Annotated in this window: 55 protein-coding genes; 32 read left to right on the forward strand and 23 right to left on the reverse strand. The window is 72.1% G+C overall.

Features of this window, described 5'->3' with window-relative positions; genetic code table 11:
- Positions 1 to 144 precede the first annotated feature (144 nt).
- Positions 145 to 1,908, reverse strand: coding sequence for an ABC transporter substrate-binding protein (locus tag AC069R_RS27480; RefSeq protein WP_478769481.1), 1,764 nt, complete (start codon positions 1,906 to 1,908; stop codon positions 145 to 147).
- Between the two features lie 80 nt (positions 1,909 to 1,988).
- Positions 1,989 to 3,017, reverse strand: coding sequence for an ABC transporter permease (locus AC069R_RS27485; protein WP_478769482.1), 1,029 nt, complete (start codon positions 3,015 to 3,017; stop codon positions 1,989 to 1,991).
- 474 nt (positions 3,018 to 3,491) lie between these two features.
- Here AC069R_RS27485 and AC069R_RS27490 point away from each other — a divergent pair, with 474 nt between their 5' ends.
- From AC069R_RS27490 to AC069R_RS27510, 5 genes are read left to right on the forward strand one after another with little or no spacing between them, the layout of a single operon-like run.
- Positions 3,492 to 5,111 (forward strand): peptide ABC transporter substrate-binding protein, encoded by a 1,620-nt coding sequence (locus AC069R_RS27490; protein WP_478769483.1) that lies wholly within the window; start codon positions 3,492 to 3,494, stop codon positions 5,109 to 5,111.
- A gap of 5 nt (positions 5,112 to 5,116) precedes the next feature.
- Positions 5,117 to 6,040 carry an ABC transporter permease gene (locus AC069R_RS27495; protein ID WP_478769484.1) on the forward strand — a complete coding sequence of 308 codons (924 nt, stop codon included), beginning with the start codon at positions 5,117 to 5,119 and terminating at the stop codon, positions 6,038 to 6,040.
- A complete protein-coding gene (locus AC069R_RS27500) occupies positions 6,033 to 7,013 on the forward strand; it encodes an ABC transporter permease (RefSeq protein ID WP_478769485.1) in 981 nt (326 codons plus the stop codon). Before AC069R_RS27495 ends, AC069R_RS27500 begins: the two co-directional genes overlap by 8 nt.
- A gap of 7 nt (positions 7,014 to 7,020) precedes the next feature.
- A complete protein-coding gene (locus tag AC069R_RS27505) occupies positions 7,021 to 8,004 on the forward strand; it encodes an ABC transporter ATP-binding protein (RefSeq protein ID WP_478769486.1) in 984 nt (327 codons plus the stop codon).
- Positions 7,988 to 9,049, forward strand: coding sequence for an ABC transporter ATP-binding protein (locus tag AC069R_RS27510; RefSeq protein WP_478769487.1), 1,062 nt, complete (start codon positions 7,988 to 7,990; stop codon positions 9,047 to 9,049). The genes AC069R_RS27505 and AC069R_RS27510 overlap by 17 nt, the downstream gene beginning before the upstream one ends.
- Positions 9,050 to 9,177: 128 nt before the next feature.
- Here the strand turns inward: AC069R_RS27510 and AC069R_RS27515 are convergent, their stop codons facing one another.
- The gene (locus AC069R_RS27515; RefSeq protein WP_478769488.1) at positions 9,178 to 11,292 is read right to left on the reverse strand and encodes a S9 family peptidase; all 2,115 of its coding nucleotides are present in this window, start codon (positions 11,290 to 11,292) and stop codon (positions 9,178 to 9,180) included.
- Positions 11,293 to 11,469: 177 nt separating this feature from the next.
- On the opposite strand from AC069R_RS27515, the gene AC069R_RS27520 reads away from it, so the two are divergent.
- From AC069R_RS27520 to AC069R_RS27555, 8 genes are all read left to right on the forward strand, one after another.
- Positions 11,470 to 11,664 (forward strand): hypothetical protein, encoded by a 195-nt coding sequence (locus AC069R_RS27520; protein WP_037659963.1) that lies wholly within the window; start codon positions 11,470 to 11,472, stop codon positions 11,662 to 11,664.
- Between the two features lie 40 nt (positions 11,665 to 11,704).
- Entirely contained in the window at positions 11,705 to 12,583 is an 879-nt protein-coding gene (gene mshB, locus AC069R_RS27525) for an N-acetyl-1-D-myo-inositol-2-amino-2-deoxy-alpha-D-glucopyranoside deacetylase (protein WP_478769489.1), read from the forward strand.
- Between the two features lie 35 nt (positions 12,584 to 12,618).
- Entirely contained in the window at positions 12,619 to 13,011 is a 393-nt protein-coding gene (locus AC069R_RS27530; protein ID WP_478769531.1) for a DUF6113 family protein, read from the forward strand.
- 220 nt (positions 13,012 to 13,231) lie between these two features.
- Entirely contained in the window at positions 13,232 to 15,421 is a 2,190-nt protein-coding gene (locus tag AC069R_RS27535) for a hypothetical protein (protein ID WP_478769490.1), read from the forward strand.
- Between the two features lie 147 nt (positions 15,422 to 15,568).
- Entirely contained in the window at positions 15,569 to 16,501 is a 933-nt protein-coding gene (locus AC069R_RS27540; protein WP_478769491.1) for an ABC transporter ATP-binding protein, read from the forward strand.
- Positions 16,498 to 17,235, forward strand: coding sequence for an ABC transporter permease (locus tag AC069R_RS27545; protein WP_397984195.1), 738 nt, complete (start codon positions 16,498 to 16,500; stop codon positions 17,233 to 17,235). The genes AC069R_RS27540 and AC069R_RS27545 overlap by 4 nt, the downstream gene beginning before the upstream one ends.
- A 5-nt stretch (positions 17,236 to 17,240) precedes the next feature.
- The gene (locus tag AC069R_RS27550; RefSeq protein ID WP_478769532.1) at positions 17,241 to 18,434 is read left to right on the forward strand and encodes a sensor histidine kinase; all 1,194 of its coding nucleotides are present in this window, start codon (positions 17,241 to 17,243) and stop codon (positions 18,432 to 18,434) included.
- Complete coding sequence (locus tag AC069R_RS27555) at positions 18,431 to 19,045, forward strand: response regulator (RefSeq protein ID WP_478769492.1); 615 nt, start codon at positions 18,431 to 18,433, stop codon at positions 19,043 to 19,045. The genes AC069R_RS27550 and AC069R_RS27555 overlap by 4 nt, the downstream gene beginning before the upstream one ends.
- 19 nt (positions 19,046 to 19,064) lie before the next feature.
- On the opposite strand, the gene AC069R_RS27560 is transcribed toward AC069R_RS27555, so the two are convergent.
- A complete protein-coding gene (locus AC069R_RS27560) occupies positions 19,065 to 19,931 on the reverse strand; it encodes a transglutaminase family protein (protein ID WP_478769493.1) in 867 nt (288 codons plus the stop codon).
- A 28-nt stretch (positions 19,932 to 19,959) separates the two neighbouring features.
- Positions 19,960 to 21,051 (reverse strand): GNAT family N-acetyltransferase, encoded by a 1,092-nt coding sequence (locus tag AC069R_RS27565; RefSeq protein WP_478769494.1) that lies wholly within the window; start codon positions 21,049 to 21,051, stop codon positions 19,960 to 19,962.
- A 140-nt stretch (positions 21,052 to 21,191) separates the two neighbouring features.
- On the opposite strand from AC069R_RS27565, the gene fdxA reads away from it, so the two are divergent.
- Both fdxA and AC069R_RS27575 read left to right on the forward strand, forming a co-directional pair.
- Positions 21,192 to 21,512, forward strand: coding sequence for a ferredoxin (gene fdxA / locus AC069R_RS27570; protein WP_018561461.1), 321 nt, complete (start codon positions 21,192 to 21,194; stop codon positions 21,510 to 21,512).
- A 121-nt stretch (positions 21,513 to 21,633) separates the two neighbouring features.
- Positions 21,634 to 22,728 (forward strand): bifunctional succinyldiaminopimelate transaminase/glutamate-prephenate aminotransferase, encoded by a 1,095-nt coding sequence (locus tag AC069R_RS27575; protein WP_478769495.1) that lies wholly within the window; start codon positions 21,634 to 21,636, stop codon positions 22,726 to 22,728.
- A gap of 171 nt (positions 22,729 to 22,899) precedes the next feature.
- Here AC069R_RS27575 and AC069R_RS27580 read toward each other — a convergent pair whose 3' ends face one another.
- Together AC069R_RS27580 and AC069R_RS27585 are read right to left on the reverse strand one after the other, a co-directional pair.
- Complete coding sequence (locus AC069R_RS27580) at positions 22,900 to 23,313, reverse strand: ATP-binding protein (protein WP_478769496.1); 414 nt, start codon at positions 23,311 to 23,313, stop codon at positions 22,900 to 22,902.
- A 290-nt stretch (positions 23,314 to 23,603) separates the two neighbouring features.
- Positions 23,604 to 24,596, reverse strand: a complete 993-nt coding sequence (locus AC069R_RS27585) for a VldE C-terminal domain-containing protein (RefSeq protein ID WP_478769497.1) — start codon at positions 24,594 to 24,596, stop codon at positions 23,604 to 23,606.
- 97 nt (positions 24,597 to 24,693) lie between these two features.
- Here AC069R_RS27585 and dapE point away from each other — a divergent pair, with 97 nt between their 5' ends.
- A complete protein-coding gene (gene dapE / locus AC069R_RS27590) occupies positions 24,694 to 25,773 on the forward strand; it encodes a succinyl-diaminopimelate desuccinylase (RefSeq protein ID WP_478769498.1) in 1,080 nt (359 codons plus the stop codon).
- 106 nt (positions 25,774 to 25,879) lie between these two features.
- A complete protein-coding gene (locus AC069R_RS27595; protein ID WP_397984187.1) occupies positions 25,880 to 26,638 on the forward strand; it encodes an LOG family protein in 759 nt (252 codons plus the stop codon).
- 7 nt (positions 26,639 to 26,645) lie between these two features.
- On the opposite strand, the gene folP is transcribed toward AC069R_RS27595, so the two are convergent.
- On the reverse strand, positions 26,646 to 27,506 hold the full coding sequence (gene folP, locus AC069R_RS27600; protein WP_397984186.1) for a dihydropteroate synthase: 861 nt from the start codon (positions 27,504 to 27,506) through the stop codon (positions 26,646 to 26,648).
- Between the two features lie 138 nt (positions 27,507 to 27,644).
- Here folP and AC069R_RS27605 point away from each other — a divergent pair, with 138 nt between their 5' ends.
- Positions 27,645 to 28,001, forward strand: coding sequence for a DivIVA domain-containing protein (locus tag AC069R_RS27605; protein ID WP_478769499.1), 357 nt, complete (start codon positions 27,645 to 27,647; stop codon positions 27,999 to 28,001).
- Positions 27,998 to 28,570 carry a DNA-3-methyladenine glycosylase I gene (locus AC069R_RS27610; protein WP_478769500.1) on the forward strand — a complete coding sequence of 191 codons (573 nt, stop codon included), beginning with the start codon at positions 27,998 to 28,000 and terminating at the stop codon, positions 28,568 to 28,570. The genes AC069R_RS27605 and AC069R_RS27610 overlap by 4 nt, the downstream gene beginning before the upstream one ends.
- A gap of 65 nt (positions 28,571 to 28,635) precedes the next feature.
- On the opposite strand, the gene chcB is transcribed toward AC069R_RS27610, so the two are convergent.
- On the reverse strand, positions 28,636 to 29,439 hold the full coding sequence (gene chcB / locus AC069R_RS27615) for a 2-cyclohexenylcarbonyl CoA isomerase (protein WP_478769501.1): 804 nt from the start codon (positions 29,437 to 29,439) through the stop codon (positions 28,636 to 28,638).
- Between the two features lie 374 nt (positions 29,440 to 29,813).
- On the opposite strand from chcB, the gene AC069R_RS27620 reads away from it, so the two are divergent.
- On the forward strand, positions 29,814 to 29,981 hold the full coding sequence (locus tag AC069R_RS27620; protein ID WP_018544333.1) for a DUF3117 domain-containing protein: 168 nt from the start codon (positions 29,814 to 29,816) through the stop codon (positions 29,979 to 29,981).
- Between the two features lie 144 nt (positions 29,982 to 30,125).
- On the opposite strand, the gene AC069R_RS27625 is transcribed toward AC069R_RS27620, so the two are convergent.
- A complete protein-coding gene (locus AC069R_RS27625; protein WP_397987184.1) occupies positions 30,126 to 30,827 on the reverse strand; it encodes an O-methyltransferase in 702 nt (233 codons plus the stop codon).
- Between the two features lie 233 nt (positions 30,828 to 31,060).
- On the opposite strand from AC069R_RS27625, the gene sigE reads away from it, so the two are divergent.
- The 5 genes from sigE (at position 31,061) to AC069R_RS27650 (ending at position 36,169) form a co-directional block, all read left to right on the forward strand.
- Positions 31,061 to 31,774, forward strand: a complete 714-nt coding sequence (gene sigE / locus AC069R_RS27630; RefSeq protein WP_478769502.1) for an RNA polymerase sigma factor SigE — start codon at positions 31,061 to 31,063, stop codon at positions 31,772 to 31,774.
- Positions 31,771 to 32,844, forward strand: a complete 1,074-nt coding sequence (locus AC069R_RS27635; protein ID WP_478769503.1) for a zf-HC2 domain-containing protein — start codon at positions 31,771 to 31,773, stop codon at positions 32,842 to 32,844. Before sigE ends, AC069R_RS27635 begins: the two co-directional genes overlap by 4 nt.
- Positions 32,845 to 33,023: 179 nt before the next feature.
- The gene (locus AC069R_RS27640; protein WP_478769533.1) at positions 33,024 to 34,733 is read left to right on the forward strand and encodes a S1C family serine protease; all 1,710 of its coding nucleotides are present in this window, start codon (positions 33,024 to 33,026) and stop codon (positions 34,731 to 34,733) included.
- Between the two features lie 84 nt (positions 34,734 to 34,817).
- The gene (locus tag AC069R_RS27645) at positions 34,818 to 35,273 is read left to right on the forward strand and encodes a sec-independent translocase (protein ID WP_478769504.1); all 456 of its coding nucleotides are present in this window, start codon (positions 34,818 to 34,820) and stop codon (positions 35,271 to 35,273) included.
- Between the two features lie 233 nt (positions 35,274 to 35,506).
- Positions 35,507 to 36,169 (forward strand): hypothetical protein, encoded by a 663-nt coding sequence (locus AC069R_RS27650; RefSeq protein ID WP_478769505.1) that lies wholly within the window; start codon positions 35,507 to 35,509, stop codon positions 36,167 to 36,169.
- A 102-nt stretch (positions 36,170 to 36,271) separates the two neighbouring features.
- Here the strand turns inward: AC069R_RS27650 and AC069R_RS27655 are convergent, their stop codons facing one another.
- Genes AC069R_RS27655 through AC069R_RS27665 form a run of 3 tightly spaced genes read right to left on the reverse strand, consistent with a single transcriptional unit; the run spans position 36,272 to position 39,339 of the window.
- On the reverse strand, positions 36,272 to 37,405 hold the full coding sequence (locus AC069R_RS27655; protein WP_471067809.1) for an Mrp/NBP35 family ATP-binding protein: 1,134 nt from the start codon (positions 37,403 to 37,405) through the stop codon (positions 36,272 to 36,274).
- Between the two features lie 43 nt (positions 37,406 to 37,448).
- A complete protein-coding gene (locus tag AC069R_RS27660; protein WP_478769506.1) occupies positions 37,449 to 38,051 on the reverse strand; it encodes a DUF1003 domain-containing protein in 603 nt (200 codons plus the stop codon).
- The gene (locus tag AC069R_RS27665; RefSeq protein WP_478769507.1) at positions 38,041 to 39,339 is read right to left on the reverse strand and encodes a magnesium transporter MgtE N-terminal domain-containing protein; all 1,299 of its coding nucleotides are present in this window, start codon (positions 39,337 to 39,339) and stop codon (positions 38,041 to 38,043) included. The genes AC069R_RS27660 and AC069R_RS27665 overlap by 11 nt, the downstream gene beginning before the upstream one ends.
- A gap of 263 nt (positions 39,340 to 39,602) precedes the next feature.
- On the opposite strand from AC069R_RS27665, the gene AC069R_RS27670 reads away from it, so the two are divergent.
- Positions 39,603 to 40,346 (forward strand): hypothetical protein, encoded by a 744-nt coding sequence (locus tag AC069R_RS27670; protein ID WP_478769508.1) that lies wholly within the window; start codon positions 39,603 to 39,605, stop codon positions 40,344 to 40,346.
- Positions 40,347 to 40,454: 108 nt separating this feature from the next.
- On the opposite strand, the gene AC069R_RS27675 is transcribed toward AC069R_RS27670, so the two are convergent.
- Together AC069R_RS27675 and AC069R_RS27680 are read right to left on the reverse strand one after the other, a co-directional pair.
- Positions 40,455 to 40,970, reverse strand: coding sequence for a hypothetical protein (locus AC069R_RS27675; RefSeq protein ID WP_478769509.1), 516 nt, complete (start codon positions 40,968 to 40,970; stop codon positions 40,455 to 40,457).
- 22 nt (positions 40,971 to 40,992) lie between these two features.
- Entirely contained in the window at positions 40,993 to 42,120 is a 1,128-nt protein-coding gene (locus AC069R_RS27680; RefSeq protein WP_478769510.1) for a magnesium and cobalt transport protein CorA, read from the reverse strand.
- Between the two features lie 504 nt (positions 42,121 to 42,624).
- Between AC069R_RS27680 and AC069R_RS27685 the strand changes: the two genes are divergently transcribed.
- Complete coding sequence (locus tag AC069R_RS27685) at positions 42,625 to 43,209, forward strand: suppressor of fused domain protein (protein ID WP_397984172.1); 585 nt, start codon at positions 42,625 to 42,627, stop codon at positions 43,207 to 43,209.
- Positions 43,210 to 43,230: 21 nt separating this feature from the next.
- Here AC069R_RS27685 and AC069R_RS27690 read toward each other — a convergent pair whose 3' ends face one another.
- Positions 43,231 to 44,454, reverse strand: a complete 1,224-nt coding sequence (locus AC069R_RS27690; RefSeq protein WP_478769511.1) for an MFS transporter — start codon at positions 44,452 to 44,454, stop codon at positions 43,231 to 43,233.
- A 164-nt stretch (positions 44,455 to 44,618) separates the two neighbouring features.
- Between AC069R_RS27690 and AC069R_RS27695 the strand changes: the two genes are divergently transcribed.
- From AC069R_RS27695 to AC069R_RS27705, 3 genes are all read left to right on the forward strand, one after another.
- Positions 44,619 to 45,269 (forward strand): DUF6758 family protein, encoded by a 651-nt coding sequence (locus tag AC069R_RS27695; RefSeq protein ID WP_478769512.1) that lies wholly within the window; start codon positions 44,619 to 44,621, stop codon positions 45,267 to 45,269.
- Between the two features lie 151 nt (positions 45,270 to 45,420).
- Positions 45,421 to 46,278, forward strand: coding sequence for a PHP domain-containing protein (locus AC069R_RS27700; protein WP_478769513.1), 858 nt, complete (start codon positions 45,421 to 45,423; stop codon positions 46,276 to 46,278).
- 72 nt (positions 46,279 to 46,350) lie between these two features.
- Positions 46,351 to 46,956 carry a MarC family protein gene (locus AC069R_RS27705; protein ID WP_111584815.1) on the forward strand — a complete coding sequence of 202 codons (606 nt, stop codon included), beginning with the start codon at positions 46,351 to 46,353 and terminating at the stop codon, positions 46,954 to 46,956.
- Positions 46,957 to 47,029: 73 nt separating this feature from the next.
- Here AC069R_RS27705 and AC069R_RS27710 read toward each other — a convergent pair whose 3' ends face one another.
- Positions 47,030 to 47,182 (reverse strand): hypothetical protein, encoded by a 153-nt coding sequence (locus tag AC069R_RS27710; protein ID WP_086805833.1) that lies wholly within the window; start codon positions 47,180 to 47,182, stop codon positions 47,030 to 47,032.
- A gap of 236 nt (positions 47,183 to 47,418) precedes the next feature.
- Between AC069R_RS27710 and AC069R_RS27715 the strand changes: the two genes are divergently transcribed.
- A complete protein-coding gene (locus tag AC069R_RS27715) occupies positions 47,419 to 48,315 on the forward strand; it encodes an NYN domain-containing protein (protein WP_478769514.1) in 897 nt (298 codons plus the stop codon).
- On the opposite strand, the gene AC069R_RS27720 is transcribed toward AC069R_RS27715, so the two are convergent.
- Both AC069R_RS27720 and AC069R_RS27725 read right to left on the reverse strand, forming a co-directional pair.
- A complete protein-coding gene (locus AC069R_RS27720; protein ID WP_478769515.1) occupies positions 48,312 to 49,202 on the reverse strand; it encodes an alpha/beta fold hydrolase in 891 nt (296 codons plus the stop codon). The two genes, AC069R_RS27715 and AC069R_RS27720, sit on opposite strands and share 4 nt — an antisense overlap.
- Positions 49,203 to 49,307: 105 nt before the next feature.
- On the reverse strand, positions 49,308 to 51,875 hold the full coding sequence (locus AC069R_RS27725) for a DEAD/DEAH box helicase (protein ID WP_478769516.1): 2,568 nt from the start codon (positions 51,873 to 51,875) through the stop codon (positions 49,308 to 49,310).
- A gap of 504 nt (positions 51,876 to 52,379) precedes the next feature.
- Here AC069R_RS27725 and AC069R_RS27730 point away from each other — a divergent pair.
- Entirely contained in the window at positions 52,380 to 53,123 is a 744-nt protein-coding gene (locus AC069R_RS27730; protein ID WP_471067768.1) for a ferritin-like fold-containing protein, read from the forward strand.
- A gap of 137 nt (positions 53,124 to 53,260) precedes the next feature.
- Here AC069R_RS27730 and AC069R_RS27735 read toward each other — a convergent pair whose 3' ends face one another.
- From AC069R_RS27735 to AC069R_RS27750, 4 genes are all read right to left on the reverse strand, one after another.
- Positions 53,261 to 53,524, reverse strand: coding sequence for a hypothetical protein (locus tag AC069R_RS27735; protein WP_478769517.1), 264 nt, complete (start codon positions 53,522 to 53,524; stop codon positions 53,261 to 53,263).
- 171 nt (positions 53,525 to 53,695) lie between these two features.
- Positions 53,696 to 53,923: a DUF3107 domain-containing protein gene (locus AC069R_RS27740; RefSeq protein WP_478769518.1), complete on the reverse strand. Its 228-nt coding sequence runs from the start codon at positions 53,921 to 53,923 to the stop codon at positions 53,696 to 53,698.
- 142 nt (positions 53,924 to 54,065) lie between these two features.
- Entirely contained in the window at positions 54,066 to 54,707 is a 642-nt protein-coding gene (locus AC069R_RS27745; protein ID WP_397984161.1) for a TetR/AcrR family transcriptional regulator, read from the reverse strand.
- 132 nt (positions 54,708 to 54,839) lie between these two features.
- Complete coding sequence (locus AC069R_RS27750) at positions 54,840 to 55,064, reverse strand: hypothetical protein (RefSeq protein WP_478769519.1); 225 nt, start codon at positions 55,062 to 55,064, stop codon at positions 54,840 to 54,842.
- Positions 55,065 to 55,245: the final 181 nt, after the last annotated feature.

A 55,245-nucleotide genomic window follows, 5' to 3' on the forward strand; every position in this document is an offset into this window, starting at 1 on the left:
GGGGGGGGGGGGGGGGGCTGGGGAAGGAAGTTGGGGGGGGGCGGGGGGGCCGACACACCGTCGTCGGGGGAAGGGGCGGGGGGGCGCGAGGGGAGAGCGGGGGGGGGGCGCCCCCCCCCCCCCCCCCCACCTCTCAGGGATGGATCAGGACTTGACGTACAGCTGGTAGAGCATGCAGCCGTCGAAGTTCGGGTCCATCCGCACGTTGCCGAGCTTGGAGCCGTGGATGTACAGGCGCTTCATGTAGACGTCCGGGATGAAGGTGGCCAGCTCGGTCACCTGCTTGTCCAGGGCGGCCCACATCGCGTTGGCCTTGCTCTGGTCGACCTCCGCCGTGGCGGCCTTGATGGCCGCGTCGACGTCCGCGTTCTTCAGGTGGCAGTAGTTGGTGCCCTCGTCGCGGACCTGGTCGCTCTCGAACAGCGGCTGGAAGACCGAGTAACCGGTCGGCCAGTCGGCGCTCCAGCCGCCCCAGAAGATGTCGAAGCCGCTGTCGAGCTTGCCGGTCTGGTCGTACCAGGTGGTCGAGTCGATGGCCTTGGTGACGACCTTGAAGCCGGCCGCGGTCAGCGCGTTGCTGACGATGACCTTGATCTTGGCGTTGGTCGGGTCGTCCTGGTAGGCGTAGACGACCTTGGTGCCGAGCTTGCCGGCCTTCTTCAGGATCTCCTTGGCGGCCTTCGGGTCGCCCGCCGGGTTCTTCAGCTTGCCCCAGACGTCCTGCGACTTGTAGCCGGCGACGAGCGGGCTCATGATGCCGGTCGCGTAGTCACCGCGGTGCTCGCCGCCCTGGAGCAGGCGGATGCCGGCGGTCGGCCAGGCGCGGATGATGGCCTCGCGGACCTTGATGTCCGGCTGGGTCGTCTGGTTGATCCAGTAGACGCTGGTGCCGCTGCTCAGACCCTCGAAGAGGCGGTCCTTGGCCTTCTCGGTGGCCTGCTGGACCCGCTCCTGCGGGACGGTGCGCCAGGAGACCGCGTACTGGTCGTTGCCGTTGTCGGCGATGATGCGGTCGGTGGCGGTGTCCGCCTGGATGCCGAAGGAGAAGTCGAACTCGTCCGGGTAGGCGTGGCGGATCGGGTCCGTGTTCGGGTCCCAGTGCTCGTTGCGCACCAGCACCATGGACTTGTCGGTGACGTGCGACTTGATCCGGTAAGGACCGTTGGAGAACGGCTTCTTGTCGTAGTTCTGCTTGGTGTCGTGCTTGGCCGGGGTCGGCGCGTACGACTGCATCGCGAGAACGTAGTTGAAGTCCGGGCGCGCTTCCGCGAGGTGGAAGGTGATGGACTTGCCGTTGGTCTCGATCGACTTCAGGTGCTTGCCACCGTAGGGACCGGGGTAGGTCTTGCGGTAGTTGTCGGTGCCCGACAGCCACGTCGGGATGTAGGTGGCGCCCTCGGTGATGAAGCTGGCGTAGGCACGCTCGATGCCGTGGCGGACGTCGTCGACGGTGACGGGCGAGCCGTCCTCCCACTTGATCCCGTCCTTCAGCGTGAAGGTCCAGGTCTTGCCGCCGTCCTTCATGGTGCCCGTGTCGGTGGCGAGGTCGCCGACCAGGGTCATGTTGTCGCCCTCGCCGACCTTGTAACCGGTCAGGGTGCGGGAGAGGACGATCGCGGCCAGCGAGTTCCAGGCGTAGTAGACGCGCTGCGGGTCGAGGTGCGAGAAGTCGTCGTCGTTCAGCAGGTAGACCTTGCCGCCCTTCTTGGCGCCGGAGACCTCCGGAGCCGGGCCCTTCGAGTCCTCCGCCGTGCCGATCTTGACCGTGCTCTCGTGGGCCCCGGCCGCCTTCTGCTGGCCCGTGCCGCTGCCGCTGCTCGAATTGCCGCTGCTGCACGCGGACAGCAGGGTGCTGGAGGCGGCGGCAACGCCAGTGGCTATCAGGAAGTTTCTGCGGGAGAAGGACATCGCATCCTGCCTTGAATGTGGGTTGATGAGAGAAGTCCGGCACGCCGGCGTCGTCGCCGAGGTCCTGAAGAGGGCCGGAATCAGCGCTTGGTCTTCGGGTCGAGTGCGTCGCGCACCGAGTCGCCGAGGAGGTTGAACGCCAGCACGAAGATCACCATGGTGACGCCGGGGAAGCACAGGAAGGTGATGTCGTCCTGGAAGAACTGGGCCGCGTACCCGATCATGACGCCCCAGTCGGGGGTCGGGTCCTGCACGCCGACGCCGAGGAAGGCCAGGCCCGCTTCCGTGGTGACCATCGTGGGCAGCAGCAGCGTCCCCTGGATGAGGATCGGCGTCCAGAGGTTCGGCAGCAGCTCCTTGAAGATGATGCGAGCCGGAGACGCGCCCGTGACCTTGGCAGCCTCGACGAACTCCCGCTCGCGCAGGGCCAGTACCTGGCCGCGCAGCAGTCGGGCGATGGAGGCCCAGCCGAAGAGGGTGAGCAGGAGGATCAGGCTGCCGACGGTGAGCCAGGTCGGCGTGTTGTCGGTGGGCTTCACGAACAGCGCGACGACCACCGGCGTGAAGGCCACGAAGAACAGCTGCTGCGGGAAGGCGAGCAGCAGGTCGATGACCCGGCCGAGGAACCAGTCCGTCTTGCCGCCGAGGTAGCCGGCCGTCACGCCGATCACGACACCGACGATCATGACGAGAAGCGTGATCGCGGTGGAGATCAGCAGCGAGTTGCGGATGCCGTACAGCAGGAACGTGAAGACGTCACGGCCGAGCTGCGGGTCGATGCCGAACCAGAAGTTGCCGTCGATGCCGCCGTTGGGCTTCGCCGGCAGGCCGTTGTCCCCCAGCAGGCCGGGGGTGTTCATGCCGTACGTCGTGTACGGGTCCTTGCCGTACAGCTTCGCTATGAGCGGCGCGGCGAGGCCGATCACGAAGAAGGCGATCACGATGATCGCCGAGATCACACCGGTGCGGTCGCGCTTGAAGCGACGCCACGCCAGCTGTCCCGGCGTCCTGCTTTCGGAGCCCTTCGAACCGGAAGAGTCGGACGACTTCGCCGCAGTCTCGTCGGTCACCTCAAGTGGGGCGGCCGCGGATGGAGTAGGGGGGGTCATGGTGCTCCTGGCCCAAGGGAGGGTCTGATGACTCCGCAGGGCGCTCCCCTACGGGCTACGCCGGACTTTTTCAACGCAATTCATTCAAGGTCAATAAATTCTCGACCGACTTGGGCTTGTCTTTACCTTCTTTACTTCTGCTTGGTCGAACTGTAGCTACGCGGGTAGCGCGCTGTAATCAATCCGTGCTTCACATCGGACCAACTGGACTAATCGGGCAAGAAGTTCGTTATGCGGACGGTCGAGTGTCGAAATACGTACATCGGCCGGTTCGAATCCAACGTTTCGGCAACGTTACGCGGAGATCCGTTGCGTGCGCCGCACAAGATCAACAGGTGTCCGGGCCGGGGTGCCTGCATTCGGCTGACGTGTCCCTCTAAAGGTCCCTCAATCCGGTAATGCGTATGCGGTATGTGTCGTATGAGCCGATATTGACCGGGTAGTGAATTCGATGATCGCCACGAGGAGGCGCCCATGCGGGGACCGATGCGTGTCGGACGGGCCGCCTGTGCTATTGCCGCCGTGCTGACGATGGCCGGATGCGGTGGTGGCGGCGGCTTCGGCGGGGCCGGGGTGCTCACCTCCTCCTGGGGCGACCCGCAGAACCCGCTGGAGCCGGCCAACACCAACGAGGTCCAGGGCGGCAAGGTGCTGGACATGGTCTTCCGGGGCCTGAAGAAGTACGACCCCCGCACCGGCCGGGCCGTGAACATGCTCGCCGAACGCATCAGCACCCCGGACTCGCGCACCTTCACCATCACCGTCAAGGACGGCTGGCGCTTCAGCAACGGGGAGCCGGTCACCGCCCGGTCCTTCGTGGACGCCTGGAACTACGGCGCGAGCCTGCGGAACAACCAGAAGAACGCCTACTTCTTCGGCTACATCGACGGCTACGACAAGGTCCACCCCGACAGCGGCCGGCAGCGCGCCAGCGCCCTGTCCGGGCTCCGGGTCACCGGACCGCGGACCTTCACCGTCCGCCTGAACCAGAAGTTCGCCGGCTTCCCCGACACCCTCGGGTACGCCGCCTACGCGCCCCTGCCGCGCGCCTTCTTCACCGACCACGCCGGCTGGCTGCGCAAGCCGATCGGCAACGGGCCGTACCAGATCGCCTCGTACACCAAGGGCTCCGCGATGACCCTGAAGAAGTGGAACGGCTATCCGGGCCCCGACCCGGCGCGCAACGAGGGCGTGACGCTGCTCGTCTACACCGACAGCAACACCGCGTACACCGATGTGCTGGCCGGGAACCTCGACCTCGTCGACGACGTGCCCGCCACCCAGCTCAAGAACGTCCGCACCGACCTGGCCGGCCGCTACATCAACACGCCGGCCGGCATCCTCCAGACCCTGGCCTTCCCCTATTACGACCCGAAGTGGAACACCGAGGGGGCGCGCAAGGTCCGCACCGGGCTGTCCATGGCGATCAACCGCGAGCAGATCACCGAGACCATCTTCCGCCGCACCCGCACCCCGGCCACCGACTGGACCTCCCCGGTGCTCGGCACGGCGGGCGGCTTCCAGGCCGGGCTGTGCGGACACGCCTGCGACTACGACCCGGCGGGCGCCCGCAGGCTGGTCCGGGAGGGCGGCGGCATCCCCGGCGGCCGGCTGAAGATCACCTACAACGCGGACACCGGCTCGCACAAGCAGTGGGTGGACGCCGTGTGCAACTCCATCAACAACGCCCTCGGCGACGACAAGGCCTGCGTCGGCAACCCGGTCGGCACCTTCGCCGACTTCCGCAACCAGATCGCGCAGCACCGGATGAGCGGCCCCTTCCGGGCCGGCTGGCAGATGGACTACCCCTTGATCCAGAACTTCCTCCAGCCGCTGTACTACACGGACGCCTCCTCCAACGACGGCAAGTGGTCGAACAAGCAGTTCGACCGGCTCGTGGACCGGGCCAACGCGGAGACCGACCGGGCGGCCTCCGTGCGGCTGTTCCAGCAGGCCGAGAAGGTCGTCCGCGACAACATGGCGGCCATCCCGCTCTGGTACCAGAACGGCAGCGCCGGCTACACCGCCCGGCTCTCCCATGTGGCGCTCAATCCGTTCAGCGTCCCGGTCTACAACGAGATCAAGGTCGGCTGAGCCGCATGGGCCGCTACGTCGCGAGGCGACTGCTCCAGATGATCCCCGTCTTCATCGGGGCCACCCTGCTGATCTTCCTCATGGTGAACGTGATGGGCGATCCGATCGCCGGCCTGTGCGGCGAGCGCGCCTGCGACCCGGCGACCGCCGCCCAGCTGAAACGGGAGTTCGGCCTCGACCAGCCGCTGTGGCGCCAGTACGCCACCTATATGGGGAACGTCTTCACCGGAAACTTCGGTACGGCGTTCAACGGGCAGCCCGTCACCGAGCTGATGGCGGCGGCGTTCCCGGTCACCATCCGGCTCACGATCGTGGCCATCGCCTTCGAGATCGTCATCGGCATCGCGCTCGGCGTCGTCACCGGACTGCGGCGCGGCCGCCCCGTCGACACCGGCGTACTGCTGGCCACCCTGGTCGTCATCTCCGTCCCCACCTTCGTCACCGGCCTGCTGCTGCAACTGCTGCTCGGCGTCGCCTGGGGCTGGATCAAACCGTCCGTCTCGCCGGCCGCCGCGTTCGGCGAGCTGATCGTGCCGGGACTGGTCCTCGCCTCCGTCTCCCTCGCCTACGTCACCCGGCTCACCCGCACCACCATCGCCGAGAACAAGCGCGCCGACTACGTGCGCACCGCGACCGCCAAGGGCCTGCCCCGGCGCCGCGTCGTCACCCGGCACCTGCTGCGCAACTCGCTGATCCCCGTCGTCACCTTCATCGGCACCGACATCGGGGCGCTGATGGGCGGCGCGATCGTCACCGAGCGGATCTTCAACATCCACGGCGTCGGCTACCAGCTCTACCAGGGCATCCTGCGCCAGAACACCCAGACGGTCGTCGGCTTCGTGACCGTCCTCGTGCTGGTCTTCCTGCTCGCCAACCTCCTCGTCGACCTCCTGTACGCCGTACTCGACCCGAGGATCCGCTATGCCTGAACAGCCGTACGAGCCCGAGGGGGCCATCGCCGGGACCGGTATGGGCGGCGCCATGGACCTCGGCGCGAGCGAGGCCGCCACCCTGGAGCCGGGCCCCGGCGCGCCGGGCGGCGGCGGACCCGCGGGCCGGCCGCGCTCGCTGTGGTCGGACGCCTGGCGGGACCTGCGCCGCAACCCCGTCTTCCTGCTCTCCGCCCTGGTCATCCTCTTCCTGGTGTTCGTCTCCCTGTGGCCCTCGGCGATCGCCTCCGGCAGCCCGCTCAGCTGCGACCTGGCCAAGTCCCAGGACGGTCCGGGGCCCGGCGCGCCCTTCGGGTACGACGGGCAGGGCTGCAACGTCTACACCCGCACCGTCTACGGGGCCCGTACGTCCGTCACGGTCGGCGTCCTGGCCACCCTGGGAGTCGCGGTCCTCGGGTCCGTCCTGGGCGGTCTGGCGGGCTATTTCGGCGGATGGTGGGACGCGCTGCTGTCCCGCACCACCGACATCTTCTTCGCCATCCCCGTCGTCCTCGGCGGCCTGGTGCTGCTGTCCGTGGTCACCAGCAACACCCTCTGGCCGGTGATCGGCTTCATGGTGCTGCTCGGCTGGCCGCAGATCTCCCGCATCGCGCGCGGCTCGGTCATCACCGCCCGCCAGCACGACTACGTGCAGGCGGCCCGCGCCCTCGGCGCCTCCGACTCGCGCATCCTGCTGCGGCACATCGCGCCGAACGCCGTCGCCCCGGTGATCGTGGTGGCGACCATCGCGCTCGGCACCTACATCTCCCTGGAGGCGACCCTGTCCTATCTGGGGGTGGGCCTCAAGCCGCCCAGCGTCTCCTGGGGCATCGACATCTCCGCCGCCTCCCCCTACATCCGCAACGCGCCGCACGCCCTGCTGTGGCCCTCCGGCGCCCTCGCGGTGACCGTCCTGGCCTTCATCATGCTCGGCGACGCGGTGCGCGACGCCCTCGACCCCAAGCTGAGGTGACGGCGCCATGCTGCTCGAAGTCCGCGATCTGCGCGTGGAGTTCAGGACACGGGACGGGATCGCCCGCGCCGTCAACGGGGTGTCGTACGCCGTGGACGAGGGCGAGACGCTGGCCGTGCTCGGCGAGTCCGGGTCGGGCAAGTCGGTGACCGCGCAGGCCGTGCTGGGCATCCTCGACACGCCGCCGGGGCGGATCACCGGCGGCGAGATCCTCTTCCGGGGCCGGGACCTGCTGCGGATGAAGGAGGAGGAACGGCGAAAGCTGCGCGGCGCCCGGCTGGCGATGATCTTCCAGGACGCGCTGTCGGCCCTCAACCCGGTGCTCTCCGTGGGCGATCAGCTCGCCGAGCTGTTCACGGTGCACCGGGGGATGTCGCGGAAGGCCGCGCGGGCGAAGGCCGTCGAGCTGATGGACCGGGTGCGCATCCCGGCCGCCGCCCAGCGGGTGCGGGACTATCCGCACCAGTTCTCCGGCGGGATGCGCCAGCGGATCATGATCGCCATGGCGCTGGCCCTGGAACCGGCCCTGGTCATCGCCGACGAGCCGACCACCGCCCTGGACGTCACCGTGCAGGCCCAGGTCATGGACCTGCTCGCCGAGTTGCAGCGCGAGTACCGCATGGGGCTCGTCCTCATCACCCACGACCTCGGGGTGGTGGCGGACGTGGCCGACCGGATCGCCGTGATGTACGCCGGGCGGATCGTGGAGTCGGCGCCGGTGCACGACATCTACCAGGCGCCCGCCCACCCCTACACCCGCGGCCTGCTCGACTCCATCCCGCGCCTGGACCTCAAGGGGCGGGAACTGTACGCCATCAAGGGCCTGCCGCCGAACCTGGCGCACGTGCCGCCGGGCTGCTCCTTCCACCCGCGCTGCCCGATGGCACGGGAGGTCTGCCGCACCGAGGTGCCCCCGCTGTACGAGGTGTCCGAAGCCCGCGGCAGCGCCTGCCACTTCTGGAGGGAGTGCCTGGATGGCGACGAGCGGTGAACCGGTCCTGGAGGTCAGCGGGCTCGTCAAGCACTACCCGCTGACCCGCGGCGTCCTGTTCAAGAAGCGGATCGGCGCGGTCCGGGCGGTCGACGGCGTCGACTTCACCCTCGGCCGGGGCGAGACCCTGGGCATCGTCGGCGAGTCGGGCTGCGGCAAGTCGACGGTCGCCAAGCTGCTGTGCAACCTGGAGCGGCCCACCGCCGGGACCATCCGGTTCAAGGGCGAGGACATCACCCGGCTGTCCGGACGCGCCCTGAAGGCGGTGCGCCGCAACATCCAGATGGTCTTCCAGGACCCCTACACCTCCCTCAACCCCCGGATGACCGTGGGGGACATCGTGGGGGAGCCGTACGAGATCCACCCCGAGGCGGCCCCCAAGGGCGACCGGCGCCGCCGGGTCCGGGAACTGCTGGACGTGGTGGGGCTCGACCCGGACTTCGTCAACCGCTACCCGCACCAGTTCTCCGGCGGCCAGCGCCAGCGCATCGGGATCGCGCGGGGGCTCGCGCTGCGCCCGGAGGTCATCGTGGCCGACGAGCCGGTGTCCGCGCTCGACGTGTCGGTGCAGGCGCAGGTGATCAACCTGCTGGACCGGCTCCAGGCGGAGTTCGAGCTGTCGTACGTGTTCATCGCGCACGACCTGTCGATCGTGCGGCACATCGCGGACCGGGTCGGGGTCATGTACCTCGGCCGGATCGTGGAGACGGGGCGGGACGCGGAGATCTACGAGCATCCGACGCACCCCTACACCCAGGCGCTGCTGTCCGCGGTGCCGGTCCCGGACCCCGAGGCGCGGGAGCGCCGCGAGCGGATCATCCTCGGCGGGGACGTGCCCTCGCCCGCGGACATCCCCTCCGGGTGCCGCTTCCGCACCCGGTGCTGGAAGGCGCGGGAGCGGTGCGCCCTGGAGGTGCCGGCGCTCGCGGTGCCGGCCGTCTTCCGGGAGGGCCCGGCCGCCCACGACTCGGCGTGTCACTTCGCCGAGGAGAAGCGGGTGGTGCCGCCGGAGGCCATGGAGGCGAACGGCGACGGGCCGGGGTGACATGGCGCACCCCGGCCCGCTCACGGCACCCGCACGGCCGTACGCCGTACAGCCTGGCGTGTCCGTATATCGGAACCGCTTCCGTGAAGTTGCCCGGATGTTAACGCCGTTGACGGCCGCGGTCCGCCTCAGCCCAGGGACCGCCGCAGGAAGTCGAGCTGGAGGTTGAGCAGGTTCTCCGCGACCGTCTCCTGCGGGGTCATGTGGGTCACCCCGGACAGCGGCAGCACCTCGTGCGGGCGGCCCGCGGCCAGCAGCGCGGAGGACAGCCGCAGCGAGTGCGCGACCACCACGTTGTCGTCCGCCAGGCCGTGGATCACCATCATCGGGCGGTGCTGCCCTGCCGCGTCCACCAGACCGGCGTCGTCGATCAGCGAGTTGCGGCGGTAGACCTCCGGCTGCTCGGCCGGGTCGCCCAGGTAGCGCTCCTGGTAGTGGGTGTCGTAGAGCCGCAGATCGGTCACGGGCGCGCCGACCACCGCCGCGTGGAAGACGTCCGGGCGGCGCAGTACCGCGAGCGCGGACAGGTAACCGCCGAAGGACCAGCCCCTGATGGCCACCCGGCCCAGGTCCAGCGGGAACCGCTCGGCGAGCGACCGCAGCGCGTCCACCTGGTCCTGGAGCACGACCCCGGCGATGTCGTCCTTGATCTCCTTCTCCCAGGCGGGCGAGCGCCCCGGAGTGCCCCGGCCGTCGGCGACCACCACGGCGAAGCCCTGGTCGGCGAACCACTGGGAGGTGAGGTGGGCGTTGTGCGCGGCGACCACCCGCTGACCGTGCGGGCCACCGTAGGGGTCGAGCAGCACCGGCAGGGGAGTGTCACCGTGGTAGTCCCGTGGCATAAGCACGGCGCACGGAATTCGGCGTGCGCCCCCCTCGGTGAGGGTCACCCTGGGGGACAAACCGGGGTCTTCGGCGTACGAGCGGACAGTCGCCGTCGGCTTTCCGTCAGCCAGCACCTGGACACGCGTGCCCGGCCTGTCAAGCGTCGCGGACACCAGCACGGTCACGCCCCCGGCGCGCACGGCCGAGTGCACGCCGGGTTCCTGCGACACGCGCTCCACGCCCAGTTCGTTCACCCGGTACACATGGATCTCGCCGATCTCGGGATCCTCCGCGTCGGCTCCGGCGGAGGCGGTGACGAGCGTGTCGTCCGCACCCACGTCCAGAACCGCACGGATGTGCAACAGGCCGCTGGTCAGCGGACGTTCGCCCACGGCGAGCACTCGGGCGCCGCCCTCGTCGGCGATCCGGACCAGCTGTCCTGAGGGGCTCCAGCACGGCACCCCGGCGAAAAGTTCCAGCCAAATTGGGTCCTCGTCGGCATGCACCATCCGGGTCGTCCCGGTGTCCGGGTCCACCGCCAGGTACAGCAGGCTCCGCTGGTCCCGCGACTGCACGAGGACCAGCGGCGCACCCGCCTCTGACCAGTGCACTCGGGCGAGGTAGGGGTAGCGCGCGCGGTCCCAGAGCACCTCCGTGCGCTCCCCGCCGAGGCCCAGCACGAACAGCCGTACGTCCGCGTTAGGGGTGCCCGCCGCGGGGTACGCGATGTTGTTCGGCTCACGCTCGGGGTGGGCCGGGTCGGAGATCCACCACCTGGTCACCGGCGTGTCGTCCGCGCGGGCCACCAGCAGCCGGTCGGCGCCCGGCGCCCACCAGAAGCCCCGGTTGCGGCCCATCTCCTCGGCCGCGATGAACTCCGCGAGCCCGTAGGTCACCTGCTCCGTCTCCGGCTCGGCGAGCGCGCGGTCGCCCTCGCCGTCGGCGCCCACCACGCGCAGGGCGCCCCGCGCGACGTAGGCGATGTGCCGGCCGTCGGGCGCCGGACGCGGGTCGATCACCGGTCCCGGAACGGGGAGTTCACGGCTCTCGCCGGTCGTCAGGTCGGCCGTGAAAAGCCGCCCTGACAAGGCGAAAGACGCCAGCCGCACGGCGGCGTCGGTGGCGTAGCCGACGATGCCGGCCCCGCCCTCCCTGCTGCGCTCCCGGCGGGCCCGTTCCTCGGGCGAGAGCTGCTCCAGGGCGCCGCCCAGCAGGGCGCCCGGATCGGCGGCGAGGCGCTCGGTGCCGTCCGCCAGGTCCAGCACCCAGAGGGAGTTGGCCCGGTCGGCGCCGGAGCTCGAACGCAGGAACGCGACACGCGTGCCGTCGGGCGCCACGGTGAACCCGCGCGGCGCGCCGAGGGTGAATCGCTGGGTCCTCGCGTGTCTGCGGGGGAAGGAGTCGGACTCGGTCGTCATACCCCGACCATATTGGCCATGCGCCCCCTTGTGCGGCCGTGCGCCGAGAGATGCGCGAGTACGGATAGTTATGATCACTACCGCTGTGTGGGTATGAACCTGCCGGTGTCCGCATGGACTTGCTCTACCGATCTTTCCGAACAGCCGTGTCCCTGGGATCTTTGGAGGTGAGCCGCCGTGGCACTCTCGATTTCGGCGGTGGTGCTGCTGGCGATCATCGTCTTCCTGCTGATGAAGAAGTCGGGACTGAAGGGCGGCCACGCGGTCGTCTGCATGCTGCTCGGCTTCTACCTCGCCTCCTCGACCATCGCGCCCACGATCAGCCAGCTGACCACGAACGTGGCGAGCATGATCGGCAGCATCAAGTTCTGACGGCCGGGCGGGCGGCGGCGGGCCTGCGTAGGGTGGTGGCATGACGGAACTGCCCCCCTCCGGTCCGCGCGCCGCCCGGCGGCTGCTGCTGGTGCACGCGCATCCGGACGACGAGTCGATCAACAACGGCGCCACCATGGCCCGGTACGCGGCCGAGGGCGCCCAGGTGACGCTGGTCACCTGCACCCTGGGGGAGCGCGGGGAGTGCATCCCGCCCGGACTGCGGCATCTGACCGGCGCCGCGCTCGGCGCGCACCGGCGCGGCGAGCTGGCCGCCGCCCTGCGCGAACTGGGGGTCACCGACGCCCGGCTGCTCGGCGGCGCGGGCCGCTACGGCGACTCCGGGATGATGGGCACCGCCGACAACGAGGACCCCGGCTGCTTCTGGCAGGCCGACGTGGACGAGGCCGCGGAACACCTGGTCCAGGTGATCCTGGAGGTCCGCCCCCAGGTCCTCGTCACCTACGACGACAACGGCGGGTACGGCCACCCGGACCACATCCAGGCCCACCGCGTCGCCATGCGCGCCGCCGACCTCGCCGCCGACCGCGGGCACACGATCGACAAGGTCTACTGGAACCGCACCCCGCGCTCCGTCGCCGAGGACGCCTTCGCCCGGCTCCAGGACGAACTCCCGGCCCTGCCCTTCGAGAAGATCGCGGCCCTGGAGGACGTACCCGGCGTGGTGGACGACGCGCGCGTCACCACCGCGGTGGACGGCACCGCCCACGCCGCCGCCAAGGCCGCCGCGATGCGCGCCCACGCCACCCAGATCGAGGTGGCCGGGTCCTCGTTCGCGCTCTCGAACGAACTGGCCCAGCCGCTGTTCACCACCGAATACTACGAGTTGGTGCGCGGCACCGCCGCGCCCGGCGAGAGCGACCTGTTCGCCGGGATCGCCGCCGGGGAGGCGCCGTGAGCGGCACCCAGCGGGGCACCGGCACTCCGGGCCCGATGCTCGCCCAGCCGCTGCGCCCGCCGTCGCCGGGCCGGGCCCTGGCCTGCGTCGGCCTCTTCCTGCTCGGCGCCCTCGTCGCGCTCGCCGGAACCCTGGTGCAGGCGGCCTGGTTCCCCGGCGGGCTGCTGCTCGCCCTCGCGGGCGCCGTCGGGACCTTCCTCGGCGGTGCGTACGCCACCCGGAGCCGGGGCGGCGCGATGGCCCCGGCGGCGGGCTGGATCGTCACCGTCATCCTGCTCACCTCCTCCCGTCCCGAGGGCGACTTCCTCTTCGGCGCGGGCGGCGGCTCCTATCTCTTCCTGTTCGGTGGCATGGCCCTCGCTGTGATCTGTGCCACCCTCGGCGCCACGAGGCAACCGCGCCCCGGCTCCGCCCGACTTGGGAAGTGACGTACCGCTTTCCGGTGCGGCCCGCGTGCGGCCCGCGTGCGGCCCGCGTGCGAGTCGGGTGCGGGTTTCCTCAGCGGTCAGGGGATGTACGCGAGAGGCGGCCAGTATGGTGGTGCGCGCCGCCGAGCCTCCCCCGCGCTCTCGACCCCGTTCGAGCCGGGGGGACCGCCGAAGCAGTGAGGTCAGTGTCGGGCGGCGGAGCCAACTGGGAGAACCTGCCTTGAGTCGTGAAACTGACACTCCGTCCTCCGGGCCCAACGGGCGCGGCGGAGCCGCGTACCCGTCCGGCACCCCGCCGTACGGAACCCCCATGGCTTCCGGCGACGGTGCGGACGCGGGCCGTTCGGGCGCGCAGTCCGAGGAACGCAAGACCGAGACCACGCTGACGACCCGGATCCGGATCAACATCCCCGGTTCCCGGCCCATCCCGCCGGTCGTCGTGCGCAAGCCCGTCGGCGACGGCGAGTCCGCCGACGCCGCGCGGGACGACGGGCCCGCCGCCGAGGCGAGCAGCGCCCCGGCCGCGCCGGCGCCCGCCCCCGAGGCTCCCGCCGAGCCGTCGGCCCCGGCCGAGGAGAAGACCAGCGACTGGTTCGCGCCCCGCAAGCCGGGCACCCCCGCCAAGGGCGGCGCGGGTGCCAACGGGGCCAAGAACCCCGGCGGTTCCGCCGGCGCGCCGGGTGCGCGGGGAACCGGGAGCCCGGCCGGTGGCACCGGTGCACGCCCCGGTGGTGTGGTCGGCTCCATGAGCGTGCCCGGCCGCGGCTCCGGCAAGACGAACGGCTCGGGCCTGCCCGGCGCCACCGGCGGCCCGGTGGCCCCCGGACACGGCGGCGGCACCGGCTCCTTCGACGTCACCGAGGCGCTGGCCGCGGGCCCGCTGGCCGGCGGCTCCCGCTCCCCGGAGGCGGGCGGCGGCGAACCGCGCCGCGACGATCTGCCGTACTTCTCGGAGAACGGCGGCGCGGGCGGCGGCCAGGACCCCTTCGGCAACGCCGCGGGCGCGGGCGGCGCGAACGGCATGGGCGGACAGGGGGGCCAGGGCGGCCGGGGCGGCCCGCAGGGGCCCGCCGGGCCGACCGGCGGCCCGGTCACCGGGGACAGCCCGCTGCGGCCGGCCGCCGAGGGCCCCTACGGGCAGCAGGGTGCCGGGGGCGGCGCCCGCACGGACCTCGCCGGCCTCGACGGACCGGCCGGGGTGCCGGGCGGCGGGCTCGGTCCCGGCGGCGGGCTCAGCGACGACACGGCGATCCTCACCCCGCAGAAGCCGGCCCCGGAACCTGGCACGCCCGGCTACCGGGCCCCGGACAACGTCTCCGGACACACCGTCACCAGCGGCATCCCGGTCGTTCCGGGCGGCAACGGCGCCCCGTTCGGCGCCGGTGGTCCCGGCGGCCCGGCCGCCCCGGCGGCGCCCAAGCCCGAGCCGGCCGCGCCCGCGCCGGCACCCAAGCCGAAGAAGAAGGGCCGCAGCAAACTGGTGCTGCTCGCCGCCGCCGTGGTCGTGATCGCGGGCGGGGTCTACGGCGCCGGGCTGCTGATGAACCACACCGACGTGCCCAAGGGCACCACCGTGCTCGGCGTCGACATCGGCGGCGGCACCCGCGACGACGCCGTCAAGAAGCTGGACGACGTGTTCGGCTCCCGCGTCGCCAAGCCGCTGAAGCTCTCCGTGGGCGGCCGCACGGTCATGCTCGCCCCGGCCAACGCCGGTCTCCAGTTCGACTTCCAGGCCACCGCGAGCGCGGCCGCCAAGAGCGACTACAACCCGGTGTCCGTGGTCGGCACGCTGTTCGGGCAGCAGCGCGTGGTCGAGCCGGTCATGCCGGTGGACGAGGAGAAGCTCCAGGCCGCGCTGCGGCAGACGGGCGGCGGCTCCGGCTCGGGCGCGGTGGTCGAGGGCGGCATCAAGTTCGAGGCCGGCAAGGCCGTGCCCGTCTACGGCAAGCCGGGCACCGCCATCGACGCGGCCCGCTCCACGCAGGCGATCGAACAGGCGTACCGCACCGCGGTGGAGACGGGTGAGCCCACGACGGTCACCGTGCCCACCACCAACCGGCAGCCCGCGGTCTCCAACGCCGAGGTCGACCGCGAGATGAAGGAGTTCGCGCAGCCGGCGATGTCGGCCAAGGTGACCGTGATGACGGACGCCGCGCACGCGGTCCCGATGAGCCCGCAGAACTCGCTGTGGAAGTTCCTCCGCGTCACCGCCGTCAACGGCAAACTGGTCGACAAGCCCGATCTGGCCGCCCTGAAGCAGCTGTACGGGGGCGCCTTCGACGGTGTCCTCATCACCCGCGGCAACGGCCAGAAGACGCCGGTCACACCGCAGGACGTCTACGGCGCCCTGCGCCAGGCACTGATGAGCAAGACCAACCGGGTCGCGGTGATCAGCACCAACCCCGACTAGGTGCGCGGACCCGGCTCGTGAGGGGCGCCCGGCGGCATGCCGGGCGCCCCTTGCGGGTTGTCACTCCCACCCCATGACATCTGTCACCCGGCAACCGGGACCCCCGACACTGCCGGACCCCCGCCCCGCACCGGCACCATGGACGACATGACAACGACAGCGGTACCGACCGCCTCCGCCACCGAGGTGGTCGGGTTCGACCAGGTGACCAAGACGTACGGGACGGTACGGGCCGTCGACGGGCTCACGCTGCGGCTGCACCCCGGAGAGACCGTCGCCCTGCTCGGCCCGAACGGCGCGGGCAAGTCCACCACCCTCGACCTGCTCCTCGGCCTCAAGCAGCCCGACGCCGGCACGGTGTCCCTGTTCGGCACCAGCCCCCGCGAGGCGATCGTGGCCGGGCGGGTCGGGGCCATGCTGCAGAGCGGCGGACTGATGGACGATGTCACCGTCGCCGAACTGGTCAAGCTGTCCTGCTCGCTGCACCCGCGGCCGTACAAGCCCGCCGATGTGATGGCCCGCGCCGGCATCGCGCAGATCGCCGACCGCAAGGTCAACAAGCTCTCCGGCGGCCAGGCCCAGCGGGTCCGCTTCGCGCTCGCCACCGCGGGCGACAGCGACCTGATCATCCTGGACGAGCCGACCACCGGCATGGACGTCTCCGCCCGCCACGCCTTCTGGTCCACCATGCGCGAGCAGGCCGACCAGGGCCGCACGGTCCTGTTCGCCACGCACTACCTCGAAGAGGCCGACGCCATCGCCGACCGGGTCCTGGTGCTGCACCGCGGCCGCCTGCTCGCCGACGGCACCGCCGCCGAGATCAAGGCCCGCGCGGGCGCCCGGCGGATCTCCTTCGACCTGGAGGGCGCCATCGACGAGGCCGCCCTGCGCGCCCTGCCGTTCCTGACCGCCGTCGACGTGTCCGGCCAGACCGTGCGCATCCAGTCCGCCGACGCCGACGCCACCGTGCACGCCCTGTACGGCCTCGGCGTCTACCCCCGCAACCTGGAGGTCGCCGGCCTCGGCCTGGAGCAGGCGTTCGTCGCCATCACGGAGGCCGAGGAGGCCAAGCAGTCATGAACAGTCTCATCAAGCTGGAACTGACCCGCGCCCTGCGCAACAAGAAGTTCCTGTTCTTCTCGGTGCTCTACCCGGCGGTCCTCTTCCTGATCATCGCGGGCAACGCCGACAACACCAGGATCGACGGCACCGGGCTGACCCTGGCCACGTACATGATGGTGTCCATGGCCTCCTTCGGCGCCCTGACCGCCGTGCTGATGGGCAACAGCGAGCGCATCGCCAAGGAACGCGAGAGCGGCTGGGTACGGCAGCTGCGGCTGACCCCGCTGCCCGGCCGCGGCTACGTCCTCGCCAAGACCGCCAGCGCCGCCGTGGTGAGCCTGCCGTCCATCGTGGTGGTCTTCCTGGCCGCCGCCGTGATCAAGGACGTACGGCTGGACGCCTGGCAGTGGCTCGCGCTCACCGGGGTCATCTGGGCCGGCAGCCTGGTCTTCGCCGCGCTCGGCGTGGCCCTCGGCTACCTCGCCACCGGGGACGCGGTCCGCCCCATCACGATGATCGTGTACTTCGGTCTGTCGATCCTCGGCGGCCTGTGGATGCCCTCGACCACCTTCCCGCAGTTCCTCCAGGACATCGCCAAGTGGCTGCCCACCCACGCCTACGCCGCGCTGGGCCGGGCCATCGAGCAGAGCCAGGCCCCGCACACCACGGACATCGCCGTCCTCGTCGCGTACTTCGTCCTCTTCGCGGGCGGCGCGGCCTGGCTGTACCGGAAGGACACGCTGAAGGCGTGAGCACCATGACGGAAGACCCCGAGGCGGCCGGGACACGGCCGGAGACACGGGTCCGGATCGGACAGGGCGTGCAGGGCCGGCGCGAGCTGGTGGTGAAGGCGCTGTGGATCGCCGTGTGGCTGGTCTTCCTCGGCTCCCCGATCCGGGACCTGACCGGGGGCCGGCACACCACGGCCGGCGCCGTGGCGGGAGCGGCCGGCCTCACCGTCTTCGTGGGCGTGTACCTCACCCTGGTCTTCCGGCAGCTCGGGGCGCCCTTCGCGCCCCGGACCGTGGCCCTGCTGCTCGGCACCCTCCTCGTCCTCGCGCCCGCCCTGACCTACGGCCTCGGCACCCAGTGGAGCACGCTGTTCGTCTACCTCTCGGTGGCCTGCGGGGCGACCCTGCCGCTGCGCCTGGCGAACTGGGCGATTCCGGGCTCCGCCGTGCTGATGTACCTGGTCGGGCTGCACTGGGGCGTCCACACGGTCGACGACGACATGCTGATGGTCGTGCTCATCGGGTTCGCCATGGTCGGCGTGGGCCAACTGGTCCGCACCACCATCGAGTTGCGCAAGGCGCGGGCCACCGTCGCCCAGCTCGCCGCCAATGAGGAGCGGCTGCGGCTCGCCCGCGACCTGCACGACCTGCTGGGCCACTCGCTCTCCCTGATCACGCTCAAGAGCGAGCTGGCCGGGCGGATGCTGCCCGACCACCCCGACAAGGCGGCCCAGCAGATCGGCGACATCGAACAGGTCAGCCGCCAGGCCCTGGTGGACGTCCGGGAGGCCGTCACCGGCTACCGGCGCCCCCGGCTCGCCGTCGAGCTGGCCGGCACCCAGGTGGCGCTCACGGCCGCCGGCGTCGCCGCCGAACTGCCGCCCGAGCCCGACCTCTCCGGGGTGCCCGAGGAGGCCGAGTCGGCGCTCGCCTGGGCGCTGCGCGAGGCGGTCACCAACGTGGTGCGGCACAGCGGCGCCGACCGGTGCGCCGTACGCCTCACGCACCACCAGACGCTGGCCGGGCCGATGCTCGAACTCGCCGTCGAGGACAACGGGTCGGGCGTCGGGACCGGCGGCTTCGGCAACGGCCTGACCGGGCTGACCGAACGCCTGGAGAAGGCCGGCGGGACGCTGGAGGCGGGCCGGGTCAGGCACGGGTTCCGGCTGGTCGCCCGCGTGCCCGTGGCCCCCGCGGGGGACGTAGGATCCGGGGCATGACGAGCACCATCAGGGTCCTGCTGGCCGAGGACCAGTCCATGGTCCGCGAGGCGCTGGCCGCGCTGCTCGGGCTGGAGGACGACATCGAGGTCGTCGCCCAGGTGGCGCGCGGGGACGAAGTGCTCGACGCGGTCCGGGCGCACGACGTGGACGTGGCGCTGCTGGACATCGAGATGCCGGGCTGCACCGGCATCGAGGCCGCGGCGCGGGTCCACCGGGACTTCCCGGCCGTCAAGCTGGTCGTGCTGACCACCTTCGGGCGGCCCGGCTATCTGCGCAGCGCCATGGAGGCCGGCGCCGACGCCTTCCTCGTCAAGGACGCGCCTGCGGCCCAACTCGCCGCCGCCATCCGCAAGGTGCTCGCCGGGGAGCGGGTCATCGACCCCACGCTGGCCGCCGCCGCGCTCGCCGGGGGCGCGAACCCGCTCACCGAACGCGAGCGCGAGGTGCTGCGTGCCGCGGCCGACGGCTCCACCAACGCCGAGCTGGCCAGGGCCCTGCACCTGTCCCAGGGCACGGTCCGCAACTACCTCTCCACGGCCATCCAGAAGCTCGCCGTCCGCAACCGCGCGGAGGCGGTGCGCACCGCGCGGGAGAAGGGCTGGCTGTAGAAGCCGCGGGTACGGCCGGTCAGTTGAGCTTGGCGCGGGCGGTGCGGGCCTGCCGCCGTACCCGCTCGGCGGCCGGCTCGTCGACGACCTCGATCAGCTCGGCGTACGCGTCCAGTTCGTCCGCCCCGGCCGTGAACTGCCCGCGCTGCACCAGCAGTTGCCCGCGCTCGTAGCGCAGCCGGGCCGGGTGGGCGGGGATCAGCAGCGACAGCTCCACCGCGCGCAGCGCCACGTCCGAGTGCTCGGGGCGGGCCGCGGCCCACGCGCGGATGTTGTTCAGGATGCGCTGGACGACCTCCAGCGGGGGCGCGGGCTCCATCATCGCGGGGTCCGGCGGCGCACCGGTCGCCCCGACCACGAGCAATTCGGCGTCCGGCCCGGTCAGCACCCGGCCGCCCTCGAACGGGTCGGCCAGCACCCGCTCCCCGGCCGCCCCGAACCCGACCACGAAGTGCCCCGGCAGCGCGACCCCGTACACCGGGGCCCCGGCCCGCCGGGCCACCTCCAGCCACACCACCGAGAGCAGGATCGGCAGCCCGCGCCGGCGCCGCAGCACCTCGTGCAGCAGCGAGGACTCCAGGCGCTGGTAGTCGCCGGGCGTGCCGTGGAACTCGTAGCGCCCGCCGAGCAGCCGGCGCCCCGCCTCGGCCCAGGCGCGCGGGCCGCCGGGCCGGTACGGCAGCTCGCCGGCGAGCCGGTCCAGCTCAGCCTGCGCGGTGTCGATCCCGGCCTCGTCCAGCGAGCCGTCCGTCTCCGCGGCGATCAGCAGGCACAGCGCCGCCAGGTCCGGCCGCTCGGAGCGCGCCTGCTCGGCGAAGTGCGCCCGCACCTCGGCGGACCGCTCGGGCGGCGGCGGGTACGGGGGCGGCAGATACGGGTGAGGCATGGCGGGTTCTCGCCCTTCCGAGGAGGGTCTACGACGGGCCGTGAGCGGGCTGTTCCCGCGGCTGTCGGTAGTGGTGGTAGGCGTGGTGCCGGGAGAAGCCCAGCGCGGCGTACAGGGCCTTCGCGGGCTCGTTGTCGCTCTCCACCTGGAGCCAGCCGGCCGAGGCGCCCTCGGCCAGCGCCCGGCGGGCGAGCGCGGCCATCACCCCGGTGGCCAGGCCCTGCCGCCGTCTGGCGGGGTCCACCTCGACGGCGGCGAACCCGGCCCAGCGGCCGTCCACGACACACCGCCCGATCGCCGCCGGGACCCCGCCCGGCTCGCCCGGCACGACAGGCTCGCCCGGCACGGAGGCGAACCACACCGAGGGACCCTGGGTGAGCACCCGCAGCGCCACCTCGCTCACCCCCTTGCGCCGGTACCGCGCGAGCCACGCCTCGTCCGCCTCCCGGCCGGGGACCACCTCGGCGCCCTCGGGCCGGTCCGCGAGCGGGGCCAGCGCGCCGATCCACACCTCGGCACTCACCTCCCGCTCCCAGCCGCGCCGCTCCAGCTCCGCGCAGAGCAGTTCCTGCGTGCCCTCGGCGCCCGTCGCGGTCTGCACGTAGGCCGGCAGCCCGCGCTCGCCGTACCAGCGTCGTACGGCGTCCAGGGCCGCGTCGAGCGGAAGTCCGGGATCACCCAGCGGCAGCACGCTGTTGGCGCGCCGCGTGTAGCCCTCCCGTCGCCCGACCGCCACCCCGGCCGGACGCGCTTCGCGCGGCTCCCCCTCGACCGCGGCCCGCAGCTCCCACTCGCCGAGCCGTTCGCTCTCCACCGGGCGCCAGCCGCGCGAGACGGCCCGCGCCAGCTCCGCGTAGCTTGCCGCCGGGCCCCTGCGGCGTGCCGGGGCGGCCGGGACGACCTTGCCCGCCACGAGCGAGGTTTCCGGAAACCGCACGCTTGTACCGCTCCGCTGTGTGATCATGAGCACGCCATGATCCCAGGATGTGAGAACGCCCACCGTGTCGGTGAACTTCTCCCGCGCCGCTCCGGCTTCGCTCAAGCGCCGCACGGAGACGCGTTTGCCCACGTCAGCGGGGGTGATTCGGACTTCCAGGCGCCCTTGTGCCGAGATTTCCACCGGTCAGTTCACCCCTCCTGTTCGGATCATGCTCCGGAACGGAGATACTAGGGGCGGGCATCGACGACGCCGCGCTCCCGCGCGCCAGGCGGCGGAGCCTGAGGAGGCCCGCCAGCGCCCTATCGAGGAGGAACGACAGCGTGACCTACGTCATCGCGCAGCCTTGTGTCGACGTCAAGGACAAGGCGTGCATCGAGGAGTGCCCGGTCGACTGCATCTACGAGGGCCAGCGGTCCTTGTACATCCACCCGGACGAATGCGTCGACTGTGGTGCCTGTGAGCCGGTCTGCCCGGTCGAGGCGATCTTCTACGAGGACGACACTCCCGAGGAGTGGAAGGACTACTACAAGGCGAACGTCGAGTTCTTCGACGAGCTCGGCTCGCCCGGTGGTGCCAGCAAGCTGGGGCTGATCGAGCGCGACCACCCCTTCATCGCCGCGCTGCCGCCGCAGGGCGAGTGACCGTTTAGCTCCCAAGCGGCCCGCACCGCGCCGCCTCGGTCCCGTACGGCCCCGATCGCCCAGATCACCGCCGCACGGGACCGAGGCGTTTGCCGCACCAGACGAAAGTGAGCCACTGATCGTGTCCGCAGTCTCCGACCGGCTTCCCACGTTCCCCTGGGACAAGCTGGAGCCGTACAAGAAGACGGCCGCGGCCCATCCGGACGGCATCGTCGACCTGTCCGTCGGCACCCCGGTCGACCCGGTCCCCGAGCTGGTCCAGAAGGCCCTGATCGACGCGGCCGACTCGCCGGGCTATCCGACCGTCTGGGGCACGCCCGAGCTGCGGGACGCGATCCAGGGGTGGCTGGAGCGGCGCCTGGGCGCGCGCGAGGTGACCCACCGGCACGTGCTCCCGGTCGTCGGCTCCAAGGAGCTGGTGGCCTGGCTGCCGACCCAGCTGGGCCTCGGCCCCGGCGACAAGGTGGCCTACCCGCGCCTGGCCTACCCGACGTACGAGGTCGGCGCGCGGCTCGCCCGCGCGGAGTACGAGGCGTACGACGACCCGCGCGACCTCGACCCGGCCGGCCTGAAGCTGCTCTGGCTGAACTCCCCGTCCAACCCGACGGGCAAGGTGCTGGGCAAGCGGGAGCTGACGGAGATCGTCGCCTGGGCCCGCGCCCACGGCGTCCTGGTCGTCTCCGACGAGTGCTACCTGGAGCTGGGCTGGGAGGCCGACCCGGTCTCGGTGCTGCACCCGGACGTCAACGGCGGCTCGTACGACGGCGTCGTGGCCGTCCACTCCCTCTCCAAGCGCTCCAACCTGGCCGGCTACCGCGCCGCCTTCATCGCGGGCGACCCGGCCGTCCTCGGCCCGCTCCTGGAGATCCGCAAGCACGGCGGCATGATGACCTCGGCGCCGACCCAGGCCGCGGTGGTGGCCGCGCTGGGCGACGACGCGCACGTACGGGAACAGCGCGCCCGCTACGCCGCCCGCCGCGAGGCGCTGCGCTCGGCCCTGCTGTCCCACGGCTTCCGCATCGAGCACAGCGAGGCCAGCCTCTACCTGTGGGCCACCCGCGACGAACCCTGCTGGACCACCGTCGCCCACCTCGCCGACCTGGGCATCCTGGTCGCCCCCGGCGACTTCTACGGCCCGGCGGGCGACACCTTCGTCCGCGTGGCGCTGACGGCGACGGACGAACGCGTCCAGTCGGCGGTCTCCCGCCTGCGATAGGACCCGCTACCGTCGTTTGCACTGCCGTGGGCAATCGTTCCGCAGGGCGGAACGGGTGGGCACGGCCGACGGCGCCGGGTGCCGATCCGAGACCCTGGCCCCGGCCGACGTGGAACGCCGAACGGGGTCCAGGGGATGTCCCCTGGACCCCGTTCACCGGGCGGTGCCGGCTCAGGTGAGGGGCAGGCCCTGCATCGGCAGGTTGGCGGTCGGCAGACCGCCCCGCGTGGCGCCGGCGGCCGCGTCGCCCAGGGCGTTGCCCGCGGCGCCGGCGACGCCGCCCGCGGCCTGCTGGGCCGCCGGGGCGGCCTTCTTCACAGCGCCGCCGGCCGTCTTGCCCGCGGCCGGCACGGCCGACTTCACGGCGTTGCCGCCCGCGTTGCCCGCCAGCGAGGTGACGTGCTCCGCGGCACCGTCGACGGTGTCGCCGACGTGCGCCGCGTCCAGCGCGGTCAGGCCGCTCAGGTTCGCGGCCGGCAGGTTCGTGGCCGCACCGGCGGAGCCGGCCGCACCGACCCCGGCGGCCGCTCCCGCTGCGACGAGCAGCGCGGCACGGGCGATCCGGCGGGTCAGGGGGAGGGACATGATGCTCCATTCGACGGGAGAAGAACGATCTGTGTCATCCGGACCCGGCACCGGGCTCGGACGCCATGACTACCGCTCGAAGCCCCCGAAGGTTGCGGACGCCCCAGGTAAAGAACCGATAACGCATCGCATTATCAGGTGGGGATAAAAACGGGCAAAGGGCGTCCGCGAGAACGCCCAGCAGAATCCTTTCGCCCCTTGGGCCACAAGGGATCTCGCGCGAATTCCAAAGCTCGCCCGTTTGGCCGCGTATGAAACGCCGATGCCACCCGCAGGCAGGATGATCCGTACTACTGTCCGGTCACGATCCGGACAACGCCCACGGACTTCTCCGCTCCCGCGGCCCCCTGCGAGCGCACCTGCTGCCACGCCCCGCCGTCGCTCCCGGCGGTCCACACCCGCCCCGCGTACGTCACCCGCTGGATGTGCAGCGCCGAGGAGTTGGCGACTGCCCAGTGCGCGAGCTGCCACCCCCGCTCCCGCTCGTCGCGCCCGCCCGCGTCCGTCCGCGTGCCGAGCGGCACCGGCACGGTCACCGTCCGCCCGCTCGCCGTCGCCGTCACGCTCGGCGAGGGGGACGGCGAGGGCACCGGCGCCCCGCCCACCTCCGCACCGGTCTCCTGGAGCGCGTCCCGCCCGAAGTCCCGTACCAGCGCGGCCCGTACCGCGTCCGGACCGACCGCGGTGGCCGTCGTGTCGAACCGCCCGTCACAGGTCAGCGTGGCCGCCGCCCGCCCGGTCAGCGCCGCCGACAGCAGCTCCGCGTCCGGCTCGTGCTTGGCGTACGCCTCCGGGTAGCCGCTGCGCTGCACCTTCTGCGCGGCCACGGTGAGCGGCAGCTCGGTGTAGTCGGGCACCTTGGCGAGATGGGCGTAGAAGATCCCGGCCGCGTACGTCGGGTCCATGATCTGCCGCTCGGTGCCCCAGCCCTGCGAGGGCCGCTGCTGGAACAGGCCGAGCGAATCCCGGTCGCCGTGCTCGATGTTGCGCAGCCCGGACTCCTGGAGCGCGGTGGCCAGCGCGATGGTCACGGCCCGCTCGGGCATGTTCCGGCCGGTGCCGACGGCGGCGATCGTCGCCGCGTTCGCCGCCTGCTCGGGCGTGAACTCGTACGACGCTTTGGCGCCGGTGGCCGAGACCACCTTGCAGCCGTGTGCCCCGCCGCCTCCGGTGACGTACTGCACCACGAGGTAGGCGGCGACACCGCACAGGACCAACAGGGCCGCGGCGAACCGGAGAAGACGGCCGCGGCGCTCGGGACGGGTGGGGGACGGCTGTGACACGCGTACAAGGTAGCGGAGGGATCACCACCGCTCACCAGCGGTCCGCCGGCGTGCGCGGGGCGGGGGTGGGCCGGGGTGGCGCGCTAGGGTCGAGGCCATGGCCGACACCTCGCTTGACCTCACGCTGGACGCCGCCACGCTCACCGCGCGGCTCGTGGACTTCGCCTCCGAGAGCGGCACCGAGAAGCCGCTCGCCGACGCGATCGAGACCGCGCTGCGCGCCCTGCCGCACCTGACGGTGGACCGCTACGGCAACAACGTGATCGCCCGCACGGACCTGGGCCGCGCCGAGCGGGTCGTGCTGGCCGGGCACATCGACACCGTGCCGATCGCGGACAACGTGCCCTCGCGCCTGGACGAGGACGGCGTGCTGTGGGGCTGCGGCACCTGCGACATGAAGTCGGGCGTGGCGGTCCAGCTGCGCATCGCCGCCACCGTGCCCGCCCCCAACCGCGACCTGACCTTCGTGTTCTACGACAACGAGGAGGTCGCCGCCCACCTCAACGGCCTGCGCCATGTCGCCGAGGCCCACCCGGAGTGGCTGGCCGGCGACTTCGCGGTGCTCCTGGAGCCCTCCGACGGCGAGGTCGAGGGCGGCTGCCAGGGCACCCTGCGGATGCTGCTGCGCACCGAGGGCGAGCGGGCGCACTCGGCGCGCTCCTGGATGGGCGCCAACGCCATCCACGCGGCCGCGCCGATCCTGGCCCGCCTCGCGGCCTACGAGCCCCGCTACCCGGTGATCGACGGCCTGGAGTACCGCGAGGGCCTGAACGCCGTGCGCATCGAGGGCGGGGTCGCGGGCAACGTCATCCCCGACGCGTGCGTGGTCGCCGTCAACTTCCGCTACGCCCCCGACCGCACCGAGGAGGAGGCGATCGCGCACGTCCGCGAGGTGTTCGCGGACTGCGGGGTCGCCGAGTTCGTGGTCGACGACCACAGCGGCGGCGCGCTGCCCGGCCTCTCCCACCCGGCCGCGGCCGCCTTCATCGAGGCGGTCGGCGGCACCGCGCGCCCCAAGTACGGCTGGACGGACGTCTCCCGCTTCGCCGCGCTCGGCATCCCCGCGGTCAACTACGGCCCTGGCAACCCGCACCTGGCGCACAAGCGGGACGAGCGGGTGGAGACGGCCAAGATCCTCAAGGCCGAGGAGCGGCTGCGCGGCTGGCTCACCGCCTGAGCCCGCCGCGCGCGGCGCACGCCCGGCGGACATGCGTATGTCCCCCCTGCGTAACCCGCGTAGACCTAGGCTGAGAACGAACCACCGGCAAGCGGAGGGAGCGCACATGCCTACCGGGAACCCCGAGGGGAAGAAGCAGCCGCCGGACGAGCAGCGGCTCGGGCCGGTCCTGCGGCGGCGGGGCCAGGTGACGCCGAGCACGACCGACCAGCGGCTGCTGGACGCGGGCGGCCCCTCCGACTGGGTCCACACCGATCCCTGGCGGGTGCTGCGCATCCAGTCGGAGTTCATCGAGGGCTTCGGCACGCTGGCCGAACTCCCGCCCGCGATCAGCGTGTTCGGCTCGGCCCGCACGCCCGCGGACTCGCCGGAGTACGAGGCGGGGGTGCGGCTCGGCCGCGGTCTGGTCGAGGCCGGCTGGGCGGTGATCACCGGCGGCGGCCCCGGCGCGATGGAGGCCGCGAACAAGGGCGCGTGCGAGGCGGGCGGCGTCTCGGTCGGGCTCGGCATCGAGCTGCCCTTCGAGCAGGGGCTGAACCCCTACGTCGACATCGGGCTGAACTTCCGCTACTTCTTCGTCCGCAAGATGATGTTCGTGAAGTACGCCCAGGGGTTCGTGGTGCTGCCCGGCGGCCTCGGCACCCTGGACGAGCTGTTCGAGGCGCTGACCCTGGTGCAGACCCAGAAGGTCACCCGCTTCCCGATCGTCCTCTTCGGCAGCGCCTACTGGGGCGGCCTGGTCGACTGGCTCAAGAACACCCTGGTGGCCAGCGGCAAGGCCCTGGAGAAGGACCTCCTCCTCTTCCACGTCACCGACGACGTGGAAGAGGCGGTCGCCCTGGTCTCCAAGGAGGCCGCGCGCTAGCCGCCCGTCAGGCGAGACCGCGCCGGGCCACCGCAGGGGGGCGGTGGCCCGCGATGGACGACACCATGTCGAGGACCTGGCGGGTCTCGGCGACCTCGTGGACGCGGTACACCATCGCCCCGAGCCAGGAGGACACCGCCGTCGTCGCCAGCGTGCCGATCAGCCGCTCCTTGACCGGCCGGTCCAGCGTCTCCCCGACGAAGTCCTTGTTGGACAGCGACACCAGCACCGGCCAGCCCGCGGCGACCATCTCGTCCAGCCGCCGCGTCGCCTCCAGGCTGTGCCGGGTGTTCTTGCCGAAGTCGTGACCGGGATCGATCAGCACCGACTCGCGCGGCACCCCGAGCGCCACCGCGCGCTGTGCGAGGCCCACGGTCACCTCCAGGACGTCCGCCATGACGTCGTCGTACTCCACCCGGTGCGGGCGGGTGCGCGGCTCGGCGCCGCCCGCGTGTGTGCACACCAGGCCCACCCGGTGGCGCGCCGCGACCTCGGCGAGAGCGGGGTCCGCGCCGCCCCACGCGTCGTTCAGCAGATCGGCGCCCGCCGCGCACACCGCCTCGCCGACCTCCGCCCGCCAGGTGTCCACGCTGATCACCACGTCCGGGAACCGGCGCCGCACCTCCGCCACGAAGCCGACCGTGCGCCGCGCCTCCTCCTCGGCGGAGACCTCCTCGCCGGGGCCCGCCTTCACCCCGCCGATGTCGATGATCGCGGCGCCCTCGGCCACCGCCTGCTCGACCCGCGCCAGGGCCGGCTCGTCGCGGAACGTCGCCCCCCGGTCGTAGAAGGAGTCGGGGGTCCGGTTCACGATCGCCATGATCACCCGATCGTGCGGTCCGAATTCCCGCCTGCCCAGCCTGAGCATCCGCTGTGACCTCTTCCTCGCGCGTCCGGCACTGCGACCGCCAGTGACCCTAACTGTCGGAGGCGCATGGCACGATCGGAGCTGACAGATTCCGCGTCCGGCGACAGCGCCGGCACCCGAGCAGGGGGCCCTGAGCCGATGGTGATGTTCCTCTTCCTGGTCATCGCGCTGGCCGTCGTGGTCGCCGCGGTGACCCTCGCCGTGGTGGGCGGCGGCGAGAGCGGCCCGCTGCCCGACGCCGCGCCCGAGCGGCTCCAGGACCCGCTGCCGGACGACCGGCCGGTGGGCCGCGAGGACGTCGAGAGCCTGCGCTTCCCGCTCGCCGTGCGCGGCTACCGCATGTCCGACGTGGACGACGCCCTCGGCCGCCTCGGCGCCGAACTCGCCGAGCGCGACGCCCGGATCGCGGGCCTGGAGTCCGCGCTGGCCGGGGCGCGCGCCGCCGCCGAGCGCCCCACCCCGGACACCTCCCGGCACCCGGAGGACCAGCAGTGACCGCCGTCATCGCGGGCCCGGACGGCGCGCCGCGCTGCCCCTGGGCCCTGTCCACCGACGACTACGTGTCGTACCACGATGAGGAGTGGGGCCGCCCGGTCCACGGCGACGGCGCCCTCTTCGAGCGGCTCAGCCTGGAGGCGTTCCAGTCGGGCCTGTCCTGGATCACCATCCTGCGCCGCCGGCCGGGCTTCCGCGCCGCCTTCGCGGGCTTCTCCATCGAGAAGGTCGCCGCCTTCACCGACGACGACCGCGAGCGCCTGCTGGCCGATCCGGGCATCATCCGCAACCGCGCCAAGATCGACGCCACCCTCGCCAACGCCCGCGTCCTCGCCGGCTGGGCCCCCGGCGAGCTGGACGAGCTGATCTGGTCCCACGCCCCCGACCCGGCCGGGCGCCCGGCCCCGAAGACCCTGGCCGACGTCCCGGCGGTCACCCCGCAATCCACGGCCCTGTCCAAGGAGTTGAAGAAGCGGGGCCTGAAATTCGTCGGCCCGACGACGGCGTACGCACTGATGCAGGCGTGCGGTCTGGTGAACGACCACCTGGAGACGTGCGTGGCTCGTTAGCGCCCCGAAGGGGCGCGGGGAACTGCGCGGCAAGCCACGAGGCATCCGCGGCTGCCCACCACGCGTCACCGCCCCAAGTACTTGGGCTTCTCCTTGTTCACGAACGCCTGCACCGCGATCGCGTGGTCCTCGGACTGCCCGGCGCGCGTCTGGAGTTCGTCCTCCTTCTCCAGCGTCTCCGCCAGCGTGTGCGTCAGCCCGAACGCCACCGCCTCCTTGATCGCCGCATAGGCGACCGTCGGCCCCGACGCCAGCTTCCGCGCCACCTTCTCCGCCTCGGCCCGCAGCTCGGCCGCGGGCACCACCCGGTTGGCGATCCCCAGCTCCAGCGCGTCCTGCGCGCCGATGCTGCGCGGGAACAGCAGCAGATCCTGCGCGCGGCTCGGCCCGACCACCCGCGGCAGGGTCCAGGAGATCCCGGAGTCCCCGGTCAGGGCGACGCCTACGAACGACGTGTTGAAGGACGCGGTGTCGGCGACGATCCGGTAGTCCGCCGCGAGCGCGAACCCGAACCCGGCCCCCGCCGCGACGCCGTTCACCGCGGCGACCACCGGCTTCGCCGCCCCCGCCAGCGCCCGCACGATCGGGTTGTAGTGCTCGCCGACCGTGCTCATCGTCTGCCCGGACCCGGTCTCCCGGTCCTGCGCCAGCAGCCCGATGTGCTCCTTGAGGTCCTGGCCCACACAGAACGCCCGCTCCCCGGCGGCGGTCAGCAGGATCGCCCGTACGGCCGGGTCCCCGGCCGCTTCCCCGGCCACGTCCCGCAGCGCGACCTTGGCCGCCACGTTCAGCGCGTTCATCGCCTCGGGGCGGTTCAGCGTGATCGTCGCGAGCCCGTCGTTCACCTCGTAGAGCACGGTGTCGGCCATGGCGCATCCCCTCCGGTTCGCGGTGGTGGCGTACCGCTCGGTACGTCCCTGTCCGATCACAGCATGGCGGAGATCACCGGCCAAGGGCCCGCCGGCGGGTGTGAGCTGCGTCAAAGAAGACCGGGCCCCGGATGGCCGGAGGGCGTCCGTGCGGTGGCGCAGTATCGCAGCCACATCCCCGAATTGAGTGGTTTTGCTCGCGCGCGTTGCCCAAGCGATGCCTACCGATGTTGGTCATCGGGTCCTGAGATGCGGGATAATGGCTTGGAAGCAATGTGTTCGATGCCGGTGTCGCGTGTCCGGTTCGGTCCCGCGGGTGCCCGCCGGGTGCCATTTCGGCAGACGATGAGCTGGTTTCAGGAAGGGGAACGAGCATGGCGGCCATGAAGCCGCGGACGGGCGATGGTCCGCTCGAGGTGACCAAGGAGGGGCGGGGCATCGTCATGCGCGTTCCGCTCGAAGGCGGCGGTCGACTCGTCGTCGAGCTGACCCCTGACGAGGCCGAGGCGCTCGGCGACGCGCTCAAGAAGGTCGTCGTCTGACGCGCGCACGAGTCAGTCCTCACGGCTGCCCCGGCATCGTACGCGGTGCCGGGGCAGCCGCGTTCCCCGGCCCGGCACGCCCGCCGGGCCCCACCCGCCCGCCGGGGCCGGTGCGCCCGCCGCGCCGGGGCCGGTGCCGCGCCGTCACCGCTTGACGGCGCACAGCAGCCCGTCGCCGACCGGCAGCAGCGAGGAGACCAGCTCCTGGCTCTCGCGCACCGTGCGCAGCAGCTCGCGCAGCCGCAGCACCTCCGAGGGCTGCGGTCCCGAGCCGACGGTACGGCCGCTCGCGAACACCCCCTCGAAGACCACCAGGCCGCCGGCGCGCAGCAGCCGCAGCGACTCGGCGAGGTACTCCGGGTACTCGTGCCGGTCCCCGTCGCAGAACACGAGGTCGTAGCCCGCGTCCGCGAGCCGGGGCAGCACCTCCAGGGCGCGGCCGGGGATGAAGCGGGCGCGGTTGCTGGCGAAGCCGCAGGCGCGGAACGCCTGCCGGGCGAACTGCTGGTGCTCCGGCTCCGGATCGACCGTGGTCAGCACCCCGTCCGGGCGCATGCCGTGCAGCAGATGGATTCCGGACACCCCGCAGCCCGTGCCGATCTCCGCGACCGCCTTCGCGTCCACGGAGGCGGCGAGCAGGCGCAGCGCGGAACCCGTGCCGGGCGACACCGAGCGCAGTCCTGCGTCGAGGGCGCGGTCGCGGGCCCACAGCAGTGCTTCGTCCTCGGCGGCAAAGGCGTCGGCGAAAGCCGAGCTCGTCTGCCGGTTGCCGGTAATGACCCTCTCCTGTCGTCCCCATGGATGCCTCGGCGTGACTGTATCCGTTGGCGTCGGGAACCCGCAGATGGGACCGGGCGTTTAGAGGGAAGAGACAGGGGTGGGGACGCTTCGGGGGGCGAGAGGTGGAGCAGGGCACCGCACAAGTGCTGACGCAGCGGCACGAGCCGCGCCAGCAAGTATCAAATTCTCGTAAAAACGCTTATCCGGAGCTAACGGGCGAGGTGGCTATGGTAGGGGCTCCACTGGACACCACCAGAGCCGACAGGGGAGGTGCGGCCACGCCCGAGGACCGGGGCGGAGTGCTACGGCGCTTCCTCGGATCGGCGGGCAGGCCGAAATCCGTGACCGACACCGCTGCTGACAGCCACGCCACCGGCTCCGCCGTGCGCGACACCCAGACCGCGACCTTCACCAGTGACGCGGACGGGCAGGCGTGGACTCCGCCCACCTGGGACGAGATCGTCAGCACCCACAGCGCCCGCGTCTACCGCCTGGCCTACCGCCTCACCGGCAACCAGCACGACGCCGAGGACCTCACCCAGGAAGTCTTCGTCCGCGTCTTCCGCTCCCTGTCGACATACTCGCCGGGCACCTTCGAGGGCTGGCTGCACCGCATCACCACGAACCTGTTCCTGGACCTGGTCCGGCGCAAGCAGCGCATCCGCTTCGACGCCCTCGGCGAGGACGCGGCCGAGCGCCTGGCCAGCCGCGAACCCACCCCGCAACAGCTGTTCAACGACGCGCACTTCGACGCCGACGTCCAGCAGGCCCTGGACACCCTCGCGCCCGAGTTCCGCGCCGCCGTCGTCCTGTGCGACATCGAGGGGCTGTCGTACGAGGAGATCGCCGCGACCCTCGGCGTGAAGCTCGGCACCGTCCGCTCCCGTATCCACCGCGGCCGCTCCCAGCTCCGCAAGGCCCTCGCGCACCGCTCCCCGGAGGCCCGCGCGGCCGAGCGGCGCTCGTTCATGGCACGGGTCCCCGCACTGGGGGGAGGGGGCGCGACGGCGTGAGCGGATCACGGCAGAAACCGGCCGAGGCACACCTCGCCGAGCAGCATCTGGGAGACCGGCTCTCCGCCCTGGTGGACGGAGAGCTCGGCCATGACACGCGCGAACGCGTCCTCGCCCACCTGGCCACCTGCGCCCGCTGCAAGGCGGAGGCGGACGCCCAGCGCGCGCTGAAAAGCGTGTTCGCGACCGCGGCCCCGCCCCCGCCCTCCGCGAGCCTGCTGGCCCGCCTCCAGGGCCTGCCCGGCGGCGACGGCGAGCCCGGCGGCCTGCTCGGGCCCGGCCCCGAGCCCCGGACCCCCGGCGACCCGGACGCCTTCGGCATGCGCCGGGGCTTCTCCTTCGGCTATGTCCCGGCGCGCGGACAGGGCCCCGGCCCCGAGCGGAGCGGCTTCCACCGGGAGCCCCGTTTCGGCGGGGAGAACGGATTCGGCGCACCGGGCGGCCCCCTCGGCGAGGGCGGCTTCCGCATCCATCCCGTCGGCCGCGCGGACGACGGCCGCTCCGCCTCCCGCGGGCTGCGCTTCGCCTTCGCCGCCGCCGGAGCGGTGTCGCTGGCCGCGGTCGCCCTCGGCGGCGTGACCACCGCCATCCCCGGCTACCCGGCCGCGGACGCCCGCGGCACCGGCAGCAATGTGATCCCGGCCCGCACCACGGGCACCGGCGGCGCGGGCGCGACGACGTCCGCCGACGCCCAGCGCCGCCGTCAGGGCCCGCAGGCGGCCCAGGGCGGCGGGGCGCCGCTCGGGCGTACGACACCGCCGCCGTCCGCCGTGGCCGCGCCGCTGGTGCCGGGCGCGCCGGATACCGCGGCCGGGCAGTTCCAGGGCACCGGCGGCCGGGCGGCGGGCCCGCTGATGGCGGGCATCAACGCCGTCACCCCGCTGATACGCCCGCTGGACAAGGCCATGGACCTGCCGCTGAGCAAGTGGTCCACGGCGCCCATGGTTCCCGGCATGCTGACCGGCACCGGTCCGCAGCCGGCCCCGCGCGACCCCCTGCGTTCCGCCGCGTCCGCGGCCCCGCTGGCGTCACCGCTGGCGGCTCCGGTCACGCCCGGTCCGACGCCCTGAGCCGGGCGCGTCGGCCCGCTCTGCGCCACGGCCCGCGACCTGGTTGAATCCGGGCACGTAGTCGATGTTCCGGGGCCGCCGCCCGAGCGCGGGGCCCCGGTCAGCTTGGGGAGAGCATGAACGAGGGGAACCGCGTTCCGCCGGGGGCGGAGCCGGAGTCGGCGGCGGGGGCCGAGCCGATGCCGGACGGCGACTTCGAACTGGCCAGGCCGGAGCGTCCCACGCCGTTGCACGAACCGGATCCCTACAGCACCCCGCCCTACGGCGAACCGGGCCCCTGGGCCCCCGCCCCACCGGTCCAGCACCCGGCGGCGACACCGGCACAGGGGGCTGCCGCGGCACAGCCGGGTGCCGGACCGGCGGGCGTCGTCCCGGAACCGACGGCACCCGCGCCACCAGCCCCGGCACCGATGCCCGCACCCGCCGTGCCCGCGGCCCACCCGCCCATACCCGCGCCCGCCGCAACCGCGCCGGCCGTGCCCGCAGCCGCGCCGATACCCGCACCCGCCACCCCCGCGGCCCATGCACCGATACCCGCGCCCGCAGCCGCGCCGATACCCGCGCCCGCCGCACCCGCGCCCGTAGCCGCGCCCGCCTCCGCCCCCGGACCCGTCGTACCCCCCGCGCTCGCGCCCTCGGTGCCCCCGTCCGCGCCCCCGGCGCCCGCACCCGCGCCCCTTCCCCCGCATCAGCCCCCGGCCGACCCCTGGCGGCGCTACGACCCCTGGGCCGCGGGACCGCTCCAGCAGCCCGGTGCCGTGTCAGTGCGTGGGGGAGGGACCGGTCGGCGGCGCGGCATGGTCGGATGGACGCTCGTCGTCGCCCTGGTCGCGGCCGCGGTCGGCGGGCTCGCCGGCGGCTATGCCGAGCGCGAGGGGTTCGGCGGTGACGTACGGCTGCCGCAGGCGGGGAGCGTGCCCGCCGGGCGGGCGCCGGACAGCGTGGCCGGGATCGCCGCCCGCGCCCTGCCCAGCGTCGTCACCCTGCATGTCGCCGGCACCGACGAGGAGGACACCGGTACCGGCTTCGTACTGGACGACCGCGGGCACATCCTCACCAACAACCACGTCGTCGCGCCCGCCGCGTCCGGCGGCCACATATCCGCGACCTTCAGTGACGGAACCTCCGTCAAGGCCACCATCGTCGGCCGGGACAGCGGCTACGACCTCGCCGTGGTGCAGGTCAGCGGCGTGCACGGGCTCACCCCGCTGGCCCTCGGCAACTCCGACGACGTCCGGGTCGGCGACCCCGTCGTCGCCATCGGCGCCCCCTTCGACCTGGCCAACACCGTCACCGCGGGCATCATCAGCGCCAAGGAGCGGCCCATCACCGCGGGCGGCGAGGAGAGCGACGGCAGCGATGTGTCGTACGTGGACGCACTGCAGACCGACGCGCCGATCAATCCCGGCAACTCCGGCGGGCCGCTGCTCGACTCCCGAGCCCATGTCATCGGCATCAACTCCGCCATCCGCTCCGCCGACAACGGCTCCGAGACCGGGAGCGGCCAGGCCGGCTCCATCGGCCTGGGCTTCGCCATACCGGTCAACCAGGCCAAGCGCGTCGCCGAGGAACTGATCGACGACGGCCATGCCACCCACCCCGTCATCGGCGTCGACCTCGACATGGGCTACACCGGCGACGGCGCCCGCGTCGACAGCCGGGCCCCGAACGGCGGTCCCGCCGTCGTCCGGGGCGGTCCGGCCGAGCGGGCCGGGCTCAAGCCGGGCGATGTGATCACCGGGGTGGACGGCGAGCGGGTGCACACCGCGGCGGAGCTGATCGTCAGGATCCGCGCCCACCAGCCCGGCGACCGGCTGCGCCTGACGGTCGAACGCGGCGGGGCCCGGCGGGACGTCTCACTCGTCCTGGGCGCCGCGGAGCAGAACTGACACAAGTCTCACCTCGGGACGGTACCGGTCGGACCAGAACGCCGGGTACCGTTGAGCGACCGAGGACATCGCAAGGAGCGTCAGGTGTTCAATGACATAGGGCCAATGGAGCTACTGACGATCATCGTCATCGCGGTGCTCGTGTTCGGTCCGGACAAGCTCCCCAAGGTCATCCAGGATGTCACCCGGACGATCCGGAAGATCCGCGAGTTCTCGGAGAGCGCGAAGCAGGACATCCGCAGCGAGCTGGGGCCCGAGTTCAAGGACTTCGACTTCGAGGACCTGAACCCGAAGACGTTCCTGCGCAAGCAGCTCAGCGGCGACGATCTGGGTCTCCAGGAGATCCGCAACGGCTTCGACCTGAAGAAGGAGATGGCCGAGCTCACCGACGCGGTGAACGGCCGTGACACCGGTTCCCCGGCCGCCTCCTCCGGCTCCTCGCCGTCCACGCCGTCCACCGGCGGGAAGATCGACATGACCAAGAAGCCGGAGGAGTCCGGGAAGGACGACCGGCCGCCGTTCGACTTCGACGCCACCTGAGCCACACCCGCCCCGCCGGACGCTCCGACACGCGTACGTGACGCGCGTCATAGCGCGCGCCCGCCTCGAACGGCGTGAACAGGCCGTTCGAGGGACCCGATGATCCAGTGCCTGCCCGGCGGCTCTCAGCGGTGTGGATATGCTGCCGAGTTGTTGTGCGGACCGGACGAGTACGCCCGAAGGGGGGCGGGCCGTCGCTTCGGTCCGACGAGCGCGAGGAGGCGTCCGGGCAGATGGAGACGACGAGTCGGGTGGGCGCGACGGCGCCGGCCACGGAGGGCGGACAGGGTCTCGCCGCCGACCGCGGCACGGTCGACGGTTACCTGCGGGCGCCCTTCCCCTGGTACGGGCTCGACGAGGCGTTCACGGGGCCGCGCTGGCTGATGCAGGTCGGCATGGCCGCCGACGGGGCCGTGGAGCACGGATCGATCGGGCACGGCGACACGCCGTCCGTGCTGCATGACGGCGTTTCCGCCGAGCCCAGGGAGAAGTTCACGGCCGTGGTGACCGTCGCGGCGCATCCGTCCCGGCGGGTGGCCGACGGCTCGGGGATGCTGGAGGCGACGTCGGTGTCGTCGGCGGCGTGGCTCGCGGGCGTCGGGCTGCTGTCCTTCACCTGGCCGGGGCAGATGGATCACGCGCTGCGGGACGACTGGCTGGCGCAGCAGACCGAGGCGGCGTGGGAACTGGCCGACGATCTCGACGGGCCGGAGTGGTCCAGACTCTCGCTGCCGGTGGACGGGGTGGCCGCGTCCTTCCATTACCGGGAGTCGGAGTTCGGCTGGGTGCTCGCCGGGACCACGGAGGCGGGGGTGCATCTCGGGGCGTACGGGCGGGGGATGAGCGCGTACGGGCTGGGATTCGCGGTGGTGCAGGACATTTCCGCGTACGTATGAGGTACGTATGAGATCCGCGTACGTATGACAAAGGGGCGCCGGTGGTTTTCGGCGCCCCTTTCCCTGTGCCGTATTCCTGCGCCGTTCTCCTGTGCGCGAAGCTCAGAACTTGTTCTTCGGCGTCAGGCCCAGCGACATGCCCGACAGGCCCCGCTGGCGGCCGCCCAGTTTGCCCGCGATGGAGCGCAGGGCGGCGCCCGCCGGGGAATCGGGGTCGGTCAGCACGACCGGCTTGCCCTCGTCGCCGCCCTCGCGCAGCCGGACGTCGATGGGGATGGAGCCGAGGACCGGGACGCTCGTGCCCGTCGTACGGGTGAGGCCGTCGGCGACCAGCTGGCCGCCGCCCGTGCCGAAGACGTCGACCATCTCGCCGCAGTGCGGGCAGGGCAGCCCGGACATGTTCTCGACCACGCCGACGATCTTCTGGTGGGTCTGCACCGCGATGGAACCCGCGCGCTCGGCCACCTCGGCGGCCGCCTGCTGCGGGGTCGTGACGACCAGGATCTCGGCGTTCGGGACCAGCTGGGCCACGGAGATCGCGATGTCGCCGGTGCCGGGCGGCAGGTCGAGCAGCAGGACGTCCAGGTCGCCCCAGTACACGTCGGCCAGGAACTGCTGGAGCGCGCGGTGCAGCATCGGGCCGCGCCAGACGACCGGCGCGTTGCCCGGCGTGAACATGCCGATCGAGATGACCTTCACGCCGTTCGCCGACGGCGGCATGATCATGTTCTCGACCTGGGTGGGACGGCCCTGCGCGCCCAGCATGCGCGGCACCGAGTGGCCGTAGATGTCGGCGTCCACCACGCCCACCTTGAGGCCGTCGGCCGCCATCGCGGCGGCGAGGTTCACCGTGACCGAGGACTTGCCGACGCCGCCCTTGCCGGAGGCGACCGCGTAGACACGGGTGAGGTTGCCCGGCTTGGCGAACGGCACCTCGCGCTCGGCCTGACCGTCCCGCAGGGCCGCCGCCAGCTCCCTGCGCTGCTCGTCGCTCATCACGTCGAGCGTGACGTCCACGCGGGTGACGCCCTCGACACGCGAGACCGCCTCGGTGACCCGCTGGGTGATGGTGTCGCGCATGGGACAGCCGGAGACCGTCAGGTACACGGTGACCGCGACCGCGCCGTCCTCCCCGATCTCCACCGATTTGACCATCCCCAGCTCGGTGATGGGGCGGTTGATCTCGGGGTCGTTCACCGTCGCCAGTGCCTCGCGCACCGCGTCTTCCGTAGCCATAAGGACGATGGTACGGCGCGCCGAGGGCCCTCCGGGTAGCCCCTCAGCGGTCGTCTGCGTCACGTCCCGGCGGGCGTTCCGTCCGTTCCGCCGGGAATACGACCGGGCCGCCGTGGCCGATCCGTTCCTCCATCTCCTTGAGCATGTCCTGCAACTCGGCCCGGATCCAGTCGCGGGTGGCGACCTCGCCGAGGCCCATGCGCAGCGCGGCGATCTCCCGTGTCAGGTACTCGGTGTCCGCGATGGACCGCTCGTTCTGCTTGCGGTCCTGCTCCAGGTTGACCCGGTCGCGGTCGTCCTGCCGGTTCTGCGCGAGCAGGATCAGCGGGGCGGCGTAGGACGCCTGGAGGGACAGGGCCAGGGTCAGGAAGATGAACGGGTACTCGTCGAACCGCAGATGGCGGGGCACGCTCACGTTCCACACCACCCAGACGATGATGACGATCGTCATCCAGACGATGAAGCGTCCGGTGCCGAGGAACCGGGCGATGCGCTCCGACAGCCGGCCGAAGGCCTCCGGGTCCCACTCGGGCAGGAAGCGGCGCCGGGGCGGCCTCGGCTGGTCGAGCCGGGGCGTGCGCGGGCGGCCGGCGGCCGTGGCACCGGCGGGCGTGCGCTCGCGCACGCTGTCGCGCTCAGCGGGCATCGCCGGCCTCCTTGTCGTCCGCGGGGCTCTCCGCCAGGTGGAACTCGGTCTCGCGCCAGTCCTCGGGCAGCATGTGGTCCAGTACGTCGTCGACGGTCACCGCGCCCAGCAGCGACCCGGCCTCGTCCACCACGGGCGCGGCCACCATGTCGTAGGTGGCGAAGAACCCGGCGATCACCGGCAGCGAGGCGTCCGGGGACAGCGGCTGGAGATCGTCGTCCAGGAGCGAACTGACCAGGGTGTACGGGGGGTCGCGCAGCAGCCGCTGGAAATGGGCGGTGCCCAGGTACTTGCCGGTCGGCGTCTCGTCCGGCGGCCGGCAGACGTAGACCTGGGCGGCGAGCGCGGGGGAGAGGTCGGGGTTGCGGACGCGGGCGAGCGCGTCGGCGACGGTGGCGTCCGGGCGCAGCACGATCGGCTCGGTGGTCATCAGACCGCCGGCGGTGTGCTCCTCGTACGACATCAGGCGCCGCATGTCGGCCGCGTCGCCGGGCTGCATCAGGCTCAGCAGCCGCTCCTTGTCCTCCTCCGGCAGCTCGGAGAGCAGGTCGGCCGCGTCGTCCGGGTCCATGGCCTCCAGGACGTCGGCCGCGCGCTCCTCCTGGAGCTTGCCGAGGATCTCGATCTGGTCGTCCTCCGGCAGCTCCTCCAGGACGTCGGCGAGCCGGTCGTCGTCCAGGGCTGCGGCGACCTCGGCGCGCCGCTTGGGGGAGAGGTGGTGCAGCACATTGGCGAGATCGGCGGGGCGCAGCTGCTCGAAGGTGGCGAGCAGGTTCTCGGCGCCCTGCCCGTTCTCCTCCAGGGAGAACCCGGAGACGGCGGACCAGTCCACGGTCAGCGTCTCGCCCTTGACCCGGCGGAACGCGCTGCCCTTCCTGCCCTTGCGCACGAAGACGCGGTCGATCTCCCAGTCCCGGCGGGCGGGCAGCTGCTGCACGGACATGTCGAGGACGGTGGCCTCCTCGCCGGTCTCCACCAGGGTGACCCGCCGGTCCAGCAGTTCGCCGAAGACCAGGCGCTCGGTGGGCCGCTGCTCGAAGCGGCGGACGTTCATGACGCCGGTGCTGATGACCTGCCCGGACTCGATGCCGCTGATCCGGGTCATGGGCAGGAAGATGCGGCGCCGGGTGGACAGTTCGACGACGAGGCCGAGCACGCGCGGGGGTCTCCTGCCCACGCGCAGCATCACGACGAGGTCGCGTACGCGGCCCACCTGGTCGCCGTTGGGATCGAAGACGGGGACCCCGGCGAGGTGCGAGACGAAGATCCGGGGGGCTCCGGCTGCCATGGTTCTGCTTCCTTGTCAGGGAACGTGCGGACGATGTGTGCGACGAGGTTTACATCGGGGGACTGGGCGAAGTGGTGTACGACAGGGATTGCTTTTGTCGGTGAATTGCTCGGATTTGCCCGCACGGTTGCGCTTCAGGCTAGCCCGTACCGACCGGATACGCCCTGGTGGGGGGTCCGGACGGACTGGCTCCGCCGGGCGCCCGTGGCACCGGTACGCTGCGGTACGCCGCTGCAGGAACCGTCGGAAAGGCGAGCTCACCCGTGACTGCGATTCCCCCCGGCCGTAGCCGCCCGGTGACCGCGCTGTGCGCGCTGGCCGTGACGGGCGCGGCGGTGCTGAGCGGATGCGGCGGCGATCCGGACGCGGGCACGAACGGGGTCGGCAAGCTGTCCGCCGACCGGATCCAGGCGCGGACGCGGTCGGCGGCGCAGGCGGCTTCGGCGGTCCGGCTCTCCGGCACCGTGGTGACCAGCGGTGTCACGTACCGGCTCGACATGCGGCTCAAGGACGACGGCGGCACCGGCTCGGTGACCTCCGGCGCCGATACGTTCAAGCTGCTGCGGGTCGGCACCCAGCTGTACCTGAAGGCCGACGCGGCCTTCTGGTCGCAGGCGGACGGCAAGGGCGACGGGAGCGACGGCGGGGTGGCGGCCAAGCTCGACGGCAAGTACGTGAAGGTCCCGCAGCAGGACCCCGCGTACAAGAAGTTCAGCGGCTTCACGGACAAGGACGTCCTCCTCTCGGGTCTGCTGACACTGCACGGCTCGCTGGCGACCGACGGCCGGCACACCGAGGCGGGTACCCCGACGGTCCGGATCACCGGCGACCACGGTTCGGGCGGCACCCTCGACGTCTCCCTCAAGGGCACCCCCTACCCCCTGGCCCTCACCCGCGCGGGCAACGCGGGCACGCTCCGCTTCTCCGGCTGGGGCGAGAACTTCACCGTCACCGAGCCCGCGGACTCCGAGACGGTGGACTACGGCCGGCAACTGCCGGCGTCGTAGCGGGGCCGACACCTGACCACGGGCACCGGAACGCACACCGGCACCGCAACTCACATCGGCACCGGTACCGGGTCACCCCGGCACCGGCTCGTGCCGGCGCGCTGGGTGTCACCGGCCCTTGCGGCGTCTGGCGAGGAGCTTGGGGAGGGCGGCCGGGACCGGGCGGCGGGTGGTCGCCGGGGTCGGGACCGGTCTCCGCGCCAGGTTCCCGTCGGGCAGCGCGGCCACCGCACCCGCCGGCGTCAGCCGCAGTACCCGGCACTCGCGCGCCCAGCGCTCCGTCATCCGCTCGGCGTCGGGGGCGTTCAGCCGCTTGCCCTTCAGCTCGGCGACCGCCGCTTCCCACTCGGGCGTACCGGCCGCCGGCTCGCTCACCGCGGCCGTGAAGGAGACCAGCCGGCCCCCCTTGTCCTTGCTGCGCACGGTCACCTCGGCGGTGCCCCCGTCGGCCAGCCCGGTGAGCGGCTGCTCGCCGGGCCCGTCGCCGACCAGGCACACCGCGCCCTCGTGCCACACATGCCACACGGCACGCGCGGCGGACGCGTCCGCGCCGCGCACCCACAGCAGGCCGGACTTCTTCGCGGCCTCCTCGATGAGAGCCCTCTCGAGCAGCTCGCCAGTCATGCGTCCACCCTATCCACGCCGCTCACAGCCACCCGTTGCGCTTCAGCACCCGGTGGATGCCGACACACACGGCGACCGTGAAGGACAGCACCATGGGGTAGCCGTACTTCCAGTGCAGTTCCGGCATGTGCTCGAAGTTCATCCCGTACACACCGGTCACCATCGTCGGCACCGCGATGATCGCGGCCCACGCGGTGATCTTCCGCATGTCCTCGTTCTGCGCCACGGACGCCTGCGCCAGGTTGGCCTGGAGGATGGAGTTGAGCAGCTCGTCGAAGCCGACGACCTGCTCGTGCACGCGGGCGACGTGGTCGGCGACGTCCCGGAAGTACTTCTGGATGTCCGGGTCGATCAGCCGCATCGGCCGCTCGCTGAGCAGCTGCATGGGCCGCAGCAGCGGCGCCACCGCCCGCTTGAACTCCATGACCTCGCGCTTGAGTTGGTAGATCCGCGCGGAGTCCACACCGCGCGAGACCCCGCCCCGGCCGGGCGAGAAGACCTCGGTCTCCACCTCGTCGATGTCGTCCTGCACCGCGTCGGCCACCGCGATGTACCCGTCCACCACATGGTCCGCGATCGCGTGCAGCACCGCCGAGGGGCCCTTGGCCAGCAGCTCCGGGTCGTCCTGGAGCCGGTGCCGCAGCGCCCGCAGCGAGCCCTGGCCGCCGTGCCGCACGGTGATGAAGAAGTCCCGGCCGGTGAAGCACATCACCTCGCCGGTCTCCACCACCTCGCTGTTCGCGGTCAGCTGGTCGTGCTCGACGTAGTGGATGGTCTTGAAGACGGTGAACAGCGAGTCGTCGTACCGCTCCAGTTTCGGCCGCTGGTGTGCCTGCACCGCGTCCTCGACGGCCAGCGGGTGCAGCCCGAACTCGCCCGCGATACCGGCGAATTCGGCCTCCGTCGGCTCGTGCAGCCCGATCCAGACGAAGCCGCCGTCGCGCCGTACCAGACGCATCGCCTCCTGCGGGGTCAGCGGCTTGGCGCTCGTGAGGCGCCGCCCGTCGCGGTAGACGGCGCAGTCGACCACGGCGGAGGGGGTGGCGGGGTCGCGCGTGGTGTCGTACGGCGCGGACGGCGTGCTCGTGGCCTTGCGCAGCGAGACGCGGGGCGGACGGACCACGGCGCGCAGGTCGCGGATCATCGACATGGGCAGGCTCCTTCGCGACAGGCAACGAAAGACCGCCGAAGACGGGTGGAACTACCCGGAATGAGGACGTCCTCCGGAAATTTCCCCGGCCGGGGCGGGGGAAGGACGTTTGGCTCGTCCACAAAGCGGGGAGCACCGCACCGTCGCGGTGGCGATTTCGCTGCTGATGCAGAACTGATGCAGATCAGGCAAAGCGAGACGAAGTGCTCTTCCGAACAGTGACGCGCACGGGAAGGCGGTAGCCGGCCAGAACGGAAACCGGTCAGTGGCTACGACAGCCAGTGACTACATTCAGCGGGCGGAAGAGCGAGTGGTACTACCAGGTCGACTTCGATCCATGACAGCCCCACCTCCTCCGGCCGGTCCCTCGTAAGGGAGTTCCCAGGGTTCCGGGGCTTGACAGCACGCTTGGCGCGCCGCCCCGAACCACCGGCTCAGAGTACCAGCCGCCCTCGCTGTCAAGGTGCCGCTTTGCCCGTCGGTGACGAGTTCTATGCTCACCGCATGGTTGATGTTCTTCCTCTGGTCGAGGCACGGTTGACCACCGCGCTGGGCGCCCCGGACGCGCGCGCGGCCGTCACCTTCCTCGGCACGGACCGCATCGAGGTGCTCCGCTTCACCGAGGGGGACGTCGTCCGCTACGCGACCCTCGGCATGTCCGCGCACCCCATGAGCGATCCCACCGCGCTGGTCGCCGACCCCCTCAGGGGACCCCGCGCCGAACTGGTCCTGTCCGTGCGCGCGGGCCTCGCCGACACCGACAAGGTGCTCCGCCCGCTCGCCGTGCTCGCCGCCTCCCCGCAGGTCGAGGGGCTGATCGTGACGCCCGGCGCCGCCCTGGACGTGGGCGATCCGCTGTGGCCCGGCGCCCCCTTCACCTCGGTCCTGGTGGGCGAGGGCGGCGGTCTGGTCGAGGACCTGGAGCTGGACGAGCCGCTGGAGCCCGTACGGTTCCTGCCGCTGCTCCCGATGACCCCGAACGAGGCCGCCTTCAAGCGCGTGCAGGGCGCCCAGGCCCTCCAGGAGCGGTGGCTGGCACACGGAACGGACCTGCGGGATCCCGTCCGCAGGTCCGTACCGCTTGAGTGAGCAAGCTCACCGCGCCACGCGTCAGTTGGCGAAGACCGTGACGCCGTCCTCGGTGGCGTGCCGGGGTGCCAGCTCCGCCGCCTCGTGGGCGAGGGCGCGGCGCCGTACGACGACCACCACGGCGCCCAGCAGCGCGGTGACCGCGGCCACCACGAACGGGATGTGGATGTCGGTCCACTCCTCGATCTTCGGCGCGAAGTAGGGCGCGGCCGCCGCCGCGAACCAGCGGACGAAGTTGTAGCCCGCGCTCGCCACCGGGCGCGGCGCGTCCGAGACGCCGAGCGCCAGCTCGGTGTAGACGGTGTTGTTCACGCCGATGAACGCGCCGGACAGGATGGTGCAGACGATCGCGGCGGTGTGGCCGCCGTAGCCGAGCACCAGGACGTCGGCCGCGAGCAGCACCAGCGAGCCGCCGAGCACCTTCAGCGAGCCGAACCGCTCCTGCATGCGGGGGGCGACGAGCACCGAGAAGACCGCGAGCAGCACGCCCCAGGCGAAGAACACCGCGCCGGAGCGGTACGGGGTCATGTCCAGCACGAACGGCGTGAAGGCCAGCACCGTGAAGAACGTGTAGTTGTAGAAGAACGCCGAGACCGCCGCCGAGGCCAGACCGCCGTGGCCGAGCGCCTTGAGCGGGTCCAGGATCGAGGTCTTGCGGGCCGGCTTCGGCTGCTCCTTCAGGAACACCGTGATGCACAGGAAGCCGATCGCCATCAGCGTGGCGGTGCCGAAGAAGGGGTAGCGCCAGCTGATGTTGCCGAGGACCGCGCCGAGCAGCGGGCCGCAGGCCATGCCGAGGCCGAGCGCGGACTCGTAGAGCAGGATCGCCGCCGCGCTGCCGCCGGCCGCGGCGCCGACGATGACCGCGAGCGCGGTGGAGACGAACAGCGCGTTGCCGAGGCCCCAGCCCGCCCGGAAGCCGACCAGCTGGCCGACCGTGTCCGAGGTGCCGGCGAGACCGGCGAAGACGACCACGAAGGCGAGGCCGAGCAGCAGCGTCTTCTTGCCGCCGATACGGCTGGAGACGAAGCCGGTCAGCAGCATCGCGACCGCGGTGATCAGGAAGTACGAGGTGAAAAGCAGGGACACCTGACTGGGTGTGGCGTCGAGGCCCTGCGCGATCGACGGCAGGATCGGGTCGACCAGCCCGATGCCCATGAAGGCGACGACGGAGGCGCCGGCCGTGGCCCAGACCGCCTTGGGCTGCCGCAGGATGCTGCCGGCTCCCGCGTCCAGGGGATCCATGTGCTTCTCCCGTTCTGCTGGATAGCGCGTAGATAGTTGGCTTATACACATACTAAGTTAGCCGTGCTAATTAATGCAAGGCGCATCTACTTTGCCCTGGTCGGGGCGCCCGGACGGGTGATCGTCCTTGACGTGGACGGGCCGGGGTAGGACCGTGGAGCCCTATGAGGGGCGAACCCAGTTGCCCGCGGTGTGGTGGCCGGGTCAGGGCTCCCGGCCTCTTCGCCGACACGTGGCAGTGCGATGTGCACGGCGCGGTGTTTCCGCTGCAGCCCGTGATCCCGCCCAGCGTCGAGGCCCTCGCTGCGGTGACGCGGCGCACGCATGTCCCGCTGTGGATGCCGTGGCCGCTGCCGGTGGGCTGGCTTTTCACCGGGGTGGCGTACGCGGGCGACGACCGCAGCGGCGGCCGCGCGAGCGCCGTCGCCTGCTCCGGACCCGGCCCGCTCGGCGGCCCCGGCGAGCTGATCCTGGTGGCCGAGGAGATGGGCGTCGGCCTCGGCGCGCGGTACGCGGGCATCGACGGCCCGGATCCGGGGCCGTACATGAACGTCGAGAAGCCGCCCCAGACCAAGGTCCTCGCCGCCGGCCGCCCCACCCCGCTCTGGCACGTCTACCGCACCCCCGACGACCGCGCCGTCTTCGCCGGCGAGGCGCTCGGCATGTGGCTGTGGGCCGTGGTGTGGCCCGAACAGGCGGGCCTGCTCCTGTACGACGAGCTGGTGCTGACCGATCTGCGCGACGCGGGCGCCGAGCTGGACCTGGTGCCGTGCGGGGCGCTGTCACCGCGGCTGCTGCGCCCCCAGGGGCCATAGGAGGGCGTCGTGCCGGGACGCGCCCGTCCACGTGGGCGGGCGCGCATCGTTGTAGGGGGCGTACCCCCGCCGCGGTCGTGACAGAACGGGTGTCCGGGGCGGTTATCCTGAGGTGTCCTCTTTCCGTCCCCGCGGCCCGTCTGGAGTCACCGTGCGCATCGATCTGCACTGTCACTCCACGGCGTCCGACGGCACGGACACCCCCGCCGAGCTGGTGCGCCACGCCGCCGCGGCCGGTCTGGACGTCGTCGCGCTGACCGACCACGACACCACCCGAGGCCACGCCGAGGCCATCGCCGCGCTGCCCGCCGGACTCACCCTGGTCCCCGGCGCCGAGCTGTCCTGCCGCATCGACGGCATCTCGATGCACCTGCTGGCCTACCTCTTCGACCCCGAGGAGCCCGCCCTGCTCGCCGAGCGCGAGCTGGTCCGGGACGACCGGGTGCCGCGGGCCAAGGGCATGGTCGCCAAGCTGAACGCGCTGGGCGTGCCGGTCACCTGGGAGCGGGTCGAGCGGATCGCCGCCGGCGGCTCCGTGGGGCGTCCGCATGTCGCCTCCGCGCTGGTCGAGCTGGGCGTGGTGGAGACGGTGAGCGACGCGTTCACCGAGAAGTGGCTCGCCGACGGCGGCCGCGCCTACATGCCGAAGCACGAGACCGACCCCTTCGAGGCGATCCGGCTGGTCAAGGCCGCCGGCGGGGTCTGCGTGTTCGCGCACCCGGCCGCCGCCAAGCGGGGCCGCACGGTCCCCGAGTCCGCGATCGCCGAGATGGCCGCGGCCGGCCTGGACGGCATCGAGGTCGACCACATGGACCACGACGACGCGGCCAAGGACCGGCTGCGCGGCCTGGCGAAGGACCTCGGCCTGCTGGTCACGGGCTCCTCGGACTACCACGGCAGCCGCAAGACCGTCGCGCTCGGCGACTACACCACCGACCCCGAGGTGTACGGGGAGATCACCCGCCGGGCGACCGGCGCGTTCCCGGTTCCCGGAGCCGGCGGAGTCTGAGGCCGCCGCTTCGCGGCCGACGCGCGCTCACACCCTCAGTTCGTCTTCTTTCAGCAAGGCCAGTACTTCCGCATGTTCGACATCGCCGTCTTCGGCTCTCTGTTCCTGACCCTTTTTGTCATCATGGATCCCCCTGGGATCACCCCGATCTTCCTCGCCCTGACCGCGGGCCGGCCGGCGAAGGTGCAGAAGCGGATGGCGTTCCAGGCCGTCTGCGTCGCGTTCGGGGTCATCGCCGTCTTCGGCGTCCTCGGGCACCAGATCCTCGACTACCTGCACGTGTCCGTGCCCGCGCTGATGATCGCGGGCGGCCTGCTGCTCCTGCTGATCGCGCTCGACCTGCTCACCGGCAAGAACGACGAGCCGAAGGCCACCAAGGACGTCAACGTGGCCCTCGTGCCGCTCGGCATGCCGCTGCTCGCGGGGCCCGGCGCGATCGTCTCCGTCATCCTGGCCGTGCAGAAGGCCGGCAGCGTGAGCACCCAGATATCCGTGTGGGTCGCGATCCTCGCGATCCATGTGGTGCTGTGGCTGGTGATGCGCTACTCGCTGCTGATCATCCGGATCATCAAGGACGGCGGTGTGGTCCTGGTGACGCGGCTCGCGGGCATGATGCTCTCCGCGATCGCGGTCCAGCAGATCATCAACGGGATCACCCAGGTGATCCACGGAAGCTGACGCTCAGGTGATCCGGGGGACCGGGCCGTCGTATACGGCTCGGTTCCCCCTGAAGGCTTGAGCGGGAACCCCGTTACGAGGCCGGGGTCTCGGCCGGGCGGATCCACAGGCGCTGCCCCACTGCCGCTGCCTGCTGAACGATCCGGTTGACGGAGGCGGCGTCCACGACGGTGCTGTCCACGGTGGTCCCGTCGACCTCGTCGAGTCGCATGATTTCGAAGCGCACAGGCTTCTCCCTTCGTCTGGTCATCCTCCTGCGGAGAACTACTTGGCGCGCCGGTTGTGTATCCGGCGTCGTACTGAGTGAACACGCCCCGTGTTACAAACATTCCCTACGCTAAAGAAATTTTTCGAACGCCTAACTACCGACCGGTAAGTAGTGGTCGGTGACCGTGCGAGAGCGCCTGGGACTGCGCGGGACCGGTTGTGTTCACAGTGTGACGACGAGGAGAATGGGGGGCGATGAACGACGACCTGGCGCATCTCGCCACCCGCATCGACCGTACGAACGAGCTGCTGGAACGCATGCTCGCCGAGGTGGCGAAGACACCCTCGACCCACGCGATCTTCGTGGACGCCGGGTACCTGTACGCGGCCGCCGGCCGCCTGATCGCCGGGACGGAGGACCGCCGGGCCTTCGACGTGGACGCCGAGGGCCTGATCGACGCGCTGATCGACCGCGCCCGCACCGTCTTCGCCGACAGTCGGCTGCTGCGTGTCTACTGGTACGACGGCGCCCGGCGCCGCATCCACACCGCCGAGCAGCAGACCATCGCCGAACTCCCCGACGTCAAGGTCCGCCTCGGCAACCTCAACGCCAACAACCAGCAGAAGGGCGTCGATTCACTGATCCGCACGGATCTGGAGTCGCTGGCCCGGCACCGCGCCATCAGCGACGCGGCCCTGCTCGGCGGCGACGAGGACCTGGTCTCCGCGGTCGAGGCCGCCCAGGGCTACGGCGCCCGCGTGCATCTGTGGGGCATCGAGGCGCCCGAGGGCCGCAACCAGGCCGAGCCGCTGCTGTGGGAGGTCGACAGCCAGCGCACCCTGGACCTGGAGTTCTTCAAGCCGTACGTCTCCCGGCGCACGGCCGCCGCCTACGAGGCCGGCACCGGGGCCCGGCCCACCCGCGAGGACGTCCGCTTCGTCGGCGCCCAGATCGCGGCGAAGTGGCTGGCCTCCCGAGGCCGCGACGCCCTGGTCGATCTGCTGCCCGGCCACCCCTATCTGCCCGGCTCCGTCGACCAGGACCTGCTGGTCGAGGCCGAGGGCCTGCTCCAGTACTCCCTGCGCGGCCAGGCCGACCTGCGCCGCTCCCTCCGGGACGGGTTCTGGGACCACTTGCAGGCGCAGTACTAACCGGCTTCGCCCGCCGGCTCCGTCCCGTCCCAGAAATCGGCGAGGGCGCGGGCGGTCTCCAGTGGGCGTTCGGTGTTGGGGGAGTGTTCGGTGCCCTCGATGATCGTGCGGTGGGCGCCGAGCCGTTTCGCCATGTCGTCCAGCAGGGGCACCGGCCAGGTGTCGTCGTAGGCACCCGACACGACGTGGAACGGCAGGGCGACGGCGGCCAGTTCCGCCACCCGGTCCGGCTCCGCGCACAACTGGCGCCCGGCGGCGAGGAGTTGGGCGGGCTTGGTGCCCATCCAGCGGCGGCGCATGTCCTCCTGGATGTCCGGGGTGTCGCCCGGCTCGGGCGTCCCGGTCTGCTCGGGCGCCTCCATCTGCCGCATCGCGTCCCACACCTGCGCCATGGTCATCACGGCGAGCGCGTCCCGCAGCAGCCGTACCCGCTCCCGCTGGGACGCCGAGATCCGCGCCGGACCCGATGCCATCAGGGTCAGGGAGCAAAAGGGTGCCGGGTCCAGCAGGACGGCGGCGCGGGCGACCTGTCCGCCGAAGGAGTGGCCGAGCAGATGCACCGGCTCGCCGATCGCCGCGGCCTGAGCCAGCACGTCCGCCGCCAACTCGCCCTGAGCGTAGGCCGATTCGTCGCCTTCGGGGCCGTCCGACTCGAACTGCCCGCGCCCGTCCACGGCCACGGTCCGGTAGCCGCGCTCGGCCAGCGGCATGTGCAGCGGGTTGAAGTCCTCCTTGCTGCCGGTGAATCCGGGCAGCAGCAGGGCGACCCCCTTCGCCTCGACCCCCTCGGCCACGGGAGCGTCGACGACGGCGAACTCCCCGCGCGCGGTGCGCAGCGGGTACGCGCGGGCGCCGGGGGGCGGGACGAAGGTATCGGGCCTGCTCATGGGGGAGAGGTTAGCCGGAGGGTGACGGGGGAAAGCCGACGGCCCGGTCCACCGAGGTGGACCGGGCCGTCAGGGCTGCGGTGCCGCCGCGCGGGCGGCGCCGGATCAGGCTTCCGGGGCCTCCGCGGCGGCCGTCGCCTTGCGGGTGCGGCGGCGCGGCTTGGCCTCCGGCTCGCCGGTGGCCTGCGCCGGGATCTCCGCGGTGGCCGTCTCGGCGACGGCCTTACGGGTCCGCCGCGCCTTCGGAGCGGCGGCCTCGACCCCGTCGGCCGTTTCCACGGCGGCGGCGGTCTTCCGCGTGCGGCGCGGCTTGGCCTCCGCGACCTTGGCGGTGTCCGTCGCGGCCTCCGGCTCCGCCGTGGTCTTGCGGGTGCGGCGGGGCTTGGCCTCGGGCTCGGGGGCGTCGGTCTCCGGCTTGGCGGCGGCGGTCTTGCGGGTGCGGCGCGGCTTGGCCTCGGGTTCGGCCGCGTCCGTCTCCGTGGCGGCCGTCTTGCGGGTGCGGCGCGCCTTGGGCTCGGCCTCGGTGGCTGCTGCCCCGGCGACCGGTTCGGTGGCCTTGCGGGTGCGGCGGCGCGGGGTGGCCTCGGTGTCCTCGGTCGCCTCGACGGCGGCAGCGGCGGTCTTCCGCGTGCGGCGCGGCTTGGCCTCCGCGACCTCGGCGGTGTCCGTCGCGGCCTCCGGCTCCGCCGTGGTCTTGCGGGTGCGGCGGGGCTTGGCCTCAGCCTCGGGGGCGTCGGTCTCCGGCTTGGCGGCGGTGGTCTTGCGGGTGCGGCGCGGCTTGGCCTCGGGTTCGGCCGCGTCCGTCTCCGTGGCGGCCGTCTTGCGGGTGCGGCGCGCCTTGGGCTCGGCCTCGGTGGCTGCTGCCTCGGCGACCGGTTCGGTGGCCTTACGGGTCCGCCGCGCCTTCGGAGCGGCGGCCTCGACCCCGTCGGCCGTTTCCACGGCGGCGGCGGTCTTCCGCGTGCGGCGCGGCTTGGCCTCCGCCTCGGGCTCCGCGACGACGGCCGGGGCCGGGGTCTCCACGACGGCGGACTCCACGACGGCGGTCTCCGTCGCCACGGGCTCCGCGGTCTTGCGGGTACGGCGGCGACGCGGCTTCTCCACGGCCTCCGCGACCTCCGCCGGGGCGGCCACGGGTGCCTCCTGCGGCGTCTCGACGGTCACCTCGACGGCCGGCGTCACCGCGGCCGGAGCCTGGGCGCCGGATCGGGTGCGGCGACGGCGGCGCGGGGTGCGCGTCGCTGACTCCTCCACGGAGACGGACGTGGACTCGGCGGCCGGTGTCTGCGTCGCCGGTGCCTGCGTGGCCGCGTCCAGCGGGGCGCCGCCACGGGTGCGACGGCGACGGCGCGGGGTACGCGCCGGACGCTCTCGCTCGGCGGCGGGGGCCTCGGCCCGGTCGTGGCGGTCGTGGCGGTCATTGCGGTCGCCTCGACCGCCGGGGCCACGGCCACGGTCACGGCCGCGGGCGCCGCGTCCGCCGGTCTCGCCCAGGTCCTCGACTTCCTCCGCGTCCAGACCGGCACGGGTCCGCTCCGAACGCGGCAGGATGCCCTTGGTGCCCGCGGGGATGCCGAGGTCGGAGAACAGGTGCGGGGACGTGGAGTACGTCTCCACCGGGTCGGGGAAGCCCAGGTCCAGCGCCTTGTTGATCAGCTGCCAGCGCGGGATGTCGTCCCAGTCCACGAACGTGATCGCCGTACCCTTGGCGCCCGCGCGGCCGGTGCGGCCGACGCGGTGCAGGTACGTCTTCTCGTCCTCGGGGGACTGGTAGTTGATGACGTGGGTGACGCCCTCGACGTCGATGCCGCGCGCGGCCACGTCGGTGCAGACCAGGACGTCGACCTTGCCGTTGCGGAACGCGCGCAGCGCCTGCTCGCGGGCGCCCTGGCCGAGGTCGCCGTGGACCGCGCCGGAGGCGAACCCGCGGCGCTGGAGCTGCTCGGCGATGTCGGCGGCCGTGCGCTTGGTGCGGCAGAAGATCATCGCGAGCCCGCGGCCCTCGGCCTGAAGGATGCGCGCGATCATCTCCGGCTTGTCCATGGAGTGGCCGCGGTAGACGAACTGCTTGATGTTCGCGACCGTCGCGCCCTCGTCGTCCGGCGCGGTGGCGCGGATGTGCGTGGGCCGGGACATGTAGCGGCGGGCGAGGCCGATGACCGCGCCCGGCATGGTCGCCGAGAACAGCATGGTCTGGCGCTTGGCCGGGAGCATGGCGATGATCTTCTCGACGTCGGGCAGGAAGCCCAGGTCGAGCATTTCGTCGGCCTCGTCGAGGACCAGGCTCTTGACGTGCTTCAGGTCGAGCTTCTTCTGGCCCGCGAGGTCGAGCAGCCGGCCCGGAGTGCCGACGACGACGTCGACGCCCTTCTTCAGGGCCTCGACCTGGGGCTCGTAGGCCCGGCCGCCGTAGATCGCCAGCACCCGCACGTTACGGACCTTGCCGGCCGTCTGGAGGTCGTTGGTGACCTGCGTGCACAGCTCGCGGGTGGGGACGACGACCAGCGCCTGCGGGGCGTCGGTGAGGTCGTCGGGGGTGGCGCGTCCGGCCTCGACGTCGGCGGGGACGGTCACGCGCTCAAGGAGGGGGAGGCCGAAGCCCAGCGTCTTGCCGGTGCCGGTCTTGGCCTGGCCGATGACGTCCGTGCCGGAAAGGGCGACGGGGAGCGTCATCTCCTGGATGGGGAAGGGATTGACGATGCCGACGGCCTCCAGGGCCTCGGCGGTCTCGGGGAGAATCCCAAGGTCTCGAAACGTCGTAGTCAGGGTGCTGCCTCTTCTGTGTGGCGCGGTGCGAGGCGAGCGCGGGGGTCATGACTGGCCGTGCCGGGGACGTCGGCTGCCGTACGGGCGAACCTGTCAAGGCAAGCCGTAAGACACGGGACCTCTGCCGACGCTCTAGCGCTCGTACCGCTGAGGGTGTCCCTCCGGTCGTCGTACGTACTGAGCCGTACGGCCACGGAGGTCTGTCGGGTCGGAGCCGATCGGGCCACCGACCGGGCATCCTCATGCGTGCGCCCTGCCGGAACACGTCGAACACCGTCGACGCACTCCCAGGCGCAATACCACCATACCCCGGATTCGCGCACACGCGATGGCCGATTTGGTCACGTAGTCGCGGTCACAGTGGTCGGCCGGGGGCTTGAGGGGGGCGCCAAGCGGGCTATTGTGCGCCTCATGACTAGCTCTGACAAGCCTGAGAACGCGTCCGCCGCCCCCGTGCCGACCGGTGTCGCCGCGCAGGACTGGGCGCAGGCCGCCGCCGAGCCGCACTACCGCGCCGCCGTCGTGGATCTGCTCGGGGCGCTCGCCTATGGAGAGCTCGCGGCGTTCGAGCGGCTCGCGGAGGACGCGAAGCTGGCGCCCACTCTCGGTGACAAGGCCGAGCTGGCGAAGATGGCCTCGGCGGAGTTCCACCACTTCGAGCGGCTGCGGGACCGGCTGACGGAGATCGGCGAGGACCCGACGGCGGCGATGGACCCGTTCGTCGCCGCGCTGGACGGCTTCCACCGGCAGACGGCACCCTCGGACTGGCTGGAGGGCCTGGTCAAGGCGTACGTCGGCGACTCGATCGCGAGCGACTTCTACCGGGAGGTGGCGGCGCGGCTCGACACCGACACGCGGGAGCTGGTGCTCGCGGTGCTCGACGACACCGGGCACGCGGAGTTCGCGGTGGAGAAGGTGCGGGCCGCGATCGACGCCGATCCGCGGGTCGGCGGGCGGCTCGCGCTGTGGGCCCGGCGGCTGATGGGCGAGGCGCTGTCGCAGTCGCAGCGGGTGGTGGCGGATCGGGACGCGCTGTCCACGATGCTGGTGGGCGGGGTGGCCGACGGGTTCGATCTGGCCGAGGTGGGGCGGATGTTCACGCGGATCACGGAGGCGCACACGAAGCGGATGGCTGCGCTCGGCTTGGCGGCGTAGCGCTCCGCTGTGGCGGGTGCGGGTGCGGGTGCGGGTGCGTTGCGGCTGGTCGCGCCCACGCGGCGGAGCCGCATATCGAACAGAGCCCCGCGCCCCTTTCGGGGCGATCGGCCTCGGCCCCTTGAAGAGGGCTCCTGTTACGCCGTCAGGGAGCGGCGGGCCCTTGACGGGCGCAGGAGCAGGGACAGGGAAGCCGCCGAGATGACCGCCGCGCCCAGGATGGGGATCAGGGTGAAGCCCGAGCCCAGGGCGCTGTGGGTGACGAAGTCGCCCAGCAGGGCGCCCGCGGTGCCGGTCGAGTAGACCAGGGGGCGGTTCGGGAGGCGGTGGGCGAGGCGGGCGGTCGCCGCCCAGGCGAGCAGGAGACCGAGCACGGCGGTGCCGAGTGCTTCCAGGATCATGACGGGGGTCCCTCCCACGGCCGGTCTGCCTTGAACGGTCGTAGCCCGTCTTACCCCTGACCTGCGGACTGCAATCCTCCGCTATGGCGGAGTTGTGTCGTTTCTGGGTGCGAATCCGCTCAGCACAAGGGCCCGGCGGCCGAATGCCGCCGGGCCCTTGACACAACCGGCCTACAGAGCGCCGAAGCCCACCTTGCGCACGGTCGGCGCGCCGATCTCCACGTACGCCAGCCGGTCCGTCGGCACCATGACCTTGCGGCCCTTCTCGTCCTCAAGGGACAGCAGCTGCGTCTTCCCGGCCAGGGCGTCGGACACCAGGCGCTCGACCTCCTCGACGCTCTGACCGCTCTCCAGAACGATCTCGCGGGGCGCGTGCTGCACGCCGATCTTGACCTCCACGGCTTTGTCCCTCCGACGGTCAGTGATGTGCGCGATCTTCCGCGCCGTACCAGCACACATTAGCCCGGTGAGGGGACGTGCACGCCGCCGGCCGGGAACGCCAACAGCGAACACCGTCCGGGAATGAACGCCGTGACCCGGCTCAGTGGTGCTCGTTGCCGTGCAGCGGGAAGCCCGCGATGCCGCGCCAGGCGAGCGAGGCCAGCAGCTGCACCGCGTGGTCGCGCGGCACGCTGCGGTCGCTGTGCAGCCAGGAACGGGCCACCACCTGGGCGAGCCCGCCGAGACCCGAGGCGAGCAGCATGGACTCCGCGCGGGACAGGCCGGTGTCCTCCGCGATGACGTCGCAGATCGCCTCGGCGCACTCGGTGGTCACCTTGTCGACGCGCTCGCGCACGGCCGGCTCGTTCGTCAGGTCGGACTCGAAGACCAGCCGGAAGGCGCCGCCGTCGTCCTCCACATAGGCGAAGTAGGCGTCCATGGTCGCCCGCACGCGCTGCTTGTTGTCGGTCGTCGACGCCAGCGCGCCGCGCACCGACTGGATCAGCGCCTCGCAGTGCTGGTCCAGCAGCGCGAGGTAGAGGTCGAGCTTGCCCGGGAAGTGCTGGTAGAGCACCGGCTTGCTCACGCCGGCCCGCTCGGCGATGTCGTCCATCGCCGCGGCGTGGTAGCCCTGTGCGACGAAGACCTCCTGGGCCGCGCCCAGCAACTGGTTCCGTCGGGCTCGGCGCGGCAGCCGGGTGCCGCGTGGGCGTGCTGCCTCTGTTTGCTCGATGGCTGTCACGCCGCCTCCCAATGTCGTCCACATGCGGTGTCGACCGCGCGGCCATCGTACTTTTCGGTAACCGTGGTGTGCGCGGTGCGAACGCAGAATTTCACGTACCGGACGGCGGCGAAAGCCGAGTCGCGCGGGCGATCAGCGGTAGTCGTCCTCGTCGAGCGCGACCACGCGCGCCTGTTCCGCCAGGTCGGCCTCGTTCGCCCGGTCCTGCTTCTCCGCCGGCAGCGGGTCGTCGCGCTCGGGCCGGATATCGGCCTGCTGCTCGACGGCGTCCACTTCCGGCTCCTCGACACCCAGCTCGGGGGCCGTGTCCTCGTCCAGCTCCTCGATGGTGTCGGGCTCGGTCGGGTCCTGGGCCATGATGGGCTCCCTTCCTACGAACGTCCCCGGGGGCACGGCAGGGGCCACACGCGGGTGCCCTGTGTACGAGCCTAGGAGACGGCCGATCCGGACGCCATGCCGTGTGCGTCCGTCCGCCCCCGGTTGTCCGCGACGGAACGGCTCATTCTGTGACGGCGAACACACGAAAGCCGGTGTGATC

The organism is Streptomyces sp. NPDC043952 (assembly GCF_056435325.1).

Excerpts from the sequence above, each read along its gene's own strand:
- AC069R_RS27665 (WP_478769507.1), bottom strand. The coding sequence starts at position 39,339 with ATGGCAGCCGGAGCCCCCCGGATCTTCGTCTCGCACCTCGCCGGGGTC.
- AC069R_RS27695 (WP_478769512.1), top strand. The coding sequence starts at position 44,619 with ATGAGGGGCGAACCCAGTTGCCCGCGGTGTGGTGGCCGGGTCAGGGCT.
- AC069R_RS27505 (WP_478769486.1), top strand. The coding sequence starts at position 7,021 with ATGCTGCTCGAAGTCCGCGATCTGCGCGTGGAGTTCAGGACACGGGAC.
- AC069R_RS27705 (WP_111584815.1), top strand. The coding sequence starts at position 46,351 with ATGTTCGACATCGCCGTCTTCGGCTCTCTGTTCCTGACCCTTTTTGTC.
- AC069R_RS27660 (WP_478769506.1), bottom strand. The coding sequence starts at position 38,051 with ATGCCCGCTGAGCGCGACAGCGTGCGCGAGCGCACGCCCGCCGGTGCC.
- AC069R_RS27485 (WP_478769482.1), bottom strand. The coding sequence starts at position 3,017 with ATGACCCCCCCTACTCCATCCGCGGCCGCCCCACTTGAGGTGACCGAC.
- AC069R_RS27560 (WP_478769493.1), bottom strand. The coding sequence starts at position 19,931 with ATGCCTCACCCGTATCTGCCGCCCCCGTACCCGCCGCCGCCCGAGCGG.
- AC069R_RS27750 (WP_478769519.1), bottom strand. The coding sequence starts at position 55,064 with ATGGCCCAGGACCCGACCGAGCCCGACACCATCGAGGAGCTGGACGAG.
- AC069R_RS27735 (WP_478769517.1), bottom strand. The coding sequence starts at position 53,524 with ATGATCCTGGAAGCACTCGGCACCGCCGTGCTCGGTCTCCTGCTCGCC.
- AC069R_RS27510 (WP_478769487.1), top strand. The coding sequence starts at position 7,988 with ATGGCGACGAGCGGTGAACCGGTCCTGGAGGTCAGCGGGCTCGTCAAG.
- AC069R_RS27550 (WP_478769532.1), top strand. The coding sequence starts at position 17,241 with ATGACGGAAGACCCCGAGGCGGCCGGGACACGGCCGGAGACACGGGTC.
- AC069R_RS27605 (WP_478769499.1), top strand. The coding sequence starts at position 27,645 with ATGGTGATGTTCCTCTTCCTGGTCATCGCGCTGGCCGTCGTGGTCGCC.
- AC069R_RS27720 (WP_478769515.1), bottom strand. The coding sequence starts at position 49,202 with ATGAGCAGGCCCGATACCTTCGTCCCGCCCCCCGGCGCCCGCGCGTAC.
- AC069R_RS27490 (WP_478769483.1), top strand. The coding sequence starts at position 3,492 with ATGCGGGGACCGATGCGTGTCGGACGGGCCGCCTGTGCTATTGCCGCC.
- AC069R_RS27555 (WP_478769492.1), top strand. The coding sequence starts at position 18,431 with ATGACGAGCACCATCAGGGTCCTGCTGGCCGAGGACCAGTCCATGGTC.
- AC069R_RS27725 (WP_478769516.1), bottom strand. The coding sequence starts at position 51,875 with ATGACGCTCCCCGTCGCCCTTTCCGGCACGGACGTCATCGGCCAGGCC.
- AC069R_RS27730 (WP_471067768.1), top strand. The coding sequence starts at position 52,380 with ATGACTAGCTCTGACAAGCCTGAGAACGCGTCCGCCGCCCCCGTGCCG.
- AC069R_RS27620 (WP_018544333.1), top strand. The coding sequence starts at position 29,814 with ATGGCGGCCATGAAGCCGCGGACGGGCGATGGTCCGCTCGAGGTGACC.
- AC069R_RS27650 (WP_478769505.1), top strand. The coding sequence starts at position 35,507 with ATGGAGACGACGAGTCGGGTGGGCGCGACGGCGCCGGCCACGGAGGGC.
- AC069R_RS27480 (WP_478769481.1), bottom strand. The coding sequence starts at position 1,908 with ATGTCCTTCTCCCGCAGAAACTTCCTGATAGCCACTGGCGTTGCCGCC.
- AC069R_RS27580 (WP_478769496.1), bottom strand. The coding sequence starts at position 23,313 with ATGTCCCTCCCCCTGACCCGCCGGATCGCCCGTGCCGCGCTGCTCGTC.
- AC069R_RS27675 (WP_478769509.1), bottom strand. The coding sequence starts at position 40,970 with ATGACTGGCGAGCTGCTCGAGAGGGCTCTCATCGAGGAGGCCGCGAAG.
- AC069R_RS27690 (WP_478769511.1), bottom strand. The coding sequence starts at position 44,454 with ATGGATCCCCTGGACGCGGGAGCCGGCAGCATCCTGCGGCAGCCCAAG.
- folP (WP_397984186.1), bottom strand. The coding sequence starts at position 27,506 with ATGCTCAGGCTGGGCAGGCGGGAATTCGGACCGCACGATCGGGTGATC.
- AC069R_RS27685 (WP_397984172.1), top strand. The coding sequence starts at position 42,625 with ATGGTTGATGTTCTTCCTCTGGTCGAGGCACGGTTGACCACCGCGCTG.
- mshB (WP_478769489.1), top strand. The coding sequence starts at position 11,705 with ATGACGGAACTGCCCCCCTCCGGTCCGCGCGCCGCCCGGCGGCTGCTG.
- AC069R_RS27495 (WP_478769484.1), top strand. The coding sequence starts at position 5,117 with ATGGGCCGCTACGTCGCGAGGCGACTGCTCCAGATGATCCCCGTCTTC.
- AC069R_RS27500 (WP_478769485.1), top strand. The coding sequence starts at position 6,033 with ATGCCTGAACAGCCGTACGAGCCCGAGGGGGCCATCGCCGGGACCGGT.
- dapE (WP_478769498.1), top strand. The coding sequence starts at position 24,694 with ATGGCCGACACCTCGCTTGACCTCACGCTGGACGCCGCCACGCTCACC.
- AC069R_RS27715 (WP_478769514.1), top strand. The coding sequence starts at position 47,419 with ATGAACGACGACCTGGCGCATCTCGCCACCCGCATCGACCGTACGAAC.
- AC069R_RS27640 (WP_478769533.1), top strand. The coding sequence starts at position 33,024 with ATGCCGGACGGCGACTTCGAACTGGCCAGGCCGGAGCGTCCCACGCCG.
- AC069R_RS27530 (WP_478769531.1), top strand. The coding sequence starts at position 12,619 with ATGCTCGCCCAGCCGCTGCGCCCGCCGTCGCCGGGCCGGGCCCTGGCC.
- AC069R_RS27540 (WP_478769491.1), top strand. The coding sequence starts at position 15,569 with ATGACAACGACAGCGGTACCGACCGCCTCCGCCACCGAGGTGGTCGGG.
- AC069R_RS27595 (WP_397984187.1), top strand. The coding sequence starts at position 25,880 with ATGCCTACCGGGAACCCCGAGGGGAAGAAGCAGCCGCCGGACGAGCAG.
- AC069R_RS27515 (WP_478769488.1), bottom strand. The coding sequence starts at position 11,292 with ATGACGACCGAGTCCGACTCCTTCCCCCGCAGACACGCGAGGACCCAG.
- AC069R_RS27545 (WP_397984195.1), top strand. The coding sequence starts at position 16,498 with ATGAACAGTCTCATCAAGCTGGAACTGACCCGCGCCCTGCGCAACAAG.
- AC069R_RS27655 (WP_471067809.1), bottom strand. The coding sequence starts at position 37,405 with ATGGCTACGGAAGACGCGGTGCGCGAGGCACTGGCGACGGTGAACGAC.
- chcB (WP_478769501.1), bottom strand. The coding sequence starts at position 29,439 with ATGGCCGACACCGTGCTCTACGAGGTGAACGACGGGCTCGCGACGATC.
- AC069R_RS27680 (WP_478769510.1), bottom strand. The coding sequence starts at position 42,120 with ATGTCGATGATCCGCGACCTGCGCGCCGTGGTCCGTCCGCCCCGCGTC.